The sequence below is a fragment of the Pelotomaculum isophthalicicum JI genome, assembly GCF_029478095.1.
Classification (GTDB): Bacteria; Bacillota; Desulfotomaculia; order Desulfotomaculales; family Pelotomaculaceae; genus Pelotomaculum_D; species Pelotomaculum_D isophthalicicum.
This window is the reverse complement of the sequence record NZ_JAKOAV010000007.1, coordinates 1-57,671: the sequence shown is the minus strand read 5'-3', so window position 1 is coordinate 57,671 and position 57,671 is coordinate 1. Positions and strand designations below refer to the sequence as shown.

Sequence of the window (57,671 nt, the reverse complement as noted above, 5' to 3'; positions counted from 1 at the left end):
TCAATATCTATTCCTGTACCGTCTTTACCCGGCCGTACGGAAACAGCATCGTTGCCGTCAACTAAAAAATTCGCGTCGATTGGTTCAACAGTGACACCCCGGGTCAACTCTTTAGTTCGTTGGCTTAGTCTATCCTGATCAAAATTAACAGCTACAGAAATAACCTTGCCGTTTTGCTTTAACTGCTGTCTATCCCGCCACTGCCGGATCAAGTTGCCCTCCCGCCCGGCATGAAGGGCCGCGTCCATTATTGCCTCCTCGTCCAGTTCGAACCCTATTTCATTTAACAACAGCGGCCAACTCTGGTCCCGGTAGCAAAGCGTTACTTTGGTGGCCCGCAGGTTTTTTTCCAATTCAGCAAGCTTTACCATGCCTTCAGATTTACTTAAATTTCCCAGATCAATTCCCATAACTTCAACACCGGGCAACACCTTCTCCGACGCTGAGCTAAAAAAACCTGATCCCAAAAGAACCAATGGTGTTATCAGTGCAACTACAATTAGAATACAGTAAACAACACGGGTGCTTTTCACGGGCAACACCCCTTAAACTTTAAGTTTGATTCTAACTACTCATTATTATTATAATATATTAGACCCATCCATACTTAATCAAACAAATAAAAAAAGCCGCTTGAGGAGTCAAACTCCGCAACCAGCGACACTGTCCAAATCCTACTCAACTTCTTCTAAAGTAATTTTCTCTTCCCAGGCGTCAGCCACTTTTTCCCATTCCTCATCTTCTTCAATATCGACCAGTAGCTCGTTTCCATCATCATCATATGTAATTTTTAAAATAATCGCCTCTTCGCTGTCTTCCTCCACCGGCAACAAGATAGCATATTCAGAACCGTCCACCTCTATGATATCGATGACCATAAAGTCATGTTCCGCTCCGTCTTCATCAATCAAAGTTATTACCTCTTCTTCTTGTTCAGCCACTGTTTTCACCTCTTAAACAATTTATTGATAATATTACACCTAAAAACAGTAATAAGTCAAGAAAATCTCATATATCTTGTGTTTTCTTAGTTTTCGGATGATAATTTTTTGTTGCGACTGTCAAGGTACCCTTGCAAGATTAAGGCGGCGGCCATTTTATCAACCACCCGCCGCCGTTTTGAACGGCTGAGATCGGCTTCAATCAGCAGTTTTTCCGCCTGCACCGTGGAAAGGCGTTCATCCCACAATTCGACCGGTAAATGAAGTGTTCCAGCCAACCGGTTCGCCATAATCCTGGTTTTTTCCGCGCGCTGGCCATAGCTGCCGTCCATATTTATAGGCAACCCGACAACTATTTGCTCAACCTCATATTTTTGGACCATTTCCCTAATTTTTTCTATGTCCGCCTTGCTCGAACCCTTACTGACAATCACCTCTACTCCTTGGGCAGTCCACCCCATCGGGTCGCTGACTGCGACACCAATTCTTTTATCTCCCAAATCAAGGCCCATTATGCGCATAAGCAGGAAATCCCCTTGATTAAATTACTTTTATACAAAACTCAGGGCAAACCGACCCGCAGTAACCGCAAAGAGTACACTTCGCCATATTTGCCACGGCTTTGCCGCCGGATAGGCTTATAGCTTCCGACATGCATCTTCTTACACATTCGCCGCACCCGAGACACCATTCCTCTATACACAGGCGCCGCGGCTGACGGGCTATTTTGGATTTCAACCTTGGCGGAACCGGCTGTCCACTGAAAAGAAGGGTATTATATTCTACCTCGTCCGGAGAACTCATACCCACTGCCACGGAAGCCAGCTCAGAGATTGATAAAATATACTGAAAGGCTTCTTCGGAACGACTCAATAGATGCCCACCACCCAATGCTTTCATCGCGTAAATTCCTTTTCCCGCGCTAAACGCTTTCTTGACGGCCTGGAGCATATCATGCGCCGTGCCTCCTTGGATCCCTATTCCCGCCATATTGAGCAACGGGTGGATCACATCTATTTCCGGAACAGCGGCGGCGCCCAGCACTCCTTCAACATGATGAGTGGAAACGCCGATTGCGCGAACATAGCCCTTTTCCCGGGCTTTTAACAGGTACTCTATCGCCTCCCAGTGGCCTTTTATCGTTAAAATAGATTCTTGCTCGTGCAGCATGAAAATATCGATATAATCCCTGTCAATCATCTTAAGCGCTTTTTCCACGCTCTCCCGCATACCTTGACCGGTATAAGCGTAACACTTCGATACGACGATAACCTCCCGGCCGAAATCCCGGAGCGCTTCACGAATGTAAGGATAAGTGCCATATAGCTCCGCAGTGTCAATAAAATTTACTCCCGCGTCCAATGCCCGGCGAATCACTCCAACTCCTTCCGCTAAAGGCAGATTGGCTTGTAGCGGACCTATGGTGAGGGCGCCAAAACACAAGCGTGAAACTGTAATGCCAGTCCTTCCAAGCACCCTGTACTGCAATTGCCGCCAACTCCCGTATAGGCTCAAAGACTATTCTTTAAGATAATTTTTCACCAGTTCCTCGAGCAGCTCATCCCGTTCCAAACGGCGAATCAAACTGCGGGCATTCCCGTGACTGGTGATATAAGCGGGGTCTCCTGAAAGCAAATAGCCAACAAGCTGATTAATGGGATTATACCCTTTCTCAACCAAAGCCGCGTAGACTTTAAGCAGGATATCCCGCGCCTGGTTATATTCTTCACCTTGAATCTTAAACATCATAGTCTTATCAGTAACATCCCACGTCATCGCGCTAACCCCCTTTCCCTATTATGTTCTAAAAAACTTTCGACAATCATATTTCTTTTCCTCTATTGCCAAATCATTTATAAATGCCTTTAAGAAAAATATTGAGAGACATTATTAAGTAAGATATAATAGTTACTAATTTCTAGGGAAAGGTGACGTTAATGATCTACCGCAAAGCTAAAATAACCGACGTTGAGCCGATTCACGCTTTAATTACTTATTACGCCGACCGGGGACTGATGTTGGCGCGCTCTCGCGCCATGCTTTACGAGAGTCTGCGTGAGCTAACAATCGCTGAAGATCAAGGTTCGGTGATCGGCGCCGGCGCTTTGAATATCATCTGGGAAGACCTCGCAGAAATTCGTGCGCTGGCCGTGGCGCCGGAATACGCCGGACGGGGAATCGGCCGCAGTCTACTCAAAACATTCATTGACGAAGCGCGGGAACTGGCCATTCCCCGTGTGTTCGCTTTGACGTACCAGCAGGTGTTTTTTGAAAAATGCGGTTTTCAAGTCGTGGCAAAAGAATCGTTGCCCCAAAAAGTCTGGAAGGAATGTGTCAACTGCCCTAAGTTCCCCAATTGCGAAGAAGTCGCCATGATTATTGATACTCGCAATCAGGAGCGTTAATCCTTAATTTGACTTTCCGCAACCTTGTAAGTCTTTTCCAGCGCGTCCCCGAGACGTGACGGGTCTTTGCCTCCGGCTTGGGCCATCTCAGGCCGCCCGCCACCGCCGCCGCCAACTGCGGACGCGATTTCCTTGATCAATTTACCGGCATGCAAGCCGCGGCCCAACAAATCTTTTGTCACCGCGGCCACCAGATTAACTTTATCTCCAACCGGGCTGCCCAGGACAATCACGCCGGTCCCTATTTTATCCTTTAACAGGTCCACCATGCCCCGCAAGCTGTCCATATCCGGCGCGGCGGCCTGCCCGGCCAGCACTTTTATCCCCTTTACTTCTTTTACCCGGTCCAACAAATCCTGCACCTGATACCTGGCCAGCCTGGCCTGGAGGACATCACATTCGGCTTCTAATTCTCTGACGTTCTGAAGAAGTCCTTCCACACGGCGCGCAACCTCATGCGGCGGCGCCTTGACCAGCCGGGCGATTTCCGCCAATTGCTCTTCCCAAGCCTCAATGAAGCGCAAAGCGCCCTCCCCGGTTACCGCTTCAATCCGGCGCAGTCCGGCCCCGACGCTGCTTTCGCCCACAAGCTTGAACAGCCCCGCTTCGGCGGTAGAGCGCAGGTGCGTGCCGCCGCATAACTCCAGGCTGAAATCCCCCATCTTCACCGCCCTGACTCTTTCACCGTATTTTTCATCGAAAAGCGCGGCCGCTCCCATGGCGCGCGCTTCTGAAACCGATGTTTCAAAAATCTCCACCGGCAGGTTGGCAAGCACCGCGTTATTAACTATTTTCTCCACTTGTTTCAGTTCATCGGGGGACAAGGCGGCATAGTGGGTAAAGTCAAAGCGCAGCCTGTCCGGCTCAACCAGCGAACCAGCCTGGTGAACATGCCCGCCCAGCACTGTTTTCAACGCTTTTTGCAAGAGGTGCGTGGCCGAGTGGTTGCGGCTTACCGCGGCCCGCCTGGAACGGTCCACCTGCACCAGCACCTGGTCGCGCTCCTTCATCGCGCCGCTGACTACCTTGCCACGGTGTACAAAAAGGTTCTCCACCGGCTTGCTCACTTCGATGACTTCCACTTCCAGCCCGTCAGCGGTGACCCTGGCATGGTCGCTGACCTGGCCGCCTGATTCAGCGTAACAGGGGGTAACGTTGAGAATAAATTCGACGGTTTGCCCGGCTGCCGCCGATTTTACCCGCTCGTCTTCCTTGAAAATGCCGAGCACTTCAGCTCTGGCTTCCAACAAGTCGTATCCGACAAAAACAGTTTCCCCCAACTGCCCGCGCAAGTCTTTGAAAAAAGCGTCACGTTCAGAAATGTATTCGGTTTCCTGCCTGGCGTTCCTGGCGCGCTGCCGCTGCTCATCCATAGCCGCCCCGAAGCCGCCCGAATCAACAGCCAGCCCCTGCTCGGCAGCCATCTCCTGAGTAAGCTCCAGAGGGAAACCGTAAGTGTCGTAAAGTTTAAAAGCATCCGCGCCCGGGACCACCGAACCGCCCGACTTTTTCAACCCGGCAATAATCTGGTTCAACATTTCCGTGCCTTGGGCCAAGGTCTCCCCAAAACGTTCTTCCTCGGCTTGAATGACCTTTAGCACGTGTTCTTGCTTTTCAGTCAACTCCTGGTAGGCCGCGCCCATCTGCCGGATCACGGCACTAGCTACCTGGTTCAGAAAAAGACCCTGCATTCCCAACAGCCTGCCGAAGCGCACAGCCCGCCGGAGCAAGCGCCGGATCACATAGCCCCTGCCTTCGTTGGAGGGCAGGGCGCCGTCAGCGACTGCAAAAGTGATCGCCCGGCAGTGGTCCGCAATAACCTTTAAGGCAAGGTCGACTTTGCTGTCAGAACCGTATTTAAGGCCGAATAGACCCGCTGAAAAATCCATAATCTCGCGCAAAAGGTCTGTTTCAAAGTTTGTAGGGACATTCTGAAGCACCGAGGCCACCCGCTCCAGGCCCATCCCGGTGTCTATGCCTTTACTGTCCAAAGGAGAGTAATTACCTTCTTCATCTCTGAAATACTGGATAAAAACCAGATTCCATATCTCAATGTACCGGTCGCAGTCGCAACCGACCGCGCATTCCGGTGAACCACAACCGCGCTCCGCGCCCAGGTCAACATATATCTCCGAGCATGGGCCGCAAGGACCGACACCAATTTCCCAGAAGTTGGTGTCCTTGCCCATTCTGACAATACGGCCGGCCGGCACGCCAACGACCCGGCGCCATGTATCAAAAGCTTCATCGTCGTCCTGATAAACAGTAATCCATAGCTTGTCCGCAGGCAAACCTAGTATATCGGTCACATATTCCCAAGCCCATGGAATAGCGTTTTCCTTAAAATAATCCCCAAAAGAAAAGTTGCCCAGCATTTCAAAAAACGTGTGGTGCCGGGCTGTCTTTCCCACCGACTCAATATCCGGGGTGCGAATACATTTCTGGCAAGTTGTTACCCTGGGAAACTCTGATTTGGCGGCTCCGGTAAAATACGGCTTGAATGGCACCATCCCGGCAGCCGTCCAGAGGATGCTGGGGTCGCTTAAAGGAATGAGAGAGGCGCTGGGCAAAATTTTATGGCCCTTTTTCTCAAAAAATTTCAAAAAACTCTCCCTAATCTCATTGCCAGTCATCAAAACATAATGCCTCCCACTAAACCCATAATTTCGCTCTAATTATACAGAATGAAACAGCCGGGTGTCAAGAAGAGAGGCATCTTGAAGGGATTAGCAAACGAATACTTTACCATATGCAAAATTAAGGATTACCCTCAAAACGGCTGCTACGGGAACAGCAAGCAGCATTCCCGTCAAGCCGTAGAGTTCCCCCCCGGCGAAAAGGCTGAAGATCACCACAAGCGGGTGCAGCCCCACCTTGTCGCCGAGAATTTTGGGGGAGATAATATTTCCTTCCAACTGGTGGATGATCATAAACGCCAGCGCGACTTTCACAGCCAGCCACTTGGAATGCAAAACCGCCAGACCGACAGCCGGCACCGCTCCGATCACCGGCCCGAAATAAGGGATTAACTCGGTAATTCCGGCAAAAAGACCCAGCATCATGGCAAACTCCATGCCCAGAAAGGCCATGCTCGCCGCTGTAAGCCCGCCGACAATGGCCGCCACGGAAAAATACCCCCTGACAAAACTGCCCAAAACCTGATCAATGTCATGCAGGATCCCGGCGACATCTTTCCGCCATTCCTCAGGCAATGTTAAAATTGTTTTCTTTTTTATTAACTGCAGGTCTTTTAAAAAATAAAAAGCGAGCACCGGCGCCAGGAGTATTTTAAAGACATATCCCGCCGCGCCGATTAACGACGCCACGGTCAGCTTGACCTGCTGCAAAATTATATCTTCCAGCCAGCGAATTCGTTCGTCAATAACCTGCCTCATGCCGTCCGGGATACTCAAGTTGACATAGTGGGATTGTACAGACCTTATAACGTCCTGGACTTGATCGGTGTATAGAGGGATTGTCTCAGCCAGACTGTTGAGTTGCTCAATGATCCGGGGAACACCATACAGAAAAATACCCGCGGCAAAAAAGAACAGGGCCAGATATACCAGCAGAATCGCCCCGGTTCTTGGGGTGCCTCTTCTTTCGAGGATGCTGACCAAAGGGTTTAAAAGGTACACAAGCAGGACAGCCAGCCCCAGAGAAAAAATTAACCCCTTGATCAGGTAAAAAAAATATGCGACCAAAAAACCCACACTGAACAGGAAAAGCAGTTTCTTTATATTGTCATCTTTCCACCAAGGCAAATTTTTCACCACCAAAACACAAGTGGGGAGAATCTCCCCCCACTCAAAGTATCAAGCAGTCAAGCTGTTAAATTCAAACGCATTGATGAAAAGCTAACCGTTCCTGAGTATCCCCCTGATCATCTTTGATGCCCTTTCACCAGCCATTCTAGCAAAATAACCGGTGTCTCTCTTCCTTTGTGTTTTATATCTACCACCAGCCATGATACTCACAACAGCTCCAATGATACCGCCGGCGATAATTCCTCTCCAAAAATCAGTCCGCATATATATCACCCCCGTCCCGCTCCTAAAGTAAAAATTCATTTTGCGGGTCAAAAGCAACCAGACTGCCGTCTTCTGCCACCTCGTAAATCTGAACGCCTTCTTTGTTAATCCGGTATTCCACACAACAATCCCAGCAGTAAAACTGGTCGATACCAACTTTCCCAATGGCTTTGCCACCGCAGACCGGGCATGTCAAAACTTTCGCCCCCTAACTTAGCGAGTAAACCACAAAATTCTAACCTTTAATTGCTATTATGTCCACCCTACCGATAAAAAATGCAAAACGTAATGGAGCAGGCGGTATACGGATTATAATTTTTTCTCTATGGTAGCCCCACCCACCAGGCAATCCCCGTGGTAAAAAACGACCGCCTGTCCGGGAGTAATGGAGCGCTGCGGTGTATGAAAGTGTACTTTTACACCACCACCGGGCAATGGCGCCATGGCGGCTGGGGCAGGTTTGCCGTTGTAGCGCACCTGCGCCTCGATTTCCATGGGACCGGTCAACTCGTCATAGAGGACCAGATTTACATCTTCCGCTGTTAAGTCTGTACCCATAATGGCCTCCTCAGGCCCCAAAGTAATGGTATTATTATTAGTGTCTATATTTACCACATAAAGACGTTCCCCCGCCGCCAGGCCCAGTCCCCGGCGCTGACCGATGGTATAAAAAGGAATACCTTTATGCTCTCCGATAACTTCACCTCTCAGGTTCAGAAACGGACCAGGTTTAATATCCGCTGTTTTTCCCTGTAAAAAACCACGGTAGTTATCGTCAAGGACAAAACAAATTTCCTGGCTGTCAGCCTTATCCGCAACCGGCAGGCCAAAGCCGGCGGCCATTTTTCTCACTTGCTCCTTGGCGTACTCCCCCAGGGGCATCAGGGTATGGGCAATCTGGCGCTGAGTCAGGCCATACAATACGTATGTCTGGTCTTTTCTCCGGTCGGCCGAACGGCGAACCGTATATCGCTTGTATTTCTCGCTGAAACCAAGACGCGCGTAATGCCCGGTCGCAACATAATCGGCTCCCAGATTCAGCGCCTTGTCCAGTAACGCCTCAAATTTAATGTACCGGTTACATGCGATGCAAGGGTTGGGCGTACGCCCGCGCAGGTATTCGGAGGTAAAGTAATCGATCACTTTCTCCTCAAAAATATCACGAAAATTCATCACGTAATAAGGAATACCCAGTTTACCGGCCACCCGCCTCGCGTCTTCAACTGCCGCCAGTGAACAGCAGCCGACATGTTCCTCTCCCACTTCAGTTTGGGTAGAATCCCATATTTGCATGGTGACACCGATAACATCATAACCCTGCTGTAACAGGAGGGCGGCGGTGACAGAACTGTCAACCCCGCCGCTCATAGCTACGAAAACCTTTTTTTTAATCAATAAAAAGCCCCCTAAAACAAAGTATATTAGTAGGGTTTATGCGATCATCTTAGCATGGCAAATAATTATTGTCAATCGTAAACCACTATTTCAGTTAGATATAATTACCTGCTCACCCTTATGCTACTCCTGCCATAAATGTAAGAAACCTTCCTCATTAAGAGGAAGGTTTCTTACATTTATAAAGAGCCCGCAATGAACTACACTACAGCCATTATAAATTTCTGCGTAGCCCAGAACAATCTTTCGACTGCCGAGAACCATTACGAAACCTATAATGACCTTTGTTCGACTATCATGGATACCTAGGAAGCCTGCAACAATCTTTCGACTGTTACAAACCTCACATCAACAAATATAGTTAAATGTATCCGGCACCCATGATAATCTTAGCTCGACCAGTAAATATCCCTTACGACCTCATAGCAATCGTTTTCGACTGCTATAAAGCCTGCCGGAACACTTACCAGTCTGCCCTCCGGCTGATACCGAACCTTTTTAGACCCGGCATCAACCTTTGGCCGGCCATTACAGAGCCTTTTGACCCTGTAACAGCCTGGGCTCGGCCATTACGAACCCTTATGGTTGTATTTTGTCCATGGCGCCGGTTTTAATTCGAGGTATTTCATTCCTTGAATGGTCCCATCTACCAATTCTTTGGTTATCAATCAAATCACCTCATCATTATTATAACAGAACAAATTCGCCTTTGGCGGTTTTTGGGCATACAACGCGGCATGTTCGGCCCCATATAATTGTTCAAGCCGGCACTAAAAAACCCCCTTAAGGGGGTTTTTTTCTTCTAACCTTTTTTTTCCCCGTTTTTACTCCGGTTAAGAGGCTTACGGGCTGGAGCGGCGGTGACCTGACGGTCACGGTCGATGGGCTTCAAAACGCTCGGCCTGGTATTGCGCATGGAAACCGGCGTCCGCACCAGGACCCCGCTTAGCGCTTTTGCGTTTAAAGGCACCAGCGGCCAAAGGTAAGGCACTCCGAATGATTTATTCAGCGCTAAAGCCACAAAAGTGGCGACGACTCCAATTACAAAGCCCGGCACCCGGAACAGCGCGGTCATGATGATCAATCCCAGCCGCACCAGCCGGTTGGCGTTGGCCATTTCAATGCTGGGCGTCAAAAAAGTGCCGACTGCCGCTACGGCCACGTATAAAACCACTTCCTGGGAGAAAAGCCCCACTCTGGTGGCCAGCTCTCCGATCAACAGCGCCGCGATGATGCCTGTGGATGTCGCCAGAGCCGCCGGCGTATGAATGGTAGCCAGCCTGATCATATCTATGGCAATCTCAGCCAGCACGAACTGCCAGATCAGCGCTATCTCGCCGGGTTTGCTCACTCCGATAAAAGCCAGCTGCGGCGGCAGCAGCTCCGGATTGTTCGCAAACAGAAACCAGAGCGGCAGCAAAAATATAGACGCCGCAACACCGACGAACCGCACCCAGCGCAGGTAAGCTCCGACAGTGGGATTCTGGCGGTATTCCTCGGCATGCTGCAAGTGGTGAAAATATGTGGCCGGGGCGATAATGACACTGGGGGAGGTATCCACCAGCACCAGCACATGCCCTTCCAGCAGGTGCATGGCAGCCACGTCCGGCCTTTCAGTATAGCGCACCTTTGGGAAAGGGTTCCAGTAAGAACCCGGAGTAATCAACTCCTCCACCGATTTTTCACCCATCGGGATACCGTCAATCTTGATATATTCTATTTTATCCTTTATGCTTTGCACCAGATCGGGGTTGGCTATATCTTCAATGTAGCAAACTATTATATCGGATTTGGACCGGGTACCTACCTGGATATATTCCATGCGCAATTTGGGGTCCCTGATCCGCCTCCTGATTAAAGCGGTATTAAAGACCAGGGTTTCAACAAAGCCGTCCCTGGAACCCCGCACAACCCTTTCCAGGTCCGGTTCCTCAGGACTGCGGATGGGGTAGATCCTGGCATCCATAATTATAGCTTTATCCGATCCCTCTACAAATATGGCCAGGGGACCCGCCAGCACTTTATTGACAACATCCTCAAGATATTGTACTTCATCCACTTCAGTGTAACCAAGATAGTTTTTAAATAATTTTTTGATACTTTCCGGATGCATGTCCGCATAATCGAGACTGGTCAGATTACGAAGAACGATTGTCACAATCTGATCATTAGTTAGACCGTCCACGAAAAGCAAGGTAACATTTTTGCCGCCAATGACCAGTTCCCTGGTGAGAATATCAAAACTTTTTTCAATCCCTATTTCCGCGTCCAGGAGCTTGATATTTTCTTTTAAATCCTTACTGATTCTTGTTTTTTCTTGTTCTTTTTTCATATCCGCGTTCCGGGGCACCTGTACCAACTCCCATCGCATTTAAATATGCCGTTAAACAGCATCCTTCAGTTTAAGAAAATCATACCCGAGTTTGGTGAGACTGCACATTTTGCTCTTGCCTTCTGTCGCCACGTCCACCAGTCCAAGAGCATAAAGCTGCATTACAATGTGATCCAGAACAGCCCTTTTGACCTTAGCGGTCAGTGAAAGTTCTTCTTTGTTCATGGGACCTTCTTCTTCAAGTGTTTTAATTACTCTTTCCGCCTCTTCCGGGAGACGATTTTGCACTCCGCCGAAGTATTCAACTAATGTTGTAGTCATGGTTCTCCGCTCCTTTAAATATATTTAATCTTATTATGGCCATTAATCAGTTAAGTAAACCTGTTTATTATTGATTGACAGATATATGAGAAAATATACTGATGAAGTAAGCAAGTTTCAGTAAGTTGATCGTCTTTTGCAAGCATGTTACAATAACTGCAAACAGCTATAAACACAAACAACATATAAAGCGTGGCCGGGCGCCTGCGCTTTTACTTAATCACCAGTCTAGGGGTTGGCAGAATTGAGCCTGTCGCTGAACCAACTTACCACAAAAGTGGCCGAACATCACAATCTGGAATTTGATCTTGCCTTTAAAATAATCACCGACGTGTTTTTACAAATGGCTTTAGACGGCTATGTGGTAGTAGATAAAGAGAAATATGACGAGTTAAAGAAAAAGGGGAAATTAAAGATTGACACTGCAGCTCGCAAGCAATAAAGCCGTTCTAATTGAAAGCTACCCGCAACAGCGGATAGCTTTTTATAATACGCGCAATATTACCGCTCAATTTTTATGCGGCGGCACTCAGTTCTGAGAGTGTTTTATTTTGGTCCTCGACTTTGACGAGTTATTAACCTTTCATCCAACATCCGCGTGAACTTTTGCACTAAAAGCGGATCAAACTGTGTACCGGAACATCTTTTCAATTCATCAACAGCTTCCTTGTGCATCATCGCTTTCCGGTAAGGACGGTCGCTTGTCATCGCGTCGTAAGCGTCTACAATGGATAAAATACGGCATTCCAAAGGGATATTTTTACCTTTCAGACCTAAAGGGTAGCCTTTTCCATCGAACGACTCATGATGCTTAAGAATCCAATCAGCAATCGGGACCAAATCCGGTACTGAATTGGCGATTTGAAAGCCAATTTCACAGTGCTTTTTGATTTCAACATATTCTTCTTTATTTAAAGAACCTGATTTAAAAAGGATCCGGTCCGGGACACCGATTTTGCCAAGATCGTGAAAGAGCGCAACGAGGCGCAAGTCATTTAATTTATATTCAGGAATACCGGAAACTACGGCCAATTGCGCCACCAAGTCCTGCATGCGCTCCGAGTGCCCCTCTGTCGCGAAATCCCTTGCTTCGAGCATCTTCTTCAGCGCCTGCACAATGATGCTGCGGGTACTTTGGGTGTGGCTGAGCTTTTCCCGGTACATATTGATGTCCGCTTCTCTAAATAATTCAGCGGGCTTTTGCGCGCTTTTCTCACCTATGGCAAAACCAATAGACATGCTTAAAGGGATTTCGGGATTGACGAAGTTATAATTCTTAATGGATTCCCGTATTCTCTGGCAGGCTTTCTCCAAATTTAGCCGGTCGGTACGGGGAAGCAAAACCACATATTCATCCCCGCCGATACGAGCCACCATATCACCTTTACTAAAGCAATTTTTTAAAATATTTGCCGCCGTCACAAGCATGTCGTTGCCGGCATCGTGGCCCATGGTATCGTTAATCAGTTTTAGTCCGTCCAGATCACAGACAATCACACCCAGCGGCAAATGCCGATCTTCCTCCAAACGCCGCATTTCCTCGTTAAAGTAGGCGCGATTATGCAGGCCGGTTAGCGGATCATGCAAGCTCAAGTATTTAAGCTGTTCGTCCATTCGCTTGCGTTCGGTGACATCAAAGTAATGTTCGATCCGCCCGCCGGTGTACAAACCCAACTGAACGGGTTGACTCCAATGCTCCAGCCAGCGCTCCTGAAGTTCACCTACGGGAAGGACATGGCATTCAAGGCTCTCCACATATTTGTTGTCAGCGTAAGCTGAAAGCAATCTTTGCACAAACGCTTCCCGGTCCTCAAAAATGTACTTGATCTTTTGATCAATAAGTATCCGTATGTCCTTACCGACAACTTCATCTTTGCCAAGCCCCATGAAGCTTTGCAAAGCCCGGTTCAGCCAAACGATCTTGTGCTCTCGATCAAGGATAAGAATGCCGACCGCGGAGCTGTCCAGGACGTCATCGACCATGGTACGGTATTTTTCTTCACTTTCACTCAACTTATGCCTGGAAGATTCCAGCGATTCCAGCATCTTGTTAATTTCACTCGCCAATATTGTCAACTCGTCGTTCCCGCTTACTAACACGCGGCCGGCGGGGTTGCTTTTAGCGCCGATGTTTACCACGCTGTCGCTAAGTCCGGCTAACCTTGACAATATCGTTTTCTCCAATAGCAGCAAGGACATTACCGTGAGCGCCAGACCAACCGCCAGCATTGAACCAATAAAGTAGCGAACGCTGGCTTGGCCTTGCTTATAGATTTCTCTGGGAATAGACACTCTTAAAATCAAACCCGGGTTTTCGTATACATCTTGAACAAGGGCATATCCCGCAATTGTCTCCGCATCCAACGGCTGGATATAAACCGGCGCGTCTTCAGATAAAATGGAACCCGCCTTTTGAAAATCAGGCGGCGCGTCTTCGTCGCCGAACTCGTCCACATCGAGGTTTAAACCCGTTATGTCCGCCAGGCTCCTTATCACTGTGTTATTTAAATAGATTCCCATAATCAGCGCGCCTTTGACCGGACCTTGCCGATCACTGGTCAGAATCGGACGGGACGCGACCAGCGCGGGGCCTTCGGGCAAAACAATAACCCCACGCACCTTGCTTTCTTCGTTGTTGTGGCGCAAGAGGGGATTATCGACAGAAAGGTATTCAAGCAGACCGCTCGGGACTGGAATTTCTTTCTTTTCATCCAAATCAAACGCTTTGCTGAAAACAACCCGGCCTTGTGTGTTAATAAATGAAATAAAATTAATATTAAGCTCGGTGAAGGTTTCATCTGGAAGGTTAGTCTTAACATAGTTCTCGTCATTGTCATCTATAAAGCGATATGTTTCATCCCAGGCGGCCCAGTCGCCCGCTTCCCTGTTTAATGCGATGATGTTGTCGGATAGCGCGTTTAGGATTCGCTGTACGTCCCGCCGGCCACTGCGCTGCTCAAGTTCGTTAAAACTTCCCAGTAGGATACTCTTCGTTACAGTGTACAACAGAATTACCAAAACAGTGACCGTTATACTGATAATCATCAAAGCCTTTTTACGCAGGGACATATATTTACCCTCTCCGGGAAATCAGAAATTCTGCCCAAAATACAACTAATATTGTTATCTTACGCCAGAATTGCTTGAAATTTATGATTGTTTTTTACGGCAGGAAGAGTATTTATCTTTTAATCAAAGATCGTCTTCGACAATGAAGCCTGTTTTTCCTCTAACAAAAGCCAAAAACGTAAGAATACGCCATAACATAATGTTACGGTTACAATGTTTAATAATGACAACTATATGAATTATAGGTATATGCTTGCCGAAATATGTAGATATTGTTAAAATAACAAAAACACAAACTCAATGACCGGGAGGTACTCACTTGTTCTTCAACCCTGCCGATATAAAAAAACCGCTTTGTCATATCAAACCTCACGCTCATAATTGCCTGATATATAAAACACCGGAAGAATGGCGGGCTGCCGTTATTCCTTTTCTAAGCATGGGGTTGTTCCAAGGAGAAAAGTGCCTCTACATTACAGATGACCCAAGTACCGCCGGTCAAGTTCGCCAATACTTGCTTGAAGAAAAAGTTGACGTTGCCGCTGCCGAAAGATCCGGACAACTCGACTTTTTCATTAGAGAAAGCCTTAATGATCCCGCCGCCGGGATCATTAATTTACTAATTAATGAGACTAAGAAAGCTATAGCTGAAGGTTACCCGCTTCTACGCGTTACCGGAGAAATGATCATACCAAAGAGTCGTCTGGGCTTTGAAAATCTTTTAGAACAAGAAGCTAGACTAAACCGGGACTTCTTTTCTGAGTACCCTTGCGTTGCCCTTTGCCAGTACAACCGGAATAAATTCGCGCCGGAGATTATCATAGAAGCTCTCAAGACCCATCCCTTTCTGGTTAAAGGCAGCCGGGTCCACCGTAACTCTTACTACGTCCCTCCTGAAGAATATTTGGATCCAAAGCGTAAAGACAATGAAGTAGATAATTTACTTGAAAGTCTGGAGCAAGGAAACAATAAGCAGCGGGAAATAACCGAGCGCAAGCTGGTCGAGGAGGCGCTGCGGGAGAGTGAAAAAAAATACAGGGTCTTGTATGAGCAGGCTAACGACGCAATTTTTCTGATCAAGAAAGGTATTATTATAGATTGCAACCCCAAAGCGCTGAACGTGTTCGGTTGCCGGAGGGATGAAATAATCGGCAAGAACCCCTTCGACTATGCTCCCAGTACTCAGCCGTGCGGCACTAAATCAAGGATCAAAGCGATCGGGAAAATTAAAGCTGTTCTGAGAGGCAAACAACAGTTTTTTGAATTCCAGCACTGCCGGCAAGACGGCGCCACATTCATGACAGAAGTCAGCCTTAGCAAATTTAGAATAAATAATGAGCGGATGCTCCAGGCAATAATCCGTGACATCACCGCCCGCAAACACGCGGAGGAAGCGCTGCAAGAAAGCGAGAAGCGATACCGGCAGATAGTTGAAACCGCTTACGAAGGCATATGGGTCATTGACGCCGCAGGCAAGACAACCTTTGCGAATAAAAGGATGGCCGAAATGCTCGGCTACACTGTGGAAGAAATGGTCGGCCAGCCGCTGTCGGCGTTCATGTACGAGGAATACCGTTCTATTGATTCTATAACCGACACAAGTTCGATGCAAAAAATAAAGAAGGTTTTTTACAGGCAATACGATTACCAGTACCGCCGCAAGGACGGCACGGAATTACACGTAATCATGTCCGTGAGCCCTCTATTTAATAATGATGAGAGTTACGCGGGCGCATTGGGAATGGTTACCGACATCACCGAGCGCAAGCTGGCCGAGGTGGAACTGAAGAAAAGCAATACAGCGCTGGCAACAGCCAACGAAGAACTGATCGCCATAAACGAGGAGTTGCTGTCGATCGAAGAAGAGCTCAAGCAGCAGTTCGAAAAGCTGCAAGCGAGTGAGAGAGCCCTGGCGTCAGCCAACCAACGGCTGCAGGACATTATCGAATTTCTCCCGGACGCCACATTTGTCATTGACAATGACAAGAAAGTAATCGCCTGGAACCGGGCTATCGAAAAGATGACCGGGGCGCCGAAAGAAGAAATGCTGGGCAATGGGGATTCCGCCTATGCGGTGTCTTTTTACGGGAAACCTCGCCCAATTTTAATCGACTTTGCTATCAAGACGCATAATGGAAATACGGCAGTACAATATGATTCCTTTAAAAAAGAGGGCCATTTCGTGCACGGTTCAGCTTTTGTGCAAAGAATGTACGGGGGAAAGGGCGCTTACCTATGGGGAATCGCCGCGCCGCTGTTTGATCGGGAAGGCAACCTGGCCGGCGCTATCGAATCCATCCGCGACATAACCGAACAAAGGCAACTGGAGAATAGATTAAAGTACCTGGGCATGCATGATTCTCTAACCGGCCTGCACAACCGCGCGTATTTTGAAGAGGAAATGCGCAGGCTGGAAGACGGGCGCAATATTTCAGCCGGCATAATCGTTTGCGATGTTGACGGCCTTAAGCTTGTCAACGACACTCTTGGCCACGACACCGGAGACTTGTTGCTCATAGCGGCAGCCGGCATCATTAAAGATTCTTTCCGCGAAAGTGATATGGTGGCCCGGATTGGGGGCGATGAATTCGCGGTACTATTGCCGAATAACGAAATCAAAATAATGGAAAGCGCCTGCAAAAGAATTCAAGAAGGTGTCATAAGACACAATGCGGTCAAACCGGAACTGCCGTTAAGCATATCCGCCGGTTTTGCCGCGAGAAATGACGGTTCAATAAGCATGAGCGACCTTTTTAGGGAAGCGGACAATAAAATGTACCGGGTGAAACTCCACCGCAACCAGAGCGCGCGCAGCGCCATAGTGCAAACCCTGATGAAAGCGCTGGAAGCCAGGGATTTTATTACCGAGGAGCATGCCGAACGCATCCAGGGCTTGGTATCGGGCCTTGCCGCGGCTATCGATCTATCCGAACGCAGTATAACCGACCTGCGGCTCTTGGCGCAATTCCATGACATCGGCAAGATCGGAATCCCGGACAGTATTCTCTTAAAGCCCGGTTCCCTCACATCAGAAGAATTTATCGAAATGCAGCAGCACTGTGAAATCGGCCACCGCATCGCCATATTGTCACCCGACCTTTTTCCCATAGCCGACTGGATCCTTAAACATCACGAATGGTGGAACGGCCACGGCTATCCGCTCGGGCTCAAAGGGGAAGAGATACCGCTGGAATGCCGCATACTCGCCATAGCCGACGCTTTTGACGCCATGACCAGCGACCGTCCTTACCGGAAAGCCATGCCCCATGGGGAGGCTTTGGCCGAACTTAAGAAGTGCGCCGGTATACAATTCGATCCTTATTTGGTGGGGAAATTTATCCAGCTACATAACAATAACCAATAGAGCCGGCCATCTTCCGGCAATTGAAAAAAAGATATTTTAGAATATTCATAAAGTATTGTCAAGCGGTAAATGTTGCTATATAATCGCCTAAAGAGGAGGTTTGTGTCAATGGGCCAGATGCCTCTTTCAGCAGTGATATTTTATTCAATACCAGAGGAAATAATATTGTTTTCCTTTGGTGTCACCATAGTGGGGGAGTATATTAACTTTAAAATAATCTTTATTTCTTCTATAATAACGGCTTTCATATCAATGTTACTTAGAGCCTGTGTTCCTTTCGGCCTACATAGCATAATCGGAATTTTAGTTCTTTTTATATTATTTTGGAAGCTGTTAAATATAAAACCATGGAAAGCAATAATAGCTTCCCTATTTAGTGTAATAGTATTGTTATTTTTAGAAACTATTATATCACCAATTATATTAAATGCCCAAAATATCACATTAGAAGAACTATGGAAAGATACTTTTAAAAGGATTTATCTTGGCTATCCAACTTTATTTGTATACGCTTCAATAACCTGGTTTCTATACAGTAAACAAAAATTTTTAATAAAAGGAACAAGAGTTAGTAATAATGTTGAAAATGAATATAATAGCGCTAATTTATTTGTAACACTGATAATTTTATTTCAAGGTGTTTTTTTGGCCGTAATAAATCAACATCTTGATTATTTAGGTAAATATTCATTTGCAATAAAGTTGCTATGTGTAATATTTTTTATTTCTTCAGTTTTTTTCTTAAACGAATATATGGTGGTGATGGACAAAAAGAAGGCACAAAACCGGGACAAGACATAAATAATGCTTTATAACTAATTAAAAGGAGACCGGGTAAATGGATAAAATGCCTTTAGTAGCAGTGATATTTCAATCAATACCAGAAGAAATAATAATGTACTGTTTTGGTATGGCTATTGTCGGAGAATATATCAACATTAATAAAATTGTTATTGCTTCTACTATAACATCTTTTGCAATGATGTTTGCGAGATGGTTTGTTCCATATTTTGGACTTCATAGCATAATTGGTGTACTATTATTACTACTGTTTTTTTGGAAATTTCTTGGTCTGAAATGGTGGAAAGCGTTAGTTTCCTCACTGCTTAGCGTAATAGTGCTATTATTATTGGAAACTTTCATATTGCAGGCGATATTAAATCTAAAACACATAACTGCAGTAGAAATGTTGCAAGATAATTTAAAGCGGATTATATATTTTTATCCTCACTTAACCATATTTGGTTTAGGCACATGGTTTATATACCTTAAAAAATGGTCCTTAATCAAGGGAAGTAGGGTGGGCGATGTTTAATAATAAACGCAAGATAAGTACGCACTTAATTATAACTATAATTATTCTTTTTCAAGGAACTTTTCTGGTAATCCTTAATCAACATTTTGATTATATAAATAAATACTCCCTTATTATAAAAATATTTAATCTAATATATTTACTCTTATCTATCGTATTCCTCAAATATTTTTGGTATTCAAAAGATAAAGTAGATGAATTTAATAATAATGAGGAGGTGAATAATAATGCATTCAATTTCCGTACACTCAATGGCAGTGACCTTAAGTAATATTATCGCTCGAGAATTAAACCATGACAATGTAAAAAGAGCCCAAATAAGTTATGGTCTTGAAGTAATACTAGGAGCAATTATAAAATTTGTTGTTTTTATAATTCTGTTTTTGGTGTTCGGAGTGTTGAAACAGTCATTAATTACTATGTTTACTATTGCATCTTTAAGGTATGCTTCTGGTGGTATACATTGCAAGACATTTATTGGATGTTTAATTGTTTCGGCTACCGCATGTGTATCTATTGGTTTTTTAGCCAAAGTTTTAATAATTAACAATTATTTGTACTATGCCTTGAATTTCGCATCACTTCTTATTATTATGTTAAGGGCACCTGTCGATCCACCTGAAAAGCCCATCAAGACCAAACAAAAAAGATATATCGTGAAATTAATATCAATAGTAATACTATTTTTATTATTATATATTTCTAGCAATGTTGTTGAGAATGATATCAAGAATTCGATTATTCTAGGTATATATATTCAAGTGTTAACCTTAATTGATTGGATTAGAATTTATGAGTATATTAATCTATTAAAACTAAAAGCTAAGGAGGTGAATTAGAATGAAGAAATATATCTTTAGTTTAATTACCGTTCTTTCATTAATTGCATTTTTCGTAGGTTTCCATCCTACTAGCATAGGGATGGGCTTTCAGCCAGAATTACCAGATGAACTTAAATAAATACAAACTATAATTCAATGTGTCTTTTTTCACACTCCTCCTTTGGGGAGTGATCTTTTGTATATATGTTTTCAAGGCAAATGGTATCATGAAATTAAGTAATATTATAACAAACAAAAACTATATCTATGGATTATTTTTTATCCTAATTCAAGCTACTTTTTTTATTACAATCATATTGTCTTACGAGAATTTGACTGAGCATTTTTTATTAACACTAATAATTGTTTTAAGTTTACTTTATCCATTAATAACTTTTATAATGATATACTTATATCTAAAATATGACAGTCAAAAAGAAATCATCGAAAAAATAGAGGACTTTAATATAAGTTTACGAAAGCAAAGGCATGACTTTTTTGCGCATCTGCAAGTAATATACGGTTTAATCGATTGTGATGAAATAGAAGAGGCTATCAATTATCTAAAATCAATTGAAGCGTCGGTGAAAAATAAATCTCTGGTTTATAAGAGCAACAAACCCCAAATAGGAATCGTTTTATCTGCTTTTGCCATGAAGGCTGAGGCAAAAGAGGTCCGTTTTGAATTATACGGGCTTGACGACTTTTCGAAATTTCCTTTATCTTCAACACACACGGTGACAGTCTTGTCAAATCTTTTAAACAACGCGCTGGACAATTGCGAAAAAAATGGCTGCGTCTATGTTGAAACCGAAACCGATAAAAATTACTTTTACTTAAAAGTTTCCAACGACGGCAAACCAATTGAGATCATCCACGGAGATAATCCAGACGATTGGCAAAAAGAATTATTTCAAGGGAAAAGCAGCAAAGGAAAAGACAGAGGGTTGGGTTTGTTAATCATCAAAGAAATATTATCGCAATACGACGATTGCAATTTACTTGTTCTGGATAGGGAAAAGCCGACTTTTATGTTAAAATTAAAAATAGTTGGCGGGGGTGAAAGAACATGATCCGAGCAATAATTGCGGATGATGAACCTGTTGCGATGCGGCATCTAAAAAAGATACTTGCCGAATTACATTCCAATATCGAGATCATCGGCGAAGTTACCGACCCTGATCAAATTTTCCCTATGGTAACAGAAAAACATCCAGACGTAATTTTTCTTGATATTGATTTTAACAGGAAGGACATAAATGGTCTAATACTCGCTGATAAAATTTCTGAACGTTTCCCGGCGGCTATGATTATATATATCTCGGCACATAACGAATTCAAGTCGGAAGCATGGGAAAGAAAGGCGGTCATCCTGGGCTATATCGACAAGCCTTTTAACAAGGTAAAAGTTGAACGGGTATTATTAAAAATAGCAAGGTATACATCTTATGACCGGATTGAAATTAAAGACAAAAGCAATATCTTACACTATCTCAGTCCCAGCGAAATAGTGATGTTTGAGCGGGAGAAAAACGCCAAGAATACCATAGTGCATTGCGACAGCAAGAAAATAAACACCTCCGAATCGTTGACTTCGATAGAAAAAAAGCTCGAAGGTTCAAAAAAGCTATCGAGAGTCAACAGGTCATACATTATTAACATTACCAAAATAGACCAGGTATCGTTATTCAGCAAAAGCTCTTATATCGTTAGATTCAAGAAATCCGCGTGCGAAGCTTTCATTGGAAAAGAAACGGCCCGCGAATTGGAGCTGATTTCACGGTAATTTATTCCTGAAAATTCGACAAAATGGGCGTCAATCCCTCTAACACGGTTTTCACGGCAAAGCTATTGCCGGAATTTCATATTAGTGCTAACCTTATTAACGGTAGTTGTGAATATTATATGAAATCCGGTGATAGCAATGAGTAACCTTGATGAATTGACAAATGAATTTAATATTTACAGCGATCTTTATGAGAGAGAAGAAGACCCCAAGGTTAAAGACGTTCTAATAAAGCGTCTTCTTGAGATAGCGAGAGCGGTCGGTAGTTTAACTCTAAAAGATCAAACGAACTAAGATTGACATGGCGCTGCGTGTTTTTCGTGAGCGCCGCCTTTATTTTGCGTCTGTCATGTTTCCACTTGCCTATTAATAAAAATAATTATAAAAAATTTTCCCGCCGGCAGGAAATATGATGGGTATGTAGAAATATAATTTATCAAAATTGAAAAAAGTAGAACAGTAGGACGGCAGGTAAGTAGATGCGATTACCTGGTTAAGGGTAAATATTCCACTGTGGAATAAAAAGATAATCTGCTTTTCTTTGAATAAAACTCCTACGGGAGTTTTTTTATTTGCAAAAGATTAAAAGGAGGTTGCGTTTGTTGAAGAGGTTGTCGTTTCACAGAGGCGGGAGTGTGTTTTCAAGAGTGGACAAAAGGGTATCAATCTTATTAGTGCTGCTATTGGTTTTCGCTTTGGCCGGTTGTTCTTCCGGTTCCTCAACGGAGCAGGGTAAAAAACAAGGGACTGTTGAGCTTAATTTAGCGCATTTCTTTCCCGCCACCCACCCGGCTGAGACTGAATTGATTCAGCCATGGGCGAAAGCTATTTATGAAGCCACCAATGGACAGGTAAAAATTAAAAGCAATCCCGGTGAAACACTGCTTAAAGCAGACGGTATTTATGACGGCGTGGTTAGCGGGGTCGCCGACATTGGTCTTTCGTGCTTCTCATATACCCGCGGCCGCTTCCCGGTACTTGAAGCATTCGAATTACCCGGCACCACATACAACAATTCCAAAGTGGCCAGTAAGGTTGCCTGGGAGGGAATAAAGCAGCTTAATCCTAAAGAAGTTCAAGATACCAAACTGTTAATGGCTTTTGCGACCGGCCCAGGAGACTTGTTTACAAAAGTTCCGGTACGCAGCCTGGAAGATTTGCAGGGACTCGAAATCAGAGCGACAGGACTGAGCGCCGACACTCTCAAAGTACTGGGAGCTAATCCGGTGGCCATGCCTCAATCTGACGCGTACGAAGCTTTATCGAAGGGAGTTGTCAAGGGCAACCTTTCTACCGTCGAGGTATTAAAGGGCTGGAAGCACGCCGAAGTAACGCAATATCTAACCAGAACCCCGTTTCTTTACAACACCGTGTTCTTTGTAACAATGAACCTCAACAAGTGGAACTCGCTGTCTCCGGAAAATCAGAAAATCATTGAAGATGTCAGCAAAAAATACTTTGAAGAAGTAGCGATTAGTTTATGGGATAAACAGGACGAGGCCGCGCTGAAATACGCTTTTGATGAAAAAGGCATGAAAGAGATCAAGCTCTCAGACCAGGAAACGAGCCGGTGGGTAAACCTGGTAAAACCCATGCAGGATAATTTTGTGAAAAAAATGAATGAAAAGGGTTTTCAAGGACAACAAATTATGGACACAGTCAAGGCGCTTGCCGATAAATACAATCAAGAATACAAATAAAGCCGGAGGTATCCCGACATGAAAAAGTTTGAGGGATTAGTTACCGGGCTGAGCCGGGTACTGAACAACATAGCGGGATTTTGCATGGTGTCAGTCATGGCGCTGGTCGTGGTCAATATTCTATTGCGCGTGCTGTTTAAACATCCCATATTGGGGACCTATGAATACGTGATTTATACCACGGCAGTGATGATCGGCCTGACTTTAGCCTATTGCGCGGTGCAAAACGGTCATATAGCGGTCGACTTTGTTGTCGAACGGTTGCCGCTGAAAGTACAGGCGGTCATTGACACAATAATGAATGTCCTGGCTTCGTCTTTCTGGGCCGCCTGTGTCTGGCAAACTTGCAAGTATGCCCAAAAGATGACGGCGAACGGCACAGTTTCCCCGACTACTCAAACCCCGATTGCGCCATTCATTTATCTGGTGGCCATCGGCCTGCTGGCGCTTACCCTAGTGCTGCTGGTTAAAACAATAGAATCTTTAAAGAAAGCGTTTTCCTTGTCTGATATTTCCATGCCGGCGCCAAATGTCGGAGCGGTAGAGTCCATACAGAAGGCGGTAACTCATTAAATGAGTCCAATCAGCGTTGGTTTAATCAGTATTATAGTTTTTTTAATCTTGTTGACGCTGCGGATGCCTATCGCCTTCGCGATGGCTTTGGTCGGGTTTGCCGGTTTTGCCTATCTGACCTCACCGGCAGCGGCATTCAGCATGGTGACAAATGAGATTTTTTCCAACTTTTCTTCATACTCGTTGGGTGTTATCGCTATGTTTGTCTGGATGGGGTTTCTCGCCTTTTATTCCGGCATCGGCACCAGGCTGTACGTTTTCGCTTACAAATTAATCGGGCACTACCCCGGTGGACTGGCTATAGCCACTCAAGCCGCGTGCGCCGTATTTGGAGCCATCTGTGGGTCCAACACGGCCACGGCGGCAACTATCGGGGCTATCGCCCTGCCGGAAATGAATAAGTATAAATATGACGTCTCACTGGCTACCGCCAGTGTCGCCGCCGGCGGGGTCCTGGGAGTCCTGATCCCGCCCAGCGTGATCTTTATCGTTTACGGTATCGCCACGGAGCAGTCGGTAGGCAAGCTCTTTATCGCCGGCATCATACCGGGAATTATCCTGATGCTGCTTTATATGGCCGCCATATACATTATTACCTCCCGTAAAAAAGAACTGGGACCCCCCGGGGAACGAGCGGACTGGCAAGAAAGGTTTACAGCGCTCCGCGGGGGACTTGGGGAAGTTCTAGTTATCTTTGCTATCTCCATGGGCGGTTTGTTTGTCGGTTGGTTTACCCCTACGGAAGCAGGGGCCGTCGGCGCGGCAGGCGTATTAGGGGTGGCTCTCTTAAAAAGAAGCATAAGCTGGGAAGGTTTCAATAAATCCCTGCTGGATGCCACCCGGACCACCGCCATGATCATGCTGCTTATCGCCGGTGCAATGATTTTCGGCCGCCTCATGGCTATCAGCAGAGTTCCTTTTGAACTCGCCCAGTTAGCCGGCAACCTGCCGTTGCCTCCATATGCCGTGATGGCGGTAATACTGCTCATATATTTAATCCTCGGCTGTTTCATCGATGCGCTGGCAATGATTTTACTGACCATACCGATATTTTACCCGATAGCTGTTAACACGCTGGGCTACGACCCGATCTGGTTCGGGGTGATAATTGTTTTAACCGTGGCCATGGGCGTGATTACGCCGCCGGTGGGCATGAACGTCTATATTATCAAAGGGATCGCTCCCGATATACCGCTTGAAGTAATTTTTAAAGGTATATGGCCTTTCCTGTGGGCGATTATTGTATGTTTGGCCATTATGATGGCCTTCCCGCAGCTTGCCACTTTTCTACCCGGTTTGATATCTTAGCGCGGACAAATTCGCCTACGGAGACCTTTGGGCATATTAGAGGCATGTTCTTTCGTATTATAGGGGGTTCGATTTATGCCGATAACTGAGATGCTTTCCCGCAACGCACGGATGTATCCGGATGAAACTGCGTTAATAGAGCGTGAGCCGGCCACTGGCGGGAGAAGAGAAATAACGTGGCAGGAGTTTGAGTGTTTGTCCAACCAGTTTGCAAATGCTCTGCTGGCATGCGGTGTGGGAAAAGGCGACAAAGTAGTTTTACTAATGATGAACTGCCTGGAGTGGTTGCCTGTTTATTTTGGCATTTTGAAAACCGGGGCACTGGCCGTTCCTCTGAACTTCCGTTTTACTGCGGAAGAAATCAGAAAATGTATCGGTGTCGCAGAGGCAAAAGCGCTTGTCTACGGGCCCGAGTTCCGGGAAAGAATTGACGAGATCAGCGAGCAGATTCGCCGCGTTGAAAAATTGGTTTTTGTAGGTGAAAACTGCCCTGGTAAAGCTGAAAGTTATGATGAGCTTTTGAGGCAATATCCCGCTGACGCTCCTGCCGTTACATTTTTTGACTACGATATGGCTGCTATTTATTTCACGTCGGGCACTACCGGGAATCCCAAACCGATCCTTCTGACACATGATAATCTGGTCTCCGCCTGCATTACGGAAAACCGCCATCATCTTCAAACCCATCAGGATAATTTTGTCTGTATACCCCCACTGTATCATACCGGGGCTAAAATGCACTGGTTCGGCAACCTTATCGTTGGTTCAAAGGCCGTAATCCTGCGTGGCGTGAAACCTCAGTGGATTCTTGAAACAATATCTGAAGAAAGGGCAACGATTGTGTGGCTTCTTGTGCCTTGGGCACAGGATATCCTTGACGCTATCGAAAGCGGGGAAGTCGACCTGAAAAACTATCACCTTGAACAGTGGCGGCTGATGCACATTGGAGCCCAACCTGTGCCTCCAAGCCTGATCAAGAGATGGAAGAAATATTTCCCGGATCAAATGTACGACACCAATTATGGTTTGAGCGAGTCAACCGGACCAGGCTGTGTTCACCTTGGCATTGAAAACATTCACAAGGTTGGCGCGATCGGCCTGCCTGGCTTTAACTGGGAGGCAATGATTGTGGATGACAATGGTTGTCCTGTTTCTAAAGGTAAGGTTGGCGAATTGATTGTCAGAGGTCCGGGAGTTATGAAAGGTTATTATAAAAACCCGGAAGCAACCGGTGATATACTGAAAGATGGCTGGCTCTATACCGGAGATATGGCGCAGCAGGATGAAGACGGGTTCATTTATCTGGTGGACCGGAAAAAAGACGTCGTCATATCGGGCGGAGAGAATATCTTTCCTGTGGAAATAGAAGATTTCCTGCAAGCTCATGATGATATTAAGGATGTTGCTGTAATAGGAATGCCGGACAACCGCCTGGGGGAAATACCTGTCGCCGTCGTGGAGGTCAAATCTGGAAGGGAATTGAGCCAAGCGATGGTTATTGAGTTCTGTATGGAGCTGCCCAGGTATAAGAGGCCGCGCATGGTTATTTTCGATAAGATTCCACGGAACCCGACCGGTAAGATTGAAAAGCCAAAACTTCGTGAGAAATATTGCGGCAAGCGCGAAGTGTTGAATCTTGAAATTTGATGTTTGAAATAATATTTCAAACTAATATCGGTAATAAAAAAAGAAGCCAGTCACAACATTTTATGGACTGGCTTCTCTTATTATATGAGGAATTATGCTTTCTGTTATCTTTGGATAAGTGACCTTTGGGCAATTTTAAAGGTCTGCGCCGTTTCAAAGATAATGCCCTTATTGGGAACCAGCATCAGGGTAAGCTTGCGCAAAATACTATTTAGTTGTTAATTCTAGGACATTTTTTGGACATCTTAGCTTTATACATAGCTTGATCGGCTACTTTAAGCAGAGCATCAATATCCTCAGTTCTGCCTGGTTCCCATAGAACACTACCGATACTTACTCCCAGGTTGCTTGTTATCTTTTCGGAAGAAATCCACTCCATCACTTTTACCAGTATTCGTTTTTGCGTAAAATCCAGGCCTTTCAGGGTGGTGTTAACAATCACCACAAACTCATCTCCACCAAGGCGACAAGCCATGTCATAATCTCTAACTATTGAACTAAGTATTTCAGCAAAGCTTTTTAATACCTGATCCCCAACCAAGTGTCCGAATTGATCATTTACTTCCTTAAAATTATCTAAATCCATCGACAAGATGCCAAATGTACTTCCATCCCGGCGTGCCCGGGACAGTTCTTTATTAATAAATTCAAAAAATCCCCGGCGATTATAAAGACCTGTTAGGGTATCCTTAATTGATAATTCCCTTAATTTGTCATATGCCAAACTATTTTGCACAGCCAAACCAACTTGTTCAGCAATCATCTCCAAGTATTCAATCAGCTCAATAGTAAACATGCCTGTATTCTTATCGTTCAGCTGAATAAGCCCAATCCGCTTCCCCCTGGCTTTTAGAGGAATTAGCGCCATGGATTCATAACCGCTGGCATTGCAGTAATTTTCTTTAAAACCCCGGCGCTCCTTTTCATCCATATTGGCAAATAAAGCAGATGTATTATTTGACCAAAAGCTACCGCCTTTCGTAAAGAAAGGCTGCGAACGATCAACTTTGCCGTTAATAATCTTCTCGCATATACACTCCGAGTGACAATCCTCACCTTTATCCTTGTCGCACAGACTGTTTTCCTGCATGATAAAAGAATCCGGGAAACCATTGTAAACATAATACGGATAATCTCCGTTATCATGCAGCCTAATGCCTATAGCCTCGCACGCTGTCAGCTTCTTAACGTGATCAATTATGGTGATTAAAGTTGATTTCAAGTCCATAAAATTATTAAGTTCAGCGCAGATAATTTTAGCCGTTCTTTCCCGTTCCAATAAATATTTCAATTCATCCTTGTAATCTCCCATAATATCCGTCCTTTCTTTCGGTAGTCAGAAGGATTAATATTATTTGGAACAGTAGGCCGTTGAAATGCCATAATAAATTATAAACTACCTAAATATAGATTATAATTTACATGGTCCCGCATTGACATAGGACCTATGTCCTATTTATAGGACCTTCGCCCAATAATAGTAATGGCATCGTCATCGAGAACCAATTCGCCTTGGCAACCTAGGTATACAACGCGGTTCATGTTCGGCCCCTAAGCAATAAAATAGCCGTAGTTCTTATCAACTTGTGAGCTACGGCCATCCATGTTTTATAGAATGCCTGTTATGGCGCTATACTTTCAAGCATTTCTTCGACAGATGGAACAATTGATGCTAATACGTTTCTCTCTTCACTGAGCAATGCGGCAACACCTTGAAAGAGACCGGCGAAATAACCAACCGGTTATTTAGAGTCCCCGTTTTTTTAAGCCATCCAACTATTACCAGGTTAAACAATCATCAACTCCGATTTCTAATTCGATTAATTAGAGAAATAAGGCGGGAGCTATTTTTCCCGCGCACATTGCCACGAACTGAAGCATATCCTGAATCAATATTAACGAACATCCGCCGGATGATGTTATCAAGCTATGGTTTAGTGGCTGCGAACCTAGCCTTGGAAAAAGTGGAGGTCACAGAAACTAACGGCGCATTTCCTATTCCAACGCCTCCCAACAACGTTTTTTGGATAGGTTCACCTTTTTCACAAATTGAACCGGCAATGGCTTACCAGTATGGACTACCGCTCCTGCTGATAATACAATCGGGTGTCATAATGGAAGGAATCTGGAGTTTTGGGATCGCGCCATTTACTATTCTGACATGGCAATCCGATCCTGATAATCCCCAGCCGGGTGATATCGACGCATTCTTTGACAGTGTTCAATGGAGAGAAATATTACAGAATTGGGCCGCAGAGGTTAGAACTGGTTATTATATTCAGACTAATCCTGAATTCGCATATAGCTGCAATATAACAGAACGGTAATTCAAACAAGTGCCCGTGAGCCATAACGCTCGCGGGGTTTTTTATTTCAATCAACGAATTGACAGGCAAGATTAAAAAACTTACTACGGTGTAGAAGTCAAAAAATGAAAACTTCAGGAACATCAAATCATGAACACCTTAAACACTTTTTATCCAATTCTTTTAGGGGTGGTAAAAGTGAGGCTATATCATGGCTGATATACAATACGAACTTTTCGATCAATTGTATTGCGACAACCTGGCAAGAGTTTTCAAATTAGCCCTTGGACTCACCGGCAACACAAACGACGCCGAAGAAATAACGCAAGAAGCCTTTTTCCGGGCTTTTCGTTTCTATCACTGCTTTCGCGAAGAAAGCTCCTTTTACACTTGGATATACCAGATAACACTGAACGTTGCCAACGATTACCTTAAACAAAGGACAAAACTGCCAATGTATACACTCATTGAGGATTTAGGCTATTCCATTGAGGAAATAATCGACCCCAACCCCGCCAACGACCCTGAAACCGAGCTATTTGCCCGTGAAGCAAGATTCAAATGTCTGCACTGTCTGACAGAATGTCTTCCACTCAACCAACGTAAGGTTTTATGCCTGGCGTTTACTGTAGGCTTGCCATATAAGCTTATAGCGGAGATATTGGAATGCTCCGTCAGTTCAGTCAAAACAACGCTGCACCGGGCTAAAAAAAGAATCGCCGGTTACTTGGAAGATAGATGCCAACTCATTAAAAAAACAAATCCCTGCAACTGCAGCCAGTGGGTCCGTTTCGGCCTGCAGCGGGGTTGGATAACTAAACAGGCTTTAGTCAATCCACGCCCGGAGATAAAAATACAGGCCGAGAAAGAAATCGTCAAATTGAGTGCGTTACGTCATACCTATCAAAGCCTGTACCGGGAAACAGCCGATGAACTATTGGCGCAAAGAATCAGGCGTGGCATCAAAAATAAAGAATGGGCAATTATTTCATAAATATTTATTAGACATTTTTGTAACCTTTCACCTCCCCAAACAGTCTAACCAGTAGACTTAGAACAGGAGGTTGATCACATGAAAACAACCGAGGAAATCACACTAGTAGCACCATGCGGGACAAATTGCGGCGAATGCCCCTGCTACAATGCCAAGGATGACCCTGCTTTATTGGAGCATCTGGCTTCCAGAGGGATAAAAAGAGAAGGATTACCCTGTCCCGGCTGCCGCCCGGTCAAAGGACACTGCCCGGCCATTGACGGCCCGTGCGAAACCTACACCTGTGTGACTAAGCATGAAATTGACTTCTGTTTCGAGTGTCCCGAATTCCCCTGCGCCAAATTAAACCCGGCGGCAGACCGGGCTGACGTCCTGCCTCATAATATCAAAATCTTTAACCTATGTTGTATCCAACATCAAGGCTTAGAAAAGTTTCTTGATAAATCCTCCGAAATAAAACAAAGATATTACCAGGGCAAAATGTCAATTGGCAGAGGACCTCAACTGGCTCCCTCCGCTGATGAAAAATGGAGGGATCATCTGGATAATAGTAAAGAGGAAGGTTTAAAATGATGAATAGAACTAAGGGAAACCTTCTTATGCCGGACAAACGGCTGGCAGCCGTCTGCGGGTTGTTTTGTCCCGCATGCAACTCATTTATAGGAACCAATGAAGATCCGGAAAGGCTAAAAACAATTGCGGGACGTTTCCAACGCCCGGTTGGAGAATTAGAATGCCATGGCTGCCGGTCGGAAAAACGTTGTTTTTACTGTAAAGAAAATTGTAAAATGGCACAGTGCGCGACTGAAAAAGGGATAGACTTCTGCGGTGAATGTGCGGAATATCCTTGTGCTGAATTGAAAATTTTTCAGGCCCAAATGCCGCATCGAATAGAGATTTGGCAATCCCAGGAGCGCATCAAGGAAGTGGGGTTTGAAAAATGGTATATGGAAATGATCGAACATTACTCATGTCCTGAATGTCATACTATAAATTCCGCATATGACATGTCCTGCTGGAAATGTGGCAAAACCCCAAGTTGCAATTATGTTAAACTGCACAAGGACAAAATCGCCCAACATTTGGCTAAGATAAATGCTTAAGCTTAAGCTTAAATATCTCAGATAATGACTCATCCTTCGTGACATCGATAAACTTGTCACTTTATTCACCCCTAACCACTTATTGGCATATTATATATAATCAATAAAAAGATGGTGATAAAATGGCAAGCTGTCCTTTGGGAAGTCAACAGTATGTTATCCGGTCAGGTGACACTTACTCTAAATTGGCACAAATGTACGGTGTTAGTGTTTCAGCTATTATTTCGCTAAATCCAGGCATTGATCCTAATAACCTCCAGATTGGTCAAGTAATTTGTATCCCAACTACAACAACAATAGTAGAACCATCAGAAGAATACCCTGCTCAGCCCTATTATCCGTATACAGGCTATTACCACCATACCATAAGCCAAGGTGAAACTCTCTGGGTGCTGTCGAGGCGGTACAATATACCGGTCAATGAAATTATACGTCACAATCCAAGGATTGATCACATGCACCTCAGACGCGGACAAATAGTTCATATCCCTCACAAATGATAATTCCTTAGAGCACTAACATATGTCAGTTTAAAATAAGGAGAGAGAAACATACTGTCTGTCTGTTCCTCTTTCCTTATTTTATGACGGGATAAGCTTATACCGGCACTATCAACCCCCCTGTTTTATTCCTTGTAAACAAAATTAAAATTCTTATTGCGAGAAGGTTTTTCCAATATTGGTAAAATTATATATAAATGTTTTGCAGGGAATTATGGAGAAAAAAACTTATGATATGGTTTACAAATCATGATTATAAACATTCCGAGGAAGTCATCCATATATTAGGGCAAATACTACTACCTTACCACTTATTAACAAAATGGTAAGGCGGTAAAGAAGGACACTTTGCCAACAGGTCCATAAGTTTGTGTATATGGAAATTCTTTTTCTATTTATCTATTCCCCTTTAGGCTTCCCTAAAAGCTTAAACATGTTCTTTTTGTAGGCCTCCACCCCGGGTTGGTTAAAGGGGTTTACTCCTAGTAAGTACCCACTCATTGCACAGGCCTTTTCAAAGAAATATACCAAATACCCGAAGTAATATGCCGCAATGTCAGGAACATTGATAATTAGGTTGGGCACTCCTCCCTCAACATGGGCCGCTATAGTCCCCTCCATTGCTTTCTTATTGACAAAGCTAATAGTTTTCCCTTCTAAATAGTTTAGTCCATCCATATCTCCTTTAATTTTCTTTATAACGATATCATTATGGGAGCTTTCGATATTTATGACGGTTTCAAACAAGTTTCTTCTCCCGTCCTGTATGTATTGTCCCATTGAGTGCAGGTCTGTGGTGAAATTTAGAGAAGCAGGGAATATTCCTTTACCATCCTTCCCTTCACTCTCTCCAAAAAGTTGTTTAAACCACTCACCCAGGTAAAATAGGCTGGACTCGTAATTTACCAGGACCTCTATGGTTTTGCCTTTATCATATAAAATGTTTCTAAGGGCGGCATACTGATAGCACATATTGTCATTTAAGCTGCTCACACCGAGATCCTTTGCCGCGACCTGAGCCCCCCGCATCACTTCATTTAAATCTATTCCGGCCACAGCCATCGGCAGCAGCCCCACGGAAGTCAGCACCGAATACCTTCCACCTATATTATCCGGTACTACAAAAGTCTCATAGCCTTCTTGTTCCGATAGTAACCTCAGGGCGCCTTTACTCTTATCCGTGGTGGCGTAGATCCTTTTGCCGGCCTCAACTCTACCATATTTATTATCCATGTATTCCTTTAGTATCCTAAACACTAGGGCAGGTTCCGTAGTTGTCCCCGACTTCGAGATAACATTCACACAAATATCTTGTCCCTCGATCACTTCTAATAGACTGTTTATATAGAGGGAACTGACATTTTGACCTACAAAATATATTTTAGGGCCCCTTCTTTTATCTCCAGGCACTTCATTATAGAAGCAGTGGCCTAACATTTCGATAGCGGCCCTGGCTCCAAGGTAGGATCCCCCTATCCCCACGACTAAAAAAACTCCAGCTTTCTTTCTTATATCCTCCGCAGCAGCTTTAACCCTTTCAAACTCTTCCTGATCATAGCTGTTGGGTAGGTCCAGCCATCCCAAAAAATCGCTGCCTGCTCCAGTTCCGTTATGAAGCATTCGATGATATAGATTTACCGTTTCTTCCAATCGTGCCATTTCCAGCTGACTGATAAAGTCCAACACATTTGAATAATCCAGAGTTATATCCCGCATCTTTGTCGCCACCCATTCCAAAGCATTTTTACATTTTCTCCAGACCCATACCCGGCTCTTCAACCTAATACTTAGAATACCCTTAAACCCTGCCCTTGCTTCCTGTACATAAACATCCTACTTATTATATCATATGAGATACAAAAATCCATATTATACTATTTATTCCAACAACAGGAGTTACACAAAAAGAATCCCCTCCCTTGTCGCCAACGGTTGACATTAGCGGTTATGTTTTCGCGTATTGCCGGTGGTATCACCAAAGGTTTTTATGTCGTGGCCTTTGGTGTCTGCAGGTAGTGTCAAGAAATTTGTGCTTTTACCCTAAAACCCTTGCAAAGTCCAATGTTCAAGCAATGCATCATAAGATTCTAAAACAGCAGCTTTCCCTTGCGGAGACTTAAAAGCATGGTTTGTTTTCATTGTACGATTCTCCACTCATTATTAGTTTATTAACCAATTTTCAGCATCTCTAGTGTTGTTAAACACTCTGAAGTCATTGCCTTTCTTGGATTCAGCTAGTAATTCTTTGAATTTACCGGTAATTTTAAAGCCTTCCTGTAAAATAATTGCAGTCCTGACGTGATAGTTTACGAACTTTTGCAAAATCATACCGGCTAATCCTGTTTTAAGTTTAAAAAAGTCGGTAGCTAAAGCTTCTGCATGCAGCATTAAGAGGTTAGTATTATTTTCACCGCAAGCAGCAATCAGGTCCAACACATCCTGTTCCTTACGAATCGGGGTCTCTGTTGAAAAACATTCAATATATTTATTGTTGTTCTTTTCAATGACGGTATAATTCATTTTATTTGTCTCCTCCCTGTGTTCAGTGCTGATCTCCTTGCGTATTTTTTCAAGCCAGGTTAATTCATTTTCGTAGGATGAAATGATATTTTCGTAAATCATGTCCCATAAATAGATTTCCCGGGCAGTCCTGGCCGGAGAAAAAGAGCCCCTGAGTTGTTTTTCTTTTTCTAGTAAGATTTGCATCCGGATTCGGTTTTCATATCCGGATAGCAGAGTGTTTAATTCGTCTGTCTGAAGCTGATCCGCCCAAGCAAGCTGAATAAGAAATGGATTCTTTAATTCAGGAGGTTCCGGAGAAGAAAGCACCCATTCTTTCAATTCGGCCAATCCTTCTTTGGTGATTGTATAAATCTTTTTGGAGGGAGAGCTTTCCTGATGATGTACCTTATTTGTAACGAAACCTTCATCCAGAAGTTCTACTAATGATTTATTCCCTGTATTCGAACACTAAACATCAAATGGTTTTCTTTTAGAAGGGGTGTTGGAGGTCATATTGGAACGATATGATAACAAATGGTTAATCCGGCTATAATTTTTCTTTGATAACACCTGTACGGAAAGCGCTTAAGAGCATCTCAAGATAATAGATTTGCTTTTTCAGCTTCTGGCCATTATCGGTATCAGATATCTTCTTCCGGTCAACAACCTTCTCAACAACGCTTAATGTAGAGTGGATATCCATTCCTTCGTTTACCGATTTTTCTACGGACTCGAAAGGCTCATGGCTTGCCAGCATCAGACCGTAGGAATTATAGATCAGAGTATAACCGGCGATACCTGTTTGGCTTTGATAGGCTTTCGCAAATCCGCCGTCAATAACCAGTAGCTTACCGTTAGCCTTTATTGGACTCTCCCCTTTTCTAGTCTTTACAGGCACATGTCCATTAATGATATGTCCCTTCTTCGGATCAAGCCCAAACTCCGCAAGAATCATCCTTGCGGTCTTTTCATCATTGACCAAAGTATAATAGGGGGTATAGTGTTCCTTGTGTGGAGTTTTGTCATCAATGAAATATCTTTCCAAAGTTGCCATCTTGTCCTTGCCGAACAGCGGGGAATCCTGGTGGCACCATAGATACCAAAGAATGTCTGTAGAGTTGTCCTTGTTTTCTCTGCCGAAATAGGCTTCCCGGGACCATTGCTCCAAATTGTCCAGCAGATACTTGCCTGAACATTCCACACCGTTGAGTTTTATCTTCTTAAAGGTCCCGTCGGAATTCATGGGAATGGATGCATGGAACAACAGGTTGGAGTTGTATTTTAGGTACATGCTGCCTTTGGCGAACATGAACCGGATATGCTTTTGGAGCTTTTCACTTTTCAGAAATGTATAACGGAGCTTGTCGATCACTGATTTTTCTTCTTCGGTCAGCTTCCAGGGCTCTTTGGGGTCGATGGTCGGGAAGGTCTGGTCATTCAGTTTGTATACTACGCCTCCGACGTTGATGGTGTGTTCCTCATAATTGATTTTATCCAGAAGCAACCGATCATTCATATCATAGTCAGGGTGGTTTAATATAAGCTCATGCTCGAGTTTGAACTGGATCATAGCGATCGCCTTATGCATTTTGGCAAGAAGATCAATACTCGAATCCGGCACGATATCGCTGGAGCTCATTTTAGGTTTAAATTTGCTGCATTCATCGTCCTTATAGGCGGTCATGGCAAATGTAGCCAGGGGAAATAGATTGATCCCATAGCCTTCTTCCAAGATATCCATGTTGGCGTATCTCAGGCAGATACGGACAACGTTGGCAATGCAGGAGCGGTTGCCTGCAGCTGCGCCCATCCAGAGAATGTCGTGGTTTCCCCACTGTATATCCACGGAATGATGTTTTATCAGGGTATCCATGATGAAATGAGGTCCTGGTCCTCTGTCGTAAACGTCACCGATTATATGCAGATGATCGATGGTGAGTCTCTGGATCACGGTGGAGATACTGATAATAAAGTCGTCTGCCATATCCAGCCCAACAATAGTATCGATGATTTTATTGTAGTATTCTTTTTTGTTGAACCTGTACTCATCCTCATGGAGCAGTTCCTCGATGATGTAGGCAAAATCCGGAGGAAGCGCTTTTCTGACCTTGGAACGGGTATATTTTGACGAAGTGTCCCTGCACACCTGGATCAACCTGTAAATGGTGACCTCATACCAGTCGGAAAGGTTAGCCTCCCTCTCTTTGACCAGGTGAAGCTTATCTTCAGGGTAATAGATGAGTGATGCAAGCTCATTGATATCATTTCTAGAAAGTGTCTTTCCCAGCACATCATAGATTTTTCTTTTTACAACGCCCGAGGCATTTTTCATCACATGGTTAAAGGCTTCATATTCTCCATGAAGATCGGTAAGGAAGTGCTCGGTGCCTTTGGGAAGATTCAAAATGGATTTGAGGTTGATGACCTCGGATGCCGCCTGTGATATAGTGGGAAATTTTTGAGACAGGAGCTCGAGATAATCCTGCTGCTCCATCAGCTCTTTTGTGGTAAAATTATCCAAAGCACAACCCTCCATAATATAAGTTATACTTGAAAGACGAAACCCATTGCCATTATTTTCGCCTAGGTATTCGGTAAGGCATAGTCTTACAAATAACTATTCTCTTAAAATCTTCATCTTCCTTTAAGGATTATCAGCTAAAGAATATATTTCATAATTAACAAAATCACGAAATATTAGAGGATAACCTTGGAACAATATAGAAGAGTTTCTTAAATAAGAATATGCACACCAAAAAGGGAGGGAAAAATATGCCACTGGTAACTTCAACTGAAATGTTTAAAAAAGTTTATGGGAAATGTGCCGTCGGAGCGTTTAATGTCAACAACATGGAAATTATCCAGGGAATTGTTGATGCGGCCAAGGAAGAACAAGCCCCTTTGATTTTGCAGGTTTCGGCGGGGGCACGGAAATACGCCAAACATATTTACTTGATGAAACTGGTTGAGGCTGCCGTAGAGGACAGCGGTTTGTCAATTTGCCTGCACCTGGACCACGGGGAGGATTTCGAGATTTGCAAGTCCTGTGTTGACGGTGGTTTTACCTCGGTGATGATCGATGGCTCAAAGCTGCCTTTTGCCGAAAATATTGCCTTGACTAAAAAGGTCGTAGAGTATGCCCATGCCAAGGGTGTAACGGTGGAAGCCGAGTTGGGGCGGCTGGCCGGTGTCGAGGATGATGTGAAGGTCAGTGCCGCGGATTCCAGCTACACCGATCCTGACCAGGCCGTCGAATTTGTCCAAAAAACAGGTTGTGATTCCCTGGCGATCGCGATTGGCACCAGTCACGGAGCCTATAAGTTCAAGGGGGAAGCCAAGCTTGATTTCGCCCGCCTGGGAAAAATAGCATCTCTCCTGCCCGGTTATCCCCTGGTTTTGCATGGCGCCTCCACCGTGCTACCGGAGTTTGTGGCCAAATGCAATCAATACGGGGGAGAGATCAAGGGTGCCCAGGGTGTTCCCGAAGAGATGCTTCGCAAGGCCGGAACAATGGGGGTATGCAAAATAAATATTGATACCGATCTCCGCCTGGCCATGACGGCTACCATCCGGGAGCATTTTGCTAACAACCCCGCTGATTTTGACCCCCGCCAGTATCTCAAACCAGCCAGGGGGGCCATTAAAAGCATGGTCAAGCACAAGATCAGGAACGTCTTAAACTGCAGCAACCAGCTCTAAGCAATAATCATCTGGAAACAATGCTCAGGAGTATAGTAAGTTCATCGAAAATAAGTTGACGGTTCTGTCAATAAATAAAATCAAGGGATTGAGCTGAACAGCCCAATCCCTTCTATTGGTTTATTTGGTGAGAATCTTTGGCACTCGCGGCGCTCTGAGCCTGTGCGTCGACCGCAGTCCTGTGCCGAGCAACGGTGTCACGTAGTATTTAAAAGCGTCTGTCACGTGGTTGCCTGCCGCATTAATGAATTCATCCGGCATATGTCTGGTCTTGTTGGCTACATCCTCCAGCGGAGTTAGTTTATAATCAATAAGATGTGGTCCATCGTCACAGTACTTTTGCGAAATTGAAGAGGCAGCTGTTAAAAACCCCGCATGCCTGCCCATTAAAACCCCGATATGCACACCCGCCAGCGCCCTGTTGTCAAGGTTAATACCCATAAAGGTCTGCGCCACAAACCTTGCCGCGGAACCATAGCCCGGTGTATGGTCATTTAAAATCAAATCATTATCAATTGTTTTCGGGATATGAATTGCTCTAAATTCATATTTTGACTGCTTAGCATACTTATTAACAATCCGAAGTGTTTCAGCTGAGTCATTACCGCCAATATAAAAGAAATAACGGACATCATGCGCCTCTAAAACCTTAAAAATCTCCTTGCAGTATTGTTCGTCGGGCTTTACCCTTGTTGATAAAAGAGCAGATGAGGGTGTTTTGGCCACTTGCTCCAGGTTATTGGTTGTTTCCTGGGTTAAATCAATAAAATTTTCATTAACAATGCCTTCCACACCATTAATCGCTCCGTAAACCCTTGACACCTGAGGAAATTTTCGGGACTCCAAGACCACACCAGCCAGTGACTGATTGATTACAGCTGTCGGTCCACCGCCCTGCGCGACCACAACTTTACCAGCCAAGTCCATCCGGTTCATCCTTTTTTTTTAATTTTATATACTAATAAAAGTATGCTTTTGCGATAAATAGTGTTATTGAAGTCGAGGCACATCACGTAAACAACCAGATAACAACATGGTAAGCGGCCAGGGCGATAACAAAGCGGTCTCCGTTTACCTAACCGAAGACCGCTTTTTCTTTTAAAAGCAAATAACCGCCTTCTGGCGGTAATGTGCTCATTAAAATGGTGCCGAATCCAGAAGGCTCTCATCACGAATCCCTTTTTGGCACTTATCTCGGCAAAAGCGGAGTGATGTCTCCACAGCATTGCGCTCGATGTCTCATGCTCGTCAAACGCGCCGAGTTTTTCCATCGCCATGCCGCGAAGCTGTTCATAAAGCGGCAGCAACTTTGCCCGGACACCGAAAAATATCGTACTCGCCATGTTTCTTCCTCTAATTTATCGGGTTGTGAGCGTCATAATTTTTCTAACGTTACATGAAGATTTGTATGATGTATAATCAAAGTGGTTAGCTTAAGGAGTGATTTTTTTGACCTTTATGGAATTATTGAAAACAGTTGTATTTGATGACGTTTGGACAGAGCTTGAAAAAGAATATAGTATGATTGATGAAGCATTTGAAGCGTACTTTAAGGTTTTCAATCAACTAAAGTCATTAATGCCTGAGCCAAATCACTACGGAATGCGCTTGGCTGTAGCAAGGATTGAAGACGGGTTAGAACCCGGTACTTATACCTATGATGTATTCGGAATTAAGCCTGGCGATAATGAACATTATGCATTGGAGCTATTACCGTGGAGCGAATTGCTATCCTTCGAGGTTATAGAAAAATGCGTTGAAGCATATAGTGCGGCGGTTGTTGTGGCACATTCCCTGTACGAGCTTACTTTTTTGGGTTATGATGCTGCTGATGTCGAGGCAAATATTAAAAATGAAATTAATATATTGAAGGAACGCAGCAAGGAAATAGAAAATGGCACAGCGGAATTTGTTTCTTGGGATGAGGTTTGTAAAGATATTGGATACGTAGATGAACGCACAGAGGAAGAAAAAGAACTGCAAAATAAACAATTCGAACGGATAAACGCTGAAAATAAAAAGGTTTATGAGATGCTATTATCATAGATAGGCAATAGAACAAATGAGTCATAATACCTTAAAAAAGTATTACGTTGTATTGACACAGTTGCTCCTAAGCAGTTTGCTATTTTATCTTCTTAAGTTACATTTAATGGTATCAAGTTTCTACATTGGGAATATTATTTTCTTCACACCATTCAACAGCTAATTTTTTAAATGCTTCATCCCTGAATTTGTACCAGGAATCTTCAATGTCGTATCTGCGGATTGCGTCTTTAAACCTTCGGAACGCGCCGCGCCCTTGAATAGCAGAATAAAGCGCATTACTGATTCTGTCATTACTCACAGAACCGCAGAAAGCTTCTATGATGCTGTATTCATGTATATCCCACTTGTCCGGCAACTCAATATATTTGCCATTGCCCCAGTTCATTACTACATCCAAGGCTTGATCAACAGAGTCCCTCTGCCAGTCGGGGTACTCTGAAAAATCATCATCTTCTTCTGATTCTTCGGCAATTCCGAGTTCTTCAGAACTGACAGTAATTATTTCACCGGTCTCAGTATTAAGGTATTTATGGCATTCATCCATCTGCATTTCCATCTCGTCAATTATATCCTGTAATTTCACCGGTTTCACTCTCTTCGGTTTTAACCGTCCCATTTTTACTAAGAGATCAACCGGGCTTGCATATCCTTTTTCCTCAATTAGTTGACTTGCACATTCCCACACTTTTTTACGGATATCTTGTCGGCTCATAGTACCTCTCTACCTGTATAATCAGCTATAAACCGGTCAATGTCCAAGTTTTTTATCTTTTTTGCACAGCAAAACTTATATTTAGTACCGCTACCGCAGGGACACAAATCGTAAGGATTGGCTGGGGCTAACTTTTCTTTGAGCACTTGTTTTAAGTCGGACAAATCTTCCGTCAACTCGAATCCCATAATATAATGCACTCCAAACCGATCACAAATTTGGGCAATCTTCCGGCCCTTTTCTTCCGAATTTACCTTTACCACAATAGGGCATTGTTTGGTGCCCAAAGAAAGCATAGCGCTTCCCTTTCTTTGTGAAAAAATACTATCCTGTTTCATTGTGTCAACATCTTCCTTCTTCCCAGTCTCAGTCATCCTATTGCCTGGAAGATACTTGTCCAGGGTACGGTCATGGGCGGGAATCTCCATTCTCCGGTTCCCCATATACATCTCAGCAATCGGCCAAAAAGATTCCGGACAATCAGGGTATATCTGCAGGTCTATAAAAGAAAGAAAGTTTTCCGGTATATGGTCTGCTTGTTGTTCCCCCAATCCATCCAATTCTGCCAGTTCCTCGCCGTAGGGAATAAAAGGAATAGCGCCTTTGGAACATTGATGAATCTCGAACAGACACTGTAATCCGGCAGTCAACATGTCCCTCATCTGCAAAGACTCCATTTTTTGATAGAGGCGGGCATAAACCAGCATCATACGAAAATGATACGCGGCGCTTTCGTCTTCACCGATTTCGACTAATATATTGCCCAGCGAAAAGTGAGATTCTATTTGTGCAGGATCTAAACGAAGAGAATGTTCGAAAGCAACTACCGCCAGCTCAGGCCGACTACCTTTATAGTACAGGTTGCCGAGGCGGTTCCAGAGATAGGCGTCATATCCCCCCTCCTCCTGCAATTTGTCCAAAAAACGCTCTTCACCATCACTGATCCACCGGGGTCTGCTCCCGTCAAACAGTCTGGATTCCCCTGTCGCATACTTACTCCCGTCTAATTTCCCGCCCATCATAAGTTCTGCCATAATCCCCAAAAACAACATGGGGGACGCATTTTCCCACTTCCCCGCTCCGTTGCAGTGCTTGCAGCGAAAATAAGCAGTAGACTGAATATAATCCATTAAATCCTTTTCGGTTTGTTTTTTTGATTTTTGCCGCTGTTCGTCGTGTTCCAGCCATCGACGGGAATTGAACATAACAAGCCCAAGATCATACTTTGCTTTGCGACCGCAGTGTCCGCAAATCAGATTATGTTTGTTCGGTCCGTACATCGAAAAAATTCGTTTTTTTCTGGCCGCGACTTTTTTCGCATATTTACCCGGCAACATGTCATAAGTCGGCATGTCCTTGATAGTTGTAAGACCTTGCCCAGTAACAGCACTAATTAGCCGGGGATTAATTTCAGCGTTCGGCTTTGGCATCAGATTATCTCCCAATTACTTAGTTTCTATCATTAAAATAACAGTATCTTTGTCTAATTCGCCGGAGTTATGGAATCCCCTCCAAAACTTAACTTAACCTCCCTTCTTTTTGACGCTTACAAAACAAGTACGCGCAGAACCAAGGGTAATAATAATACCCAAGTCTGCCCGTATTAATTCGTCACAAAAACACCGTCACTGCAAAGCCGCCTTTGAAGTAATAGGTGTTCGTGTAATACTTCATTGGTGGAGGCGGACCGTACCGGATTAAATCCACAGCGGACAAACATGCTCTAAAAAGGCTTCTCCAAAGTTTAGCAGAGTTTATCAACATAATATGAATGTAATATTAGAAGCTTAAAAAAGTGGTAATTTAGTTATTTTGAATCTTTTCCTGTACCAGCCTTTCTTTAATCCACATGCGGGCGAGAGCGCCTTGTGTAAGGCCCTTTTTCCTGGCAAGGTTTTTTAGATGCTGGATATCGTTACGGTCCAGTCTGACAGGTAGGACATCGTTGTCTCTAACACACTCTACATTTACTTCTTTAAGCTCATTTTCAAACTCATCAAGAGAATGTTCATCCCAAAATCTCACTTCTTCTTCTTCGCTTTTAAAGTGAGGGATTTTTTTGCTCATTTTCCGCATCTCCTTTCGTACCGGCGGTGTTCAGTATCGGTCATGTCACGTGCTGTAACTGGCCGCGCCAATCCGTTTTTCATATATTCAAACACTGCAAAAATATATCTCCCAGACAGCGTTCTACTCAAAAGATAGTAACGTCCGGTTCGACCACGTTCCCAGATTCCGGGGTTGTCATAAACCGCTTCTTCCAGTTCCTCAGGGCTAATATTATGGCGGGCAATATGGGTGATATTTGCAGCATCCCATTCCAAAGAGGTTATTTTCATCTGATCACACCACAGATCATTTACAAATATAATTAACCTGATATTAATTTTACCATATATAGATCCATACTTAAATAGGTCTGGAAGAAACCAAAGGCTGGGAACTAATTCAGCAATCAAAGGGTCATAGGACCGTTATTTTTGCCCTCTTCTTCAAATTCACATCTTCTCTTTTCCCTGAATTCTATAGCCAATGGCGTTGTATCCTTTGAGGCGCTTCTCATACATGCGCATTAGCACAGGTACATTAACATCGACGTAATCATAAATCTGGACGATTCGCTTTTGATCATGCAATCGGTGCAAGCGACCCGCATATTGCTGCAGTGTACCTCGCCAGGAGATGGGCATAACCAGAAAAAGGGTGTCCAGTCTAGCGTCATCAAAACCTTCCCCGATATAGGAATCAAAACCTATTTGATGCCTTCGTTCCATTGTGCGGGTCAGGATAGTAGAGCCAGTTTTCGAGCTAAAGAGGCTGTAATGGGACTATTGAAAAAAATCATATATGACCACCATTACCGGAACGGGAACGCTCCAATGCTGCAGAAATACCCATTTCCACGCAAGTCTCAAGAAATACGACGGAATCTTCCTGCCAGGTCTTTTTATTAAAATCTGCTAAAAGAAACCAGCAGGTTTCATCAGGTAAAAGAGGGTAAACTCCAATAGTGTGTTTACCGGCCAAATGGTCGTGAATAACAGATTTAAAACAACCCAATAATTCCTCAGGCTGGCATGCACCTGTGGTGGGAATGCGCAACTGCGCTTGTGGAAAAGAAAAACCCCCGGTCTATAACAAATAACCGAAGGTTCCGCTTTAACCGATAACTTCTAAATTCCTTTTATGGAAGGATACAAGCCCTACCCCTCACAAAGGTCTAGCCTTTTAATGAAACATAATTTCTGCCTCAGCCATCAACGACTCAACTTCTTCAACAGCCCGTAAGGCTTCATCTATCTTTACATGAGGCTTTAGTTCATTGATTCGTATAGCCCGGGCTTGTACCTTTTTGTCCCCGCCTTTTTCCAACGTCACATACAAGGCAGTCGCCAACCGCTCCAGTTCGGCAACACGCAAACAAGCCAGCTTCTTCGCAATAAAATCAATCTTCTGCTCATATTCTTTGGTGGTTTTTGGATAAAGCTCTTTAAGCCTTTCCGCGGCCTCTCCTGGATGAAGCGATGGTCCGTACGGATAAGGCTTGCTTTGCAGTTCGATGATCATTTTTGAACGCATAACAGCAAGTTCGTCCCGAAAATCAAACGAAAACGGCCCGTGCTTATAAAGAATAAAATCGTAACAGGTCGGCACCTTTAACATTTCCTGCAGGAAATAAAGGCTTTTTTGGATGTGTGTTTCACCACACCAAATGCCATAAAGATCCAATTTTTCAATCAATGAAAGCACCACTGCCTGACGTCTGGCATCTTCCATAAACTAACCCTCCAAAGAAACAATTTTATAATATCATTTCTGTTCTTTTTCAACCATTCATTTGCTCCCTTAACCAAGTCCGGCCTGATAAAAATGTAGTCAAAGGAAGCTATGGGAATACACCTGCGTGTACATAAAATAACGGGCAAGAAGAAGGGCTTCTGCCGAATGGAGCCCACCTTCTTCAACGCCTAAAACAGGTTCAATAGAGACATTATTTTCACCAGTTGACCTGGGTAGAATTCTAAGAGTGTCAATTAAGCGGTAGTGATCAAATTTCCCGTAGGCAACACCAGCATGATATGAATCCCTCAACAGGTAGTCAATCCGGTCAACCCCAAAAGAGTTCCCAACTATGATCTCCGAGAGGATTGTCTCCCAGTCCGTAAAGTTTATATCCTTATACTTCTTCGGGCCGACTGCCAGCTTAACTATATCATCAGCCCGGAGTGGAGGAGTCATTTCCTCCCATATTTTTTTCATTTCCTTGCTGCGTATGATCTCTACACATTTTGCAACTACTGTCGGGGTGCCAATCGCGATTTAGATGCGTCCCACAAATTTGTAAAGCAGTCTGCTGTTACCTGCTTCTTCAAAGCCATTCGCCTGATAAAAGGCATATTCCTCTAGATCTTTTGCCTCATCCGGATACGAAGAACCGGATCACCTTCTCCGTGTAACAAATTTTAGCTCGTCCTCACTAAACTGGTATACATCCGCAAATTTTAATACGTTACCGCCGTGCTGTTCTTCGGGCTGTTCTCAAAATAGTGGCACTACAAAACTAGAAACACATAACCCGCCCCTCTAAAACTGAATACTGCCGCCGAATACAAGGTCAATAACAAACGGGATTCTGGCATATTCCCTGTTTACAAGCTTATCCTCGTCTTTGAGAATGAGATAATACTCCTTTGCCTTGTCATACGCCATATCCTTCAGTGTGAACTTTTCTTTATATGTACGCTCGGCGGGATTGCCGCTCGTGCTCTCCGCTATGATGATATTCTCATTGGAAATTCTGTTTCCTACCTCATCCGCGAAATACGCCGTCACACGTAGAGGCAGAAGCTTTTCACCTACCGGCTCATTCTGGAAGAAAGTCAGATGAGTAATGACGCTGGTGATTTTGCGTGACAGGTTGGTAAGACTCAACGACACCTTCTTCGCACTCATGGAGCGGCGGAGGTTCTTGTCACTCTTAAACTTAATGACCGGTATAACGACCTCTTGCAAGCTTGTCCCGCCGTGAACATAGCAACTACCGGAACCTTGCACCTTATAGCAGTTTGTCACACGGGGAATAATGGCGCGGATATCCGTCTTGTCTTTTGTCAAATAATTCAACGAAAACACCTGTGTTCCCTGGATATCGGCATCTGCTTTCGTCAAAATAAACCTGCGCTTCGATTCTATACCGATAGCGTCTTCTTTGGGGGTCTTATCTCTTTCCGCAAGAAGCGTCCGGCGATAAATGTACCCATGGTCCGCGGTAATCAGGATATTGATGGCGCTGATATTGTTTCTAAGCGCCCTGACAAGCCCGGCAAGCTCCCGAAAACACTTTTCCGTAGCCTCGAACACCTCATGCTCGGTGGCCGCGTTATCACCACGCGCGTCAATCGTATTGTGATAGATGTAAATAAGCTTCACGCCGGAAAACTTCTCTGTCAATTGCCGCTTTGTCAAGCTCATGAAATTTTCATAGGTAATAGCAACAGATTCTTCCTTTACAAGCTTCAGGATTTTCTCCCGGTTTTCTGTTCCCTTGGTGGAGATGCCGTCGATGACGATATCCGCTTTATCCGTCACGGCAATGCTCTTGTGCGGTAAAAGAGACGCCATTCCCAAGGCTGTGTATGATGGAATCACACCCAGTATCGCATCCAGCTTGCTGGTCCCCTTTTGTTCTCCGTTAAGCATGGCGTTCAACTCCACCGCCGATTCATAGCGCAGGCCGTCCGAGATAATGACAACCAGCCGTTCATTGTTAGAAACAAAGCGCCTGACATACTTCTCATAGAAACCCTGCTGCGACGTCACGCCGGAGACCTGCCATGTTGTCTCGTCATCCAGAAACGCGCACCATTTCATGGAAAGCTCATTTAGATACCAATTGGTATAACTGTTTTCTACCTTTTCAAAAAGCGGCATAAAACGATCCTGCTCCGCGAGCTTGTCATAGCTCAGCAGGAAATGCCGGTAACTGCCGTCCAGCCTATAGTAGGTTTTTATATAATTTTTAAAAAGCTTCGCCATGGTAAGTCCCGGCAGGCCGGCGTGCTTCAGGCTAAGCTCCAAGAACTCGCAAGCGTACAGCAAGGTGTCGTATTCTGTTTCAAACTGCCGATAGAAACGCCGGTTTCTCCGACTGCGGATGACCATGCGGTATCGTTCGTATTCGCCCGCTTGCAGGCTGATATTCGCGCAAATCCGGCTGATAATGCTGTGGTCGAACTCCTCAAAAGTATCACAGTCGATGATGTCGTCAATGTTCCACTTCCGTATGCGCTCAATCAGATTAAGCTTGTCCGCCACAAAACCGGCAAGCTTATTATACGCATTCCAAACCTGAGTGTTCTTCATGAAGTTATCTACAAACACAAAGCAATTGGAGTTTGAGGACACATACGTCTGCCATTCCTTCGGCAAGTTGCCGTTGACGCTGTGGGACAAATGCGTGACCAAAAGCATTATCGCCAGTTTTTCAAGACTTTGTTCAGCGAAGCCATAACCGTAAGCCCTCTGAATTAGCGTCCATAGCGCGTCTATGTTACCTAACTTGACGATGCTGTCGTATATCGTGGTTTCTCCTTCCGCCAGCTCAATTAATAGCGTTCTCACAACATGATCAAGATTGGGCGCGGGCAGCTTGCTGAGCGTTGACAATACCCCCAGATCAATTTTGGCCTCTGTATAGGGCGCAAGCTGATACCCCTCAAATCGCTTGCGACGTTCGCTGCTTCGGAAAAACAGCTTGTACCGCGCCACCACATGGCGCAGTGAACTGTCGATTTTGAAGTTCAGCATGTTCAGCGATGTTTCGTCGGCCGAAAAGGTCTGGCTGTACTTGATGGTGTCAGTCAGCCAGTTTTCCTTGTTTGCAGGACGGGGCAACGGGGAATAGACCAGCAGGTTGCCGGCCGTGTCGGTTTCTTCTATGTATAGCTTTGCGGCAAACATATTATTGTCATAAAGCTTAATGATCTTCACGCCTTCAAGCTCAAGGTTGTCGATATCCCCGGCGAAAACCCCTTCCTCATCGTACCAAAAGACGATATTGCGGACGCTGCCCTGCGAGAACTCGCGGGCAAACTGCCGCTCAAGGGATTTTTTTATTTCGGTCAGGTTCATGGCAACTTCCTCCTAAATCTTCCCCAGCAAATCCATCTTGATTGTTTTGCCGTCATCCCTCGGCACTTCGATGCCTTGGAATTTGGCGTAGTTCACCGTCACGCCGTCGTCAAGGTCAAGTTCGATAGCCTGATGCGCGATGTGCGCCACAACCTGATCGTACGCCCGGCATTCTTCGATCTTCTTTTGCAGGGCTTCGATTTCCTTGCGGTAGGCCGCTTTTTCACCGGCGTTTTCCGTGATGCCGGTGAGCATCTCCAGCCGCCCGATTTCCGACTCGTACTTGCGCTGGAGCGGGTGCAGGTAATCGGTGCGCACACGCGCCACCGTGAACTTGTCGTACCGGTGCAGGTAGACAAGCGTCTTGAAGCCGTTCTGCCTGCCGCTGTCGAACAGCCAATAGATGGGCTTTTTCCGGTAGGTCTTCACATGATCCTTGTAGAAATCATTCAGGAAATAGCGCCGGATTTTCTCCCGCGCTGTGCCGTATCCGTTCGGATACAGCGCCTCCGCGATGAAGTCAAGGTTCTCTTGCAGGGTATCCTCGCCGTAAACGGTACGGACAAAGTCCACGAACCGCACCACGATGTCGTCGTCGAAGTAGTCGTTTGCCCCGATGGGGATGACGGCGTCGGTTTCGACGCCGTAGTGGTCAGTGGTTAGTGGGCAGTGGGCAGTTTCTTTATAAGGGCAACCAGCATTTTGCCCACTTCCTCCGACAATTCCATCGCTTGCCTTATATCCATATCGGCAAGGTATCCGAGTTCTACACATATCAGCAGGTGTGTCTGAAGTTCCGCTTTGGAGCCCCGCGCTATCGACAGGAACTGTACGAATTCTTTCGTCGATGTCCTTGCCTGCCCCTCCGCTTTCACCAGTTGCATTGCTTTTTGCCAAACGATCAATTCCTGATAACTCTGCACACCCATATTCCCGCAGAACCTCCTTTAGGTAATACTGCCCACTAACCACTGCCCACTGCTCACTAAATTCGCCTCCGGAGAATTTCAGCCCCGGCTCGTCCAGACTGTACCGCCCGAACATGCAGCCCACGGCGTAGGAAATGAAGCTGCGGATATCCCGCGAGAGGTCTGCCCGGCGGATGGTCACGTCCTTGTCCTCCACCTCTGGGGTCAGCTCGTCCTGAAGGCCGTAGATTTCGATGAAAATGCGGTTGAGTTCTTCCTCGTTGGATTTAAGACGTTCAAATTGCCCTTCGGTGAATAATTCCCAAGCATTGAAAGCGGATGAAATTCGGCTTGATGGTTTGACATCTCCCCACGCGAATGCGCCAGAAAATTTTAACCCTACAAGTGGATGCACACGAAAATCCCATGAGGTCTCGAAGCTATCCCAATCTGTGCGGGATATGTCGATGTTTTGAGCGACAAGGCCGTTAATTTTTGCCGAATACTTTTCAATATAAATTAAAGGTAGTTTTGCAACATCCCCAGACTGCAAATGTAAAGTTGGATTAACAACATTTGAAAGTACTTTTACTATAGGTGTGTTTAAGAAAGCGAGTAAGTATTTAAGCTTTTTTTCTTCAATAAAGCAAACTGATCCTGTGCTCTCAAAAAAGTATCCCGCCTCCATCAGGCGAAACGAAGGATTTCCGCTTGATATATTTGACCAAGTAATTCCTTCCTTAAACAAGAGGTTTTCACTACGAATCGTAGCTCGCCCAGTACTTTTTACCCTCTTACCATTATCTTCCCAATCGATCAAATACATTGTATTGCCATACCATTTTCTGTATTCGCCACCCTTCATACATCTATACCATTTATTGAGGTTTGATGTAATTTCAAACCAATAGCGGATAAATGAAGCATTATCTCCCAAAGTTGAACCTTGCTTTGGCGCCGCTATATTTCCGATCAAATTACCCTTTACAAAAGCACTCAATGCTTGCTCACTTACCCAATATGCTACCGGCATACCAGGAATCTTCATGAAATTCTCTCTCTTCGCTGTAAACCAATTTTCCTCTCGTAAAAAAGCTTTTTCCTTTGCACTTTGGCTGTTATAGTCAACCAGCCGTGCATAGGTGGCTTTATACTCCGCCACATTGCTGTCGCGCAGCACAAAAGCGGTTGTTTGAACAACCTCACCGCCGATTTCCTCAAAGGCCCGTGCGCCCAAATGTGCCATATTAACAATATCCCGCCGTAATAGCTTTTTACGCAACTTCTCATAGCTGGATAAGAACATCCAGGCATGTTGCGTAATCATCGCCTGTAATCCGCTCGGCTTCAACATTTCGCCGCATTTTTCAATAAACACCGCAAACATATCGCTCTTACTGTCAGGATAATTCTTCTTCACATACTCTGACAGCTTAGCACCCATGCCGCTCCCGCCCATATATGGCGGATTAGTCACCACCACGTCGTACTTTTGGGTCATAATCTCCGCAATATCCAAAATTTCAAGCAGTATCCGCTCGGTCTGGTCAATGCCCTTGGTGTATATATCCAACTGTCCCCAATGGCAGTCCTCCACAAAGCGCCGGAGTTGGGTATAATCCAACGTCCGGTCAATTTTAAGGATGGAGCCGTATTCCCGCGCGTTGGAGAAAAGGCCGATCAGGTAAGACAGGTCGTCCCGGCACTGCCGCCGCTCGGTCTCATCCATCCCATGCCCCATGTACTCAAGATGATGCAACTGCGCCCCGTCGGATTCGATGACGGCGTGGACGTGGGCGTCAGGTATATTCTTCTGACGGAAAAAGCGGCGGTTGTAGCTGCGGGCCTTCATCATCAGCGCGAAATAGGCAAGCTGCGCCGCCCGCTTGTCAATGTCCAGCCCGTATATATTGTTTTGGAGAATCAGATTAGGTATCTCCCGCTCGGCATAACCTTGGCTGAAGTATATCTGATAGAGCACGTCAAAGGCATACACCAGAATATGACCGCTGCCCATACAGGGGTCGATAATTTTGATCTGCGTCGGGTTATCAAATGTATATTGCCGCTGCAACTCGCGCAGCTGCTTTTCCACCGCTTCGTCCTGTTCAGCTTCATCAATATAATAAACCCAATACTTGCGTAATGCTTCTTCTGCGTTTCCGCAAGCATTGGATGGAGGACAATGCTCCAGCCACAACCGCCCCAGCGAGTTTTCCACCATGTACCGGACAATCCACTCCGGCGTAAAAAGCTGGGTGGCGGCTGGGATGGTCTCCTTGTTGATTTTGATGTTTTTTTTCAATCCGGCAAAAACCTCGTCCTTTTTCTCGGAGATGTAATACTGATACAGCCAGCCGATGATCTGCACCTGATCGCGGAAATCCTCCCCGGCGATGCCGCGGACAAGGTCATGGACGACACCGCCCTTTGCGTAGAGGGCGTCGGGCAGCAGAAGCTCGGTATAATCGTCGATCTTCTCAAACATCCCCGGCAGGATGGAGGAAAGAGCGTTGCACTGCGAAATAAGAATGTATTTGTACAGTTTTTGGGAAGACAAGTCACGATATTCGGCGATTTTGCCCTGATCCACATAGTCCAGCCGGTCCGCCTCGCGGATAACGTCCGGCTCGGCGCGGCCTTCATCCACGCTGGAAAGGATGCGGATGCCGGAGGGCAGATAGTCGTTGACCTCCATGAAGCGCAGGGCGATGAGGCGGTTGAACCAGGTGTAGGCAATCTCCTCCATGACGGCGTTATAGCCCTTTTCATTGCCGAGCTCATCCACGCGGCGGCTGATTTCGCTTACCAGACGCTCGCGGGACTTATACTGCTCGCTTGTCAGAAAAATGCCGTCGTTCATCAGGGCGCTTTTCGCTTCTTCCGGCGGCAGCGCCATCTCCTCGCGGATATACAGCTGATAAGCCTTCTGTCGTACGGCGTCGATCAGCTTCCTGCGGGCCGCCACGGCGTAGTTTTTAATTGCAGTCTTATCCATTTATATCAACCTCTCGTGCGCTTCATTGAACCCCTATACAATCTTAATCGTTGTATTCTCCTCAAGCTGTGCCTCAAGCTTCTTGCGCAGCACGTTTAAGAGCTTGTCAATATCCTCCTTGCTGGATATCTGACGGGTCCCGTGGAACAAGGTTTTCACACTCACCGTTTTCGTTTTCCGTACAGGGGGCTGAATGATTACATCATCACCGGCCTTGGCCTGTTCCGCTTTCAGGCGCGCTTCCTCTTCTTCGAAGCTTTGAATAAATCGCTGCTTCATGCGGTCGCTCTCCGTGCGCATGGCGATGGCTTCGTAGATATTGTTGGCATGGGAAAGTCTGTCAAGCAGCGCCGAAAAATCCGCTTGAACCTTTCCCGAAAAGCGATCCTTGAAAGGCCGGCATTCCAAATTAGCTAATGTCTCAGCCTTGTCCGACTCGATGTCCGTACGGATCGGTTCGCATTCCGCCTCCAGCAGGTCGCCGAAACGTTTGATGAACCGCTCAATAAGTTCCGGCAGTTTATGTATTTGCGCGTAGGGTTCCGGAAGGCGGGTGATGCGCTCAATATCCTCAACCACTTTGATGGTCTCCGGGTCGAGCACATAAGAGCGGTTGGCTTCGTAAATCGCCAGCATTTTCAGCGCCTTATCAAAGATATTCTTCTGGTTTTTGAAAAACTTCTTGACGTCCTGCACATCCTCCTCGTAGTCAAGGAGGGCGTCTTTTTTTTCAGCAAGGTAATTGTAAAACGCTGATGTGTCCTTGATTTTATCGGCCTGTTCAAAAAGCTTCCTGCCGTTTTCCAAAACGATTTTGCCGGGATATCCCGCCTTGTCGTATTCATGGAGCAAATCCTTGATGCTGCCGTCGTTTCTGGAAAGCTCGGAGGCAGCAAGCTCCTTAAAGCGCGCCATCAGACCGTCTTCGTCACCGGGCAGATCGCTTCTCCCGAATACGTCTTTCGCGAGGTTTTTGGCGTTCTGCAACAACGCGGGAGAGATTTTCACACGCATTTTCACAAGGACTCGATCCAAATAATCTCGTTTTGTCACATAGTTGATCACATTCATGTCGATTGTGGAGATGTTTTCGCCGCCAAGCTCCAACCGGATTTCTTGCTTCTTGAAAAGTGTCAGGACGATGCCTGCGATGTCCATGTCTTTCCACCCATAGGGGATCTTGTTAAAGTGATCCATCAGGGTGCGCACGGTGGTCGGCATGTTCTTGTATGAGCTGCGGGCAACAACATCCTCCATTTCTTCTATGGCAAGACGATTGGGAACGACGGCCTCCATGCCCCCGGACACAACTTGAGCATCCTTTGCTGTGAGAACTTCCCGCAGGTCGTCGTTGGTATAAAAGGGATTAGTGATGTAGTTTTGCTTTGTATAAATACCTTCCACCAGTGTTTTGAAGGCGTCGTTAATCCTTTCTGACGGCTGCTTCTCTTTGATATCGAGCTTATTGCTGTTCACATATAAATCAGCCTTTTTGAGCGCCTCGAAAATAAGCTCCTTGCATCTATCCACTCGCTGCTTTCCCTCGCGGGTTTTGGTGGTTTTGATGTCCTCCACCGTATCGGTGGACACCTTGCCGGCGTTACGGCGAATGTACGTCTCGATTTGCAGAGCCTGCTCCATCTCGTCGATGTAGGACATATCGGAAGGAAGCGCGACAATAACATTTCTCTCCCGCATGGACATAGCTTTGAGTTCCGGCTCGGCGACGTCACCACGGGCATACATGGGAGTCAGCACCCGAATGCCGATTTCCTCTTTCTGCGCGCCTCTCGGTCTGTCGTCAATGATTGTGTTAAAAGAAAAGTCATACCGGTCGTTATAGCGGTATTTTTTATTGAGTCCAAACAAGGCGGAGAATATATTGTCGCCGACTTTATCGATGATCTCGCTTGTGTCAATCTTGATTTCCCGTATTTCGCGGTTGATGTCCTGCTCCTCGTTTGTCAGGAAGATAAATTGATTGCCGTTTTTAATGATAAGCTTCTGCTCCTCCAAACGGCGCAAAGAGGCGTCAACCTGTTTTTTAGCCTCAATTTTGTCCTGATCGATATTTCCCAGCATGACGGTGGTGATGTTTTCGAGGTTGGCGGGCAGCACATTGGGGATGTACTTCACCATAAACAGAACCTTCAAGACCTCCACGTCGTAGGGCTGCAAGGCCCCGTCGTCAAACTCGGCGCTTTCTGCCGCCCTGATAATCACAGCTTTGATATTGTGATCCAAAAAGGTCTCAATGGTTTTGTAAAAAGCCTCAAAGGGAATGAGAATACCGTCGTCGAAATTGGCGTACTGAACCGCCGCCTCTTGGAAGGCGTTGAGCAAAGAGCGTTCTCCTTCAGACAGATGCTTGCCGGACGCGCCGTGGGTTCGGATGCCCGTGAACACCGCTTGCAGCAGGTTGAACTGATACGGGATAAAAGGATACACGTCCACAAATTCCTCTGCGGAACTGTACAGCCTCTTCTCCGGTGTGTCAGAAGAAGAAAAGGAAATCAAGTTTTTGATAACGGCGGCTTTCCCGGCATATAAAAGGCGCAGCTTGTCCGCCGCCGTGTCTGTCTTGGCAAGCAGCCTCTTTTTGATAACTTCGTCTACGTTGGCGGAGGAAAGGGAAAGCCTTGTGTCAAATCGCCCGATAATTTTAGAGAAGTTATCTCTATCCACTTTGGTGATAGAGTCTATATCCTGCTGGCTTGTTGCTATGACCCAAGCCTGTCCGCCGCATTCCGTGCCCAGACTCTCCACGACAGTCTGCAAATTCAGCATCAGGCCGCTGTCGCTGCCGATGTACTGCCCAATCTCGTCGCAAAGGAAGATGACAAAATGCTTTTTGCCTGTTTCCTTTGACTTCGCTTCTATGTATTCCCGCACCCGCCTCGCAAATCCGTTGATATCCAAAGAATAGTTTTCCTCGGATTTGTTGTACCAGTTCCGCGCGGCGTCAACGCTCATCTTCGTTGTATCGGCAAGCGCCTGAACGATATTGTCCTCTTCGAAATAGAAATCCTCGCGGGTGTCTTCCCATTCATTCCCCGCAAGCTCTTTGAAACGGGCGCGGAAGCTGTCATAGACGCCATCCTTGGTCATCTGCCGCTCCAAATCGGCAATCCACGGCATACTGCCGCAAAAGCCCCGCATTTTATTAAAGACCTTCATGAAAACCTTGACAATGGCATCCTTGTGTGTCTTCGAGTCCGAATCGGCTTCCGCGTCAATATTGAATAGGACCACGTCCGCGCCGGTATCGGCAGCGACCTGCATATCCGCCAAAATGCGGCTGTCGGCTATCTTTCCGTCAAAATAACTGATAGCCTTTTTGCCGTCATAGGTGTCGTTTGAAAGAAGATAGGAAAGTATCTTAAGAAAATGGGATTTGCCGCTGCCAAAGAAACCGGAAATCCAGACGCCCATTTTATCAGTGCGGGTTGTCGTGCCCTTGCGGTAACCCTCGAAAAACTTGTCAAAATGGCGATGCAGTTCCCTGGTCACGACATACTCGTCCAGTTCCGCCGTGATAATTTCATTGGAGTTCTGACCGATTTTGACAACGCCCTGAATTGGCCTGTCAATATCCTTTTGAAACATATCATGTATTTTCATGCCGCCACTCTCCTATCTTTCAATCAGCTTGAAGGCCCGGTAATAATTGTCGTCTGTGATTTCTCCAAACAGCCGCAGCTCGTTAGTATAGTCGCCGGGAAAGAACATGACAAGAGGATTCTTGTCTATTTTGCTGTGCAGGTTATTTAGCACGGTGTGGGAGCGTATGACCGGCCAGGCTTTTCCTACCCCGGTTAAAAAGATAACGTCCCTTTCAGGCACGATGCTCTTAGCAATCTTTCCAATAACCAAATCTCCGTCAAGAGTCAGCCTCAACGTTTTTTTGATGGGATTGACAATCGCCTCGCTGGTTTTGACCTGCTCCATTTGTATGACCTTGTCAAGATAATTCTTTTCCCGCAGAACGTCCAGCATTAGCTTGTATAAATCAAATTCAACAATTCGCACGTCGTCATGGGCGTTGTTTACACGCTGTTTCAGATATGAAACATGGGCGCGAACTGCCATTTCATCTTCCGGTTTGTAGTCAAAAATCCAGAAATTGATTTCATTTGCCGTACCGCGCCCCGTGCGAAAGCTTTTCTCCAATATTTTAGGCTCAATCAAGTCAAGCCGCTCATTAAGCGTCATCATCCGTTACACCTCCAGGAGCATGGCTTTTGCGTAAGGTTCGTTTTCTCCCTTGAGAAGAGCTGGGATTTTTCGGTCGCATATGGGCTTCAGGATAATTAACACATCCCCGGCTTTTTTGGCCAACCCCGCTTCGCAAAGAATATTCTTGTAGGTATTTCGTATACGCACGAGGTTGTTCGGTGTCCAGCCTGCCACCGTATCATCGTTTTGCGCCTTGCGTTCAATAAAAGTTAAAAAGTCCTTGTCGTCAACCTCTGTTTGACCGAATAGGAATTTGTCCGAGTATATCTCACGCATGAATTCAAAAAAAAGGCGGTCTGATTTGATCAGCGCCAGAAAAGCGATCAGCTTGGCGTCCTCGTACCGTCCGTTTGCCACGATGGAAACCAGTGGCATGTCAAGCGTCCCAAGACGCTTCAGCATTCTCAGGGGCAAATCGCGACGCCTTTTTTCTTTCTCAAGCTGATAAATATTAGCGGTCATCGACAATTCTATAATTTCATCCTTCGTTTTCCCCTCACACAGCAACTGCGCAGTCCTGCGCATATCGGAAAACAGAAAGGGCATGTCCTTTATAGAGGACGTGTAAGGCAGTACCGAATCCATAACAGCATCCTCCTATTCTTTTTTATCCTGGGTTATTTCCATCACGTCGCCAATATCACAGGAAAGCGCATGGCAAATCCGGCTCATGACTTCCATACTGACGGGCAGGTCTTTCGACAGCTTTGCCAGGGTGGTCGTGCTTATATCGGCAAGACTGAGCAAATCGGTCTTTTTCATTTTATTGTCCAGCAAAAGCTTCCATAGCTTAATGTAGCTGATAGCCATAGTTCCAATCCCTTCAGGTAAGTTGGTTTTATTATACAAAAAAGCATAGGCTTTTCCAACATAAAATCATATATTTAAGAAATTATATCTGTGAATGCAAATATTATTTTTATAATCAATGAATCTCTTGCGGAAGCTTTACAGCTTTTGGTCGGTAACTAGCCAGAGCTGATGCACCATCCCCGCGAAGATGCAAGCCTGCAACCATCCTCACCTTGTAAATAAACCCACAAAAGCTAGAACCCGCTTCCATCCCTGATTTTCCCATGCTGTCTACAAATATAACCCCGCTTACTTGCAGGAACATCCTATCCCTTATACGGGATGGTTCAGTCATGCCAACCGTAAATCCCTCGCTGATTTGGACGAAACATTGATTTTCTCTGACATGTGAAGCTTATTATACACATTTGCCATGCTGCCGAAAGGAGACACCCTTTGATGAGAAAGATCACCGAGGAAGATGTTATTACCTATTACCTATATCTTGTCTTGCAGGAATGTAAAAATTCATATAAAGGACTAGAGTTAGAAGATCGGATTTCAGAGGGAATGTCAGCGCTTCTTCAAGCAGTTCGCACTTATAATATGCGTATTCCGGTTTATCCGGACAGCGAATCCGGGAACATCCGGACACCGTTCCGGAAACATCCGGACAGTGATTCCGGAGGCATCCGGACACCGCTTGTCGGTTGTTTGATTTTACAGTAATGCA

At 45.2% G+C, this 57,671-nt stretch carries 53 protein-coding genes and 1 pseudogene (1 of these 54 running past the window's edge); 21 read left to right on the top strand and 33 right to left on the bottom strand.

What is annotated here, in order from left to right:
• From L7E55_RS05515 to L7E55_RS05495, 5 genes are all read right to left on the bottom strand, one after another.
• Nucleotides 1–533: the beginning of a VanW family protein gene (locus tag L7E55_RS05515; protein WP_277443070.1), read on the bottom strand. Its footprint begins 1,066 nt before the window's first position; only the first 533 of its 1,599 coding nucleotides appear in the window; the start codon lies at nt 531–533; the stop codon falls past the left edge of the window.
• Nucleotides 534–674: 141 nt separating this feature from the next.
• The gene (locus L7E55_RS05510) at nt 675–878 is read right to left on the bottom strand and encodes a DUF1292 domain-containing protein (RefSeq protein WP_420852014.1); all 204 of its coding nucleotides are present in this window, start codon (nt 876–878) and stop codon (nt 675–677) included.
• A 149-nt stretch (nt 879–1,027) separates the two neighbouring features.
• Nucleotides 1,028–1,462 (bottom strand): Holliday junction resolvase RuvX, encoded by a 435-nt coding sequence (gene ruvX, locus L7E55_RS05505; RefSeq protein ID WP_277443068.1) that lies wholly within the window; start codon nt 1,460–1,462, stop codon nt 1,028–1,030.
• A gap of 19 nt (nt 1,463–1,481) precedes the next feature.
• Nucleotides 1,482–2,429: an aldo/keto reductase gene (locus tag L7E55_RS05500; protein WP_277443067.1), complete on the bottom strand. Its 948-nt coding sequence runs from the start codon at nt 2,427–2,429 to the stop codon at nt 1,482–1,484.
• A gap of 30 nt (nt 2,430–2,459) precedes the next feature.
• Nucleotides 2,460–2,717, bottom strand: coding sequence for an IreB family regulatory phosphoprotein (locus L7E55_RS05495; protein WP_277443066.1), 258 nt, complete (start codon nt 2,715–2,717; stop codon nt 2,460–2,462).
• A 161-nt stretch (nt 2,718–2,878) separates the two neighbouring features.
• Here L7E55_RS05495 and L7E55_RS05490 point away from each other — a divergent pair, with 161 nt between their 5' ends.
• Nucleotides 2,879–3,346, top strand: coding sequence for an N-acetyltransferase (locus L7E55_RS05490; protein ID WP_277443065.1), 468 nt, complete (start codon nt 2,879–2,881; stop codon nt 3,344–3,346).
• Here L7E55_RS05490 and alaS read toward each other — a convergent pair.
• The 7 genes from alaS to L7E55_RS05455 form a co-directional block, all read right to left on the bottom strand.
• Nucleotides 3,343–5,979: an alanine--tRNA ligase gene (gene alaS, locus L7E55_RS05485; protein WP_277443140.1), complete on the bottom strand. Its 2,637-nt coding sequence runs from the start codon at nt 5,977–5,979 to the stop codon at nt 3,343–3,345. The two genes, L7E55_RS05490 and alaS, sit on opposite strands and share 4 nt — an antisense overlap.
• A gap of 93 nt (nt 5,980–6,072) precedes the next feature.
• The gene (locus L7E55_RS05480; RefSeq protein ID WP_420852011.1) at nt 6,073–7,119 is read right to left on the bottom strand and encodes an AI-2E family transporter; all 1,047 of its coding nucleotides are present in this window, start codon (nt 7,117–7,119) and stop codon (nt 6,073–6,075) included.
• 84 nt (nt 7,120–7,203) lie between these two features.
• Complete coding sequence (locus L7E55_RS05475) at nt 7,204–7,377, bottom strand: hypothetical protein (protein WP_277443063.1); 174 nt, start codon at nt 7,375–7,377, stop codon at nt 7,204–7,206.
• 22 nt (nt 7,378–7,399) lie between these two features.
• A complete protein-coding gene (locus L7E55_RS05470; RefSeq protein ID WP_277443062.1) occupies nt 7,400–7,573 on the bottom strand; it encodes a hypothetical protein in 174 nt (57 codons plus the stop codon).
• Between the two features lie 113 nt (nt 7,574–7,686).
• Nucleotides 7,687–8,772, bottom strand: a complete 1,086-nt coding sequence (gene mnmA, locus L7E55_RS05465; protein WP_277443061.1) for a tRNA 2-thiouridine(34) synthase MnmA — start codon at nt 8,770–8,772, stop codon at nt 7,687–7,689.
• Between the two features lie 802 nt (nt 8,773–9,574).
• A complete protein-coding gene (locus L7E55_RS05460; protein WP_277443139.1) occupies nt 9,575–11,104 on the bottom strand; it encodes a spore germination protein in 1,530 nt (509 codons plus the stop codon).
• 51 nt (nt 11,105–11,155) lie between these two features.
• On the bottom strand, nt 11,156–11,425 hold the full coding sequence (locus L7E55_RS05455; RefSeq protein WP_277443060.1) for a transcriptional regulator: 270 nt from the start codon (nt 11,423–11,425) through the stop codon (nt 11,156–11,158).
• A 244-nt stretch (nt 11,426–11,669) separates the two neighbouring features.
• Between L7E55_RS05455 and L7E55_RS05450 the strand changes: the two genes are divergently transcribed.
• The gene (locus L7E55_RS05450; protein WP_277443059.1) at nt 11,670–11,867 is read left to right on the top strand and encodes a hypothetical protein; all 198 of its coding nucleotides are present in this window, start codon (nt 11,670–11,672) and stop codon (nt 11,865–11,867) included.
• A gap of 104 nt (nt 11,868–11,971) precedes the next feature.
• Here L7E55_RS05450 and L7E55_RS05445 read toward each other — a convergent pair whose 3' ends face one another.
• A complete protein-coding gene (locus L7E55_RS05445; protein WP_277443058.1) occupies nt 11,972–14,494 on the bottom strand; it encodes a CHASE4 domain-containing protein in 2,523 nt (840 codons plus the stop codon).
• A 319-nt stretch (nt 14,495–14,813) separates the two neighbouring features.
• Here L7E55_RS05445 and L7E55_RS05440 point away from each other — a divergent pair, with 319 nt between their 5' ends.
• The 12 genes from L7E55_RS05440 (at nt 14,814) to L7E55_RS05385 (ending at nt 27,008) form a co-directional block, all read left to right on the top strand.
• Nucleotides 14,814–17,858, top strand: a complete 3,045-nt coding sequence (locus L7E55_RS05440) for a PAS domain S-box protein (RefSeq protein ID WP_277443057.1) — start codon at nt 14,814–14,816, stop codon at nt 17,856–17,858.
• Between the two features lie 108 nt (nt 17,859–17,966).
• Nucleotides 17,967–18,659: a hypothetical protein gene (locus L7E55_RS05435; RefSeq protein ID WP_277443056.1), complete on the top strand. Its 693-nt coding sequence runs from the start codon at nt 17,967–17,969 to the stop codon at nt 18,657–18,659.
• 37 nt (nt 18,660–18,696) lie between these two features.
• Nucleotides 18,697–19,173 carry a hypothetical protein gene (locus tag L7E55_RS05430; RefSeq protein ID WP_277443055.1) on the top strand — a complete coding sequence of 159 codons (477 nt, stop codon included), beginning with the start codon at nt 18,697–18,699 and terminating at the stop codon, nt 19,171–19,173.
• A 227-nt stretch (nt 19,174–19,400) separates the two neighbouring features.
• Complete coding sequence (locus L7E55_RS05425) at nt 19,401–20,012, top strand: accessory gene regulator ArgB-like protein (protein ID WP_277443054.1); 612 nt, start codon at nt 19,401–19,403, stop codon at nt 20,010–20,012.
• A 1-nt stretch (nt 20,013) separates the two neighbouring features.
• Nucleotides 20,014–20,133 (top strand): cyclic lactone autoinducer peptide, encoded by a 120-nt coding sequence (locus tag L7E55_RS05420; protein WP_277443053.1) that lies wholly within the window; start codon nt 20,014–20,016, stop codon nt 20,131–20,133.
• 88 nt (nt 20,134–20,221) lie between these two features.
• Nucleotides 20,222–21,067 carry a sensor histidine kinase gene (locus L7E55_RS05415; protein WP_277443052.1) on the top strand — a complete coding sequence of 282 codons (846 nt, stop codon included), beginning with the start codon at nt 20,222–20,224 and terminating at the stop codon, nt 21,065–21,067.
• Entirely contained in the window at nt 21,064–21,780 is a 717-nt protein-coding gene (locus L7E55_RS05410; protein ID WP_277443051.1) for a LytR/AlgR family response regulator transcription factor, read from the top strand. Before L7E55_RS05415 ends, L7E55_RS05410 begins: the two co-directional genes overlap by 4 nt.
• Before the next feature lie 138 nt (nt 21,781–21,918).
• Nucleotides 21,919–22,074, top strand: coding sequence for a hypothetical protein (locus L7E55_RS05405; protein WP_277443050.1), 156 nt, complete (start codon nt 21,919–21,921; stop codon nt 22,072–22,074).
• Between the two features lie 308 nt (nt 22,075–22,382).
• A complete protein-coding gene (locus L7E55_RS05400) occupies nt 22,383–23,480 on the top strand; it encodes a TRAP transporter substrate-binding protein (protein ID WP_277443049.1) in 1,098 nt (365 codons plus the stop codon).
• 18 nt (nt 23,481–23,498) lie between these two features.
• The gene (locus L7E55_RS05395; protein ID WP_277443048.1) at nt 23,499–24,053 is read left to right on the top strand and encodes a TRAP transporter small permease; all 555 of its coding nucleotides are present in this window, start codon (nt 23,499–23,501) and stop codon (nt 24,051–24,053) included.
• On the top strand, nt 24,054–25,361 hold the full coding sequence (locus L7E55_RS05390; protein ID WP_277443047.1) for a TRAP transporter large permease: 1,308 nt from the start codon (nt 24,054–24,056) through the stop codon (nt 25,359–25,361).
• Nucleotides 25,362–25,436: 75 nt separating this feature from the next.
• Nucleotides 25,437–27,008: a class I adenylate-forming enzyme family protein gene (locus tag L7E55_RS05385; RefSeq protein ID WP_277443046.1), complete on the top strand. Its 1,572-nt coding sequence runs from the start codon at nt 25,437–25,439 to the stop codon at nt 27,006–27,008.
• Nucleotides 27,009–27,219: 211 nt separating this feature from the next.
• Here L7E55_RS05385 and L7E55_RS05380 read toward each other — a convergent pair whose 3' ends face one another.
• Complete coding sequence (locus tag L7E55_RS05380; RefSeq protein ID WP_277443045.1) at nt 27,220–28,320, bottom strand: sensor domain-containing diguanylate cyclase; 1,101 nt, start codon at nt 28,318–28,320, stop codon at nt 27,220–27,222.
• 400 nt (nt 28,321–28,720) lie between these two features.
• Between L7E55_RS05380 and L7E55_RS05375 the strand changes: the two genes are divergently transcribed.
• The 4 genes from L7E55_RS05375 (at nt 28,721) to L7E55_RS05360 (ending at nt 31,411) form a co-directional block, all read left to right on the top strand.
• Complete coding sequence (locus L7E55_RS05375; protein WP_277443044.1) at nt 28,721–29,335, top strand: hypothetical protein; 615 nt, start codon at nt 28,721–28,723, stop codon at nt 29,333–29,335.
• A gap of 190 nt (nt 29,336–29,525) precedes the next feature.
• Nucleotides 29,526–30,308, top strand: a complete 783-nt coding sequence (locus tag L7E55_RS05370; RefSeq protein WP_277443043.1) for an RNA polymerase sigma factor — start codon at nt 29,526–29,528, stop codon at nt 30,306–30,308.
• A gap of 78 nt (nt 30,309–30,386) precedes the next feature.
• Complete coding sequence (locus tag L7E55_RS05365) at nt 30,387–30,881, top strand: DUF3795 domain-containing protein (protein WP_277443042.1); 495 nt, start codon at nt 30,387–30,389, stop codon at nt 30,879–30,881.
• Nucleotides 30,878–31,411, top strand: coding sequence for a DUF3795 domain-containing protein (locus tag L7E55_RS05360; protein ID WP_277443041.1), 534 nt, complete (start codon nt 30,878–30,880; stop codon nt 31,409–31,411). The genes L7E55_RS05365 and L7E55_RS05360 overlap by 4 nt, the downstream gene beginning before the upstream one ends.
• An 899-nt stretch (nt 31,412–32,310) precedes the next feature.
• Here L7E55_RS05360 and L7E55_RS05355 read toward each other — a convergent pair.
• The 3 genes from L7E55_RS05355 to L7E55_RS05345 form a co-directional block, all read right to left on the bottom strand.
• Entirely contained in the window at nt 32,311–33,627 is a 1,317-nt protein-coding gene (locus tag L7E55_RS05355) for a glucose-6-phosphate isomerase (protein WP_277443040.1), read from the bottom strand.
• A 444-nt stretch (nt 33,628–34,071) separates the two neighbouring features.
• Entirely contained in the window at nt 34,072–34,752 is a 681-nt protein-coding gene (locus L7E55_RS05350; protein WP_277443039.1) for a DUF4180 domain-containing protein, read from the bottom strand.
• 208 nt (nt 34,753–34,960) lie between these two features.
• Nucleotides 34,961–36,907, bottom strand: a complete 1,947-nt coding sequence (locus L7E55_RS05345; RefSeq protein WP_420852013.1) for a fructose-1,6-bisphosphatase — start codon at nt 36,905–36,907, stop codon at nt 34,961–34,963.
• Nucleotides 36,908–37,185: 278 nt separating this feature from the next.
• On the opposite strand from L7E55_RS05345, the gene fba reads away from it, so the two are divergent.
• On the top strand, nt 37,186–38,112 hold the full coding sequence (gene fba / locus L7E55_RS05340; protein WP_277443037.1) for a class II fructose-1,6-bisphosphate aldolase: 927 nt from the start codon (nt 37,186–37,188) through the stop codon (nt 38,110–38,112).
• A gap of 120 nt (nt 38,113–38,232) precedes the next feature.
• Here fba and L7E55_RS05335 read toward each other — a convergent pair whose 3' ends face one another.
• Entirely contained in the window at nt 38,233–39,039 is an 807-nt protein-coding gene (locus tag L7E55_RS05335) for a diphosphate--fructose-6-phosphate 1-phosphotransferase (protein WP_277443036.1), read from the bottom strand.
• A 5-nt stretch (nt 39,040–39,044) separates the two neighbouring features.
• On the bottom strand, nt 39,045–39,455 hold the full coding sequence (locus tag L7E55_RS05330) for a DUF5655 domain-containing protein (RefSeq protein ID WP_277443035.1): 411 nt from the start codon (nt 39,453–39,455) through the stop codon (nt 39,045–39,047).
• Nucleotides 39,456–39,570: 115 nt separating this feature from the next.
• Between L7E55_RS05330 and L7E55_RS05325 the strand changes: the two genes are divergently transcribed.
• Complete coding sequence (locus tag L7E55_RS05325; RefSeq protein ID WP_338091176.1) at nt 39,571–40,158, top strand: DUF6557 family protein; 588 nt, start codon at nt 39,571–39,573, stop codon at nt 40,156–40,158.
• 112 nt (nt 40,159–40,270) lie between these two features.
• Here L7E55_RS05325 and L7E55_RS05320 read toward each other — a convergent pair whose 3' ends face one another.
• From L7E55_RS05320 to L7E55_RS05255, 14 genes and pseudogenes are all read right to left on the bottom strand, one after another.
• On the bottom strand, nt 40,271–40,873 hold the full coding sequence (locus L7E55_RS05320; RefSeq protein ID WP_277443033.1) for a UPF0158 family protein: 603 nt from the start codon (nt 40,871–40,873) through the stop codon (nt 40,271–40,273).
• A complete protein-coding gene (locus tag L7E55_RS05315; protein WP_277443032.1) occupies nt 40,870–42,303 on the bottom strand; it encodes an SEC-C metal-binding domain-containing protein in 1,434 nt (477 codons plus the stop codon). Before L7E55_RS05315 ends, L7E55_RS05320 begins: the two co-directional genes overlap by 4 nt.
• Nucleotides 42,304–42,676: 373 nt before the next feature.
• Nucleotides 42,677–42,940 carry a CopG family antitoxin gene (locus tag L7E55_RS05310; RefSeq protein WP_277443031.1) on the bottom strand — a complete coding sequence of 88 codons (264 nt, stop codon included), beginning with the start codon at nt 42,938–42,940 and terminating at the stop codon, nt 42,677–42,679.
• Complete coding sequence (locus tag L7E55_RS05305) at nt 42,937–43,212, bottom strand: BrnT family toxin (RefSeq protein WP_277443030.1); 276 nt, start codon at nt 43,210–43,212, stop codon at nt 42,937–42,939. Before L7E55_RS05305 ends, L7E55_RS05310 begins: the two co-directional genes overlap by 4 nt.
• A gap of 171 nt (nt 43,213–43,383) precedes the next feature.
• Nucleotides 43,384–43,614: pseudogene (locus tag L7E55_RS05300) on the bottom strand (DEAD/DEAH box helicase); the annotation flags it as partial.
• A gap of 100 nt (nt 43,615–43,714) precedes the next feature.
• Entirely contained in the window at nt 43,715–43,975 is a 261-nt protein-coding gene (locus tag L7E55_RS05295; RefSeq protein WP_420852010.1) for a TOTE conflict system archaeo-eukaryotic primase domain-containing protein, read from the bottom strand.
• A 126-nt stretch (nt 43,976–44,101) separates the two neighbouring features.
• Nucleotides 44,102–44,650 (bottom strand): hypothetical protein, encoded by a 549-nt coding sequence (locus tag L7E55_RS05290; RefSeq protein WP_277443028.1) that lies wholly within the window; start codon nt 44,648–44,650, stop codon nt 44,102–44,104.
• Nucleotides 44,651–44,749: 99 nt separating this feature from the next.
• On the bottom strand, nt 44,750–45,133 hold the full coding sequence (locus L7E55_RS05285) for an HD domain-containing protein (RefSeq protein ID WP_277443027.1): 384 nt from the start codon (nt 45,131–45,133) through the stop codon (nt 44,750–44,752).
• A gap of 324 nt (nt 45,134–45,457) precedes the next feature.
• The gene (gene pglZ, locus L7E55_RS05280) at nt 45,458–48,004 is read right to left on the bottom strand and encodes a BREX-1 system phosphatase PglZ type A (RefSeq protein WP_277443026.1); all 2,547 of its coding nucleotides are present in this window, start codon (nt 48,002–48,004) and stop codon (nt 45,458–45,460) included.
• 12 nt (nt 48,005–48,016) lie between these two features.
• Nucleotides 48,017–51,910, bottom strand: coding sequence for a BREX-1 system adenine-specific DNA-methyltransferase PglX (gene pglX / locus L7E55_RS17865; RefSeq protein WP_277443025.1), 3,894 nt, complete (start codon nt 51,908–51,910; stop codon nt 48,017–48,019).
• Between the two features lie 33 nt (nt 51,911–51,943).
• Complete coding sequence (gene brxC, locus L7E55_RS05270; protein ID WP_277443024.1) at nt 51,944–55,531, bottom strand: BREX system P-loop protein BrxC; 3,588 nt, start codon at nt 55,529–55,531, stop codon at nt 51,944–51,946.
• Between the two features lie 12 nt (nt 55,532–55,543).
• On the bottom strand, nt 55,544–56,125 hold the full coding sequence (locus L7E55_RS05265) for a DUF1788 domain-containing protein (RefSeq protein ID WP_277443023.1): 582 nt from the start codon (nt 56,123–56,125) through the stop codon (nt 55,544–55,546).
• Between the two features lie 3 nt (nt 56,126–56,128).
• A complete protein-coding gene (locus L7E55_RS05260; protein WP_277443022.1) occupies nt 56,129–56,731 on the bottom strand; it encodes a DUF1819 family protein in 603 nt (200 codons plus the stop codon).
• A 12-nt stretch (nt 56,732–56,743) separates the two neighbouring features.
• Nucleotides 56,744–56,956 (bottom strand): helix-turn-helix domain-containing protein, encoded by a 213-nt coding sequence (locus L7E55_RS05255; protein WP_277443021.1) that lies wholly within the window; start codon nt 56,954–56,956, stop codon nt 56,744–56,746.
• Between the two features lie 441 nt (nt 56,957–57,397).
• Here L7E55_RS05255 and L7E55_RS05250 point away from each other — a divergent pair, with 441 nt between their 5' ends.
• Complete coding sequence (locus L7E55_RS05250; RefSeq protein ID WP_277443020.1) at nt 57,398–57,667, top strand: hypothetical protein; 270 nt, start codon at nt 57,398–57,400, stop codon at nt 57,665–57,667.
• Nucleotides 57,668–57,671 lie beyond the last annotated feature (4 nt).

What these genes read in the sequence shown, in the direction of transcription:
- L7E55_RS05510 (WP_420852014.1), bottom strand. Translation starts at nt 878, where the DNA reads ATGGTCATCGATATCATAGAGGTGGACGGTTCTGAATATGCTATCTTG.
- ruvX (WP_277443068.1), bottom strand. Translation starts at nt 1,462, where the DNA reads ATGCGCATAATGGGCCTTGATTTGGGAGATAAAAGAATTGGTGTCGCA.
- L7E55_RS05495 (WP_277443066.1), bottom strand. Translation starts at nt 2,717, where the DNA reads ATGACGTGGGATGTTACTGATAAGACTATGATGTTTAAGATTCAAGGT.
- L7E55_RS05490 (WP_277443065.1), top strand. Translation starts at nt 2,879, where the DNA reads ATGATCTACCGCAAAGCTAAAATAACCGACGTTGAGCCGATTCACGCT.
- alaS (WP_277443140.1), bottom strand. Translation starts at nt 5,979, where the DNA reads ATGACTGGCAATGAGATTAGGGAGAGTTTTTTGAAATTTTTTGAGAAA.
- L7E55_RS05475 (WP_277443063.1), bottom strand. Translation starts at nt 7,377, where the DNA reads ATGCGGACTGATTTTTGGAGAGGAATTATCGCCGGCGGTATCATTGGA.
- L7E55_RS05460 (WP_277443139.1), bottom strand. Translation starts at nt 11,104, where the DNA reads ATGAAAAAAGAACAAGAAAAAACAAGAATCAGTAAGGATTTAAAAGAA.
- L7E55_RS05455 (WP_277443060.1), bottom strand. Translation starts at nt 11,425, where the DNA reads ATGACTACAACATTAGTTGAATACTTCGGCGGAGTGCAAAATCGTCTC.
- L7E55_RS05445 (WP_277443058.1), bottom strand. Translation starts at nt 14,494, where the DNA reads ATGTCCCTGCGTAAAAAGGCTTTGATGATTATCAGTATAACGGTCACT.
- L7E55_RS05435 (WP_277443056.1), top strand. Translation starts at nt 17,967, where the DNA reads ATGGGCCAGATGCCTCTTTCAGCAGTGATATTTTATTCAATACCAGAG.
- L7E55_RS05430 (WP_277443055.1), top strand. Translation starts at nt 18,697, where the DNA reads ATGGATAAAATGCCTTTAGTAGCAGTGATATTTCAATCAATACCAGAA.
- L7E55_RS05425 (WP_277443054.1), top strand. Translation starts at nt 19,401, where the DNA reads ATGCATTCAATTTCCGTACACTCAATGGCAGTGACCTTAAGTAATATT.
- L7E55_RS05420 (WP_277443053.1), top strand. Translation starts at nt 20,014, where the DNA reads ATGAAGAAATATATCTTTAGTTTAATTACCGTTCTTTCATTAATTGCA.
- L7E55_RS05415 (WP_277443052.1), top strand. Translation starts at nt 20,222, where the DNA reads ATGAAATTAAGTAATATTATAACAAACAAAAACTATATCTATGGATTA.
- L7E55_RS05410 (WP_277443051.1), top strand. Translation starts at nt 21,064, where the DNA reads ATGATCCGAGCAATAATTGCGGATGATGAACCTGTTGCGATGCGGCAT.
- L7E55_RS05405 (WP_277443050.1), top strand. Translation starts at nt 21,919, where the DNA reads ATGAGTAACCTTGATGAATTGACAAATGAATTTAATATTTACAGCGAT.
- L7E55_RS05395 (WP_277443048.1), top strand. Translation starts at nt 23,499, where the DNA reads ATGAAAAAGTTTGAGGGATTAGTTACCGGGCTGAGCCGGGTACTGAAC.
- L7E55_RS05390 (WP_277443047.1), top strand. Translation starts at nt 24,054, where the DNA reads ATGAGTCCAATCAGCGTTGGTTTAATCAGTATTATAGTTTTTTTAATC.
- L7E55_RS05385 (WP_277443046.1), top strand. Translation starts at nt 25,437, where the DNA reads ATGCCGATAACTGAGATGCTTTCCCGCAACGCACGGATGTATCCGGAT.
- L7E55_RS05380 (WP_277443045.1), bottom strand. Translation starts at nt 28,320, where the DNA reads ATGGGAGATTACAAGGATGAATTGAAATATTTATTGGAACGGGAAAGA.
- L7E55_RS05370 (WP_277443043.1), top strand. Translation starts at nt 29,526, where the DNA reads ATGGCTGATATACAATACGAACTTTTCGATCAATTGTATTGCGACAAC.
- L7E55_RS05365 (WP_277443042.1), top strand. Translation starts at nt 30,387, where the DNA reads ATGAAAACAACCGAGGAAATCACACTAGTAGCACCATGCGGGACAAAT.
- L7E55_RS05360 (WP_277443041.1), top strand. Translation starts at nt 30,878, where the DNA reads ATGATGAATAGAACTAAGGGAAACCTTCTTATGCCGGACAAACGGCTG.
- L7E55_RS05355 (WP_277443040.1), bottom strand. Translation starts at nt 33,627, where the DNA reads ATGCGGGATATAACTCTGGATTATTCAAATGTGTTGGACTTTATCAGT.
- L7E55_RS05345 (WP_420852013.1), bottom strand. Translation starts at nt 36,907, where the DNA reads ATGGAGCAGCAGGATTATCTCGAGCTCCTGTCTCAAAAATTTCCCACT.
- fba (WP_277443037.1), top strand. Translation starts at nt 37,186, where the DNA reads ATGCCACTGGTAACTTCAACTGAAATGTTTAAAAAAGTTTATGGGAAA.
- L7E55_RS05335 (WP_277443036.1), bottom strand. Translation starts at nt 39,039, where the DNA reads ATGGACTTGGCTGGTAAAGTTGTGGTCGCGCAGGGCGGTGGACCGACA.
- L7E55_RS05330 (WP_277443035.1), bottom strand. Translation starts at nt 39,455, where the DNA reads ATGGCGAGTACGATATTTTTCGGTGTCCGGGCAAAGTTGCTGCCGCTT.
- L7E55_RS05325 (WP_338091176.1), top strand. Translation starts at nt 39,571, where the DNA reads ATGGAATTATTGAAAACAGTTGTATTTGATGACGTTTGGACAGAGCTT.
- L7E55_RS05320 (WP_277443033.1), bottom strand. Translation starts at nt 40,873, where the DNA reads ATGAGCCGACAAGATATCCGTAAAAAAGTGTGGGAATGTGCAAGTCAA.
- L7E55_RS05315 (WP_277443032.1), bottom strand. Translation starts at nt 42,303, where the DNA reads ATGCCAAAGCCGAACGCTGAAATTAATCCCCGGCTAATTAGTGCTGTT.
- L7E55_RS05310 (WP_277443031.1), bottom strand. Translation starts at nt 42,940, where the DNA reads ATGAGCAAAAAAATCCCTCACTTTAAAAGCGAAGAAGAAGAAGTGAGA.
- L7E55_RS05305 (WP_277443030.1), bottom strand. Translation starts at nt 43,212, where the DNA reads ATGAAAATAACCTCTTTGGAATGGGATGCTGCAAATATCACCCATATT.
- L7E55_RS05290 (WP_277443028.1), bottom strand. Translation starts at nt 44,650, where the DNA reads ATGGAAGATGCCAGACGTCAGGCAGTGGTGCTTTCATTGATTGAAAAA.
- L7E55_RS05285 (WP_277443027.1), bottom strand. Translation starts at nt 45,133, where the DNA reads ATGAAAAAAATATGGGAGGAAATGACTCCTCCACTCCGGGCTGATGAT.
- pglZ (WP_277443026.1), bottom strand. Translation starts at nt 48,004, where the DNA reads ATGAACCTGACCGAAATAAAAAAATCCCTTGAGCGGCAGTTTGCCCGC.
- pglX (WP_277443025.1), bottom strand. Translation starts at nt 51,910, where the DNA reads ATGGATAAGACTGCAATTAAAAACTACGCCGTGGCGGCCCGCAGGAAG.
- brxC (WP_277443024.1), bottom strand. Translation starts at nt 55,531, where the DNA reads ATGAAAATACATGATATGTTTCAAAAGGATATTGACAGGCCAATTCAG.
- L7E55_RS05265 (WP_277443023.1), bottom strand. Translation starts at nt 56,125, where the DNA reads ATGATGACGCTTAATGAGCGGCTTGACTTGATTGAGCCTAAAATATTG.
- L7E55_RS05260 (WP_277443022.1), bottom strand. Translation starts at nt 56,731, where the DNA reads ATGGATTCGGTACTGCCTTACACGTCCTCTATAAAGGACATGCCCTTT.
- L7E55_RS05255 (WP_277443021.1), bottom strand. Translation starts at nt 56,956, where the DNA reads ATGGCTATCAGCTACATTAAGCTATGGAAGCTTTTGCTGGACAATAAA.
- L7E55_RS05250 (WP_277443020.1), top strand. Translation starts at nt 57,398, where the DNA reads ATGAGAAAGATCACCGAGGAAGATGTTATTACCTATTACCTATATCTT.